The organism is Rathayibacter tritici, assembly GCF_002932875.1.
Lineage (GTDB): Bacteria > Actinomycetota > Actinomycetes > Actinomycetales > Microbacteriaceae > Rathayibacter > Rathayibacter tritici.
Genome location: NZ_PSWS01000023.1, coordinates 56,309 through 99,129, shown reverse-complemented (window position 1 = coordinate 99,129; position 42,821 = coordinate 56,309). Strand labels below are relative to the sequence as shown.

The following is a 42,821-nucleotide window of genomic DNA, read 5'->3' as shown; positions in this document are numbered from 1 at the left end:
CACTCCCCGGAAAAAATTTCACCACGGACAACATGATGACAACACACGTACAGCCAACCGATACATCTCCTCCATCCGTTCGGCGGTCGAAAGATGCATCGCGCACTGGAAGAACTGGAAAATCCTCAAGACCGGCTATCGCGGACGTCTTACAGAACTTCCCAACCTCATTCGCACCGTCACCCGCCTCGAACTTTACCGACTCGGCTGGTAAATGCTTATGAATAACGCTCTTTGTGAATCATCACAAAAATGAATACGCCGGCTCGCTGCCAACCTGGGCGGCGGTTGAAATTTTCGACTGGGGAGCAATGACGCGGCTGTTCGGCTTCTCACCTCGCCATGTGCAAGACGTCATAGCAGGCCTATATGGTCTCAGCGCCCCTCAGCTGGAGTCATGGCTGAGGTCTCTCGGTATCGTCCGCAACATCTGCGCTCACCACGGACGCCTCTTTAACCGCGTACTTCCAGCGCCCCGCCTTCCTTCCCCTGGTCTCCACCCAGCGCTCGACACGGCTGGGCCGTTCACTCGCACGTTCGGCCAGCTCAGCCTCATTCAGCAGATTCTCAAGCATCGAAAGGTCGGAAACCCGCGAGTTCTACCCTCTGTCTTGCGCGCGTACCCGTCCGTGCAGCTTGTTCCGATCTCTCATACGGGAGCCCCGAGTAACTGGAGTGACTCACTCCTTTGGACCTAGCATGTGGCGACGATGACCGTCGAGCGTGACGATCTCGGCTTCGACCGGCGATGCGCAACGACCCCATGGCCGCGGAACACGCACCGTCGGTCGTGCAAGCGAAAACGCGTCGGGGGCCGGAGAGGTGCCAGGGGTGTGTCCGGCCCGCCGTCAGGCGCGGCGCTGCAGGAGGAGCACACCGTCCAGGAGCACCGCCGCAGTGCCGTCCGGGGCGGTCGCCGCGCGATCCCGCGTCTCGACGACCTGAGCGGTCCACTCCGAGGGGTCGAGGGCGAGCTCGGCGAGTTCCTCCCCGGGGCCGGCGAGGCGCATCACTCCGTGCTGATGCTCGTCGTTGCTCGCCCACGGCGGCGGTGCGGCGTGCGAGACGACGGCGAGGCGACCACCCGGCGCGACGACGCCCGCGGCCTGCCGCAGCACGTCGATCCGCGGGAACTCGACCATCGAGTGCAGAAAGCTCGCCGTGACCAGATCGAACCGCCCCTCCACCGGCCACTCGCCGGCGAGGTCGGCCTGTACGAAGTCCACGCTGACGCCCTGCGCGGTCGCGGCCTCGCGCGCCCGATCCAGCGCCGTCTCGGAGAGATCGAGCCCGGTCACGCTCCAGCCCAGCGATGCGAGCCACAGCGCATCCGCTCCCTCGCCCGCACCGAGATCGAGGGCGCGCCCCGGCGGCAGCGAACCGACCAGCCCGACCAGCGTCGCGTTCGGCCTGCCCGACCAGATGCGATCGGAGTCGGCGTAGCGCGCCTCCCAGTGCTCTCGTGCGGTACTCATGCGGATCCTCGTCTCCGGGCGCAGGGACGCCCGCGTCGAGGATGCCGCGCCGCCGCCGTGACCGCCAGCGGTCGTGCCGAAGCGGCACGGACCTCCGGCGCCGACATCCGGCTCCGACAGGTGGAGGCCACGACCGCGCGGAGATCTACCGGGACGCACTTCCCCGACCCTGCCCGCGCCGGTTAGCGTCGGGGCATGAGCCTGCGACTCGAAGAGATCATCGTCGACTGCACCGACTTCCGCGCCGTGGGGCACTGGTGGCAGGAGGCGCTCGGCTGGGACGTCGTCGACGAGGACGAGGACGGCATCGAGCTGCTCGCTCCGTCGGGTCGCGGTCCGAGCCTGCTGTTCCTCGACGTGCCCGAGCGCAAGGCCGTGAAAAACCGGCTGCACTTGGATTTCGTGCCGGACGACCAGGAGGCGGAGGTGGCGCGACTGATGGAGCTTGGCGCGACGCGGGCCGACGTGGGGCAGGGCGAGCGATCGTGGGTCGTCCTGGCGGACCCCGAGGGCAACGAGTTCTGCGTGCTCTCGGCTCGGGAGTGAGAGCGCTCCACCTTTTCCAGACGACAGTAGGGAAAGCGCTTTCCCGCGCTCTGTCGACACGGAATCGAGAATGTCAAGGGTAGAACGATCGTTCTCAGCTCTCTAGCATCGCCTCCGACGCGATACCCGGCCGGGAGCGCGCGGAGCCGAGGAGTCACCGTGACCACCTACGACAGACCGGTCGCCGCCATCCGCAGGTCGCCGTCGCAGCAGCAGGAGGAGCTCCCCGCGGGCCGCGCACTCGAGAACCGCGTCCTCGGCCTCTACGCCTACGCCTACCGCCTGACCCTCTCGGATGCCGCGGCCAGCGCCGCACTCCGTCGTGCCGCGGCGACCGTCCGCAGCGAGCGACCACGGGGACTCGAGGACTCCAGCGCGCTCGACCTGATGCGCGCCGAGGTCGGACGCGCGAGCGTGCGGCGCACCGGGTCCGCAATCGAACGGCCGGAGCAAGCCGAGCCCGTGATCCGCGAGGACGATCTGCTGCGCACCGGCTTCCACCGGCGCCTCCACGCGCTGCCGACGCTCGAACGCCAGGCCTGGCTGCTCCGGCACACGGGCGGACACGACATCGACGCGATCGCGGCGATGCTGTGCCAGCCCGCGGAGCGCATCCGCTCGGCACTCTCCGCAGCCGCCCGCACGCTGGTCGCAGGCGAGCTGGACCAGGGCGAACCGTCTCGGAACGAACCTGCCTCAGGCGACCCTTCGGCGAGCGGACCGACACCGCGCGAGCGGGCGGAGTAGCGCGACGTGGCACCGGGAATGCGAGTGGGAGAAGCGGATCAGTCGAGGTAGTCGATGTCGTCCCACGGCTGGCGGACATCGCCAGTGTCACGCTCGTCGTTCGGGACCTCCAGCTCCTCGAAGATCACCGGCACACCCGTCGAGATCAGGACGCTGACCTGGCGGTTCCCGACGATCACGAAGTCGATCAGGCCCCCTCCGGCCTGCGTCGCTCCGGTCGCCGACCGCTTCAGATCATCGACGTCGGTCCCCTGGGACAGACCGTAGGTCTTGCCCTCGATGGTCACGGTGGTGCGGATCATGTGGCGCTGCAGCTCCTCGACTCGGGTGGGCTCAGCGTACGAATTCGCGTGAGAGCGCTGCCAGGCCTTGCGGCGGAGGCGCGTGGCTGGCACGAGCGTCGGCGGGGACAGCGCAACGCAGTGCGCAACCAAGGTCAGGAGCGGGCTGGAGCGCTCCCCGGAGCCGTTGCGGCGCCCCCAGCCTTCGTTGCGCAGCGCAGGCGGCGGAGTCAACCGGGCGCGGTGTCCGCGACGTGCGCCGTAGCGTGAACGATGTCCGCACGTTCCGCATCCAGCGACAAGGAGGATCCGATGACCGAGAAGAACACTCCCGAGGACCCGCAGACCACCGATCCCGAGCACGTCGACCCCGAGACGGCCACCGACCCCGAGGGCGACCCGGTCGAGAACCCGTCGGGCTGACGCCCGCACCGAGACGGCCCGCTGCCGCCGAGACACCGCCGACAACGCGGCGCCTCGGGAGGCATCGGACCGTTTCGGCGTCCGCGCCGCCATACTGGCGGGGTGCAGGCCGAGGACGACGAGCGCCGGGATCTCGAGCGGATCCTGTCGGCCCGACCCCGCGACGACGGCGCCGACCGGGACGAGCGTGGCGTGGCGCTGCGCCGGCTCGGCGAACTGAACGCGGAGGACGTCCCTTCGCAAGCGACGCGGCCGGCCACCCATCCCGCCGCCGCGCGCACTGAGGAACCTGTGACGGAGGACCCACCGCAGCCCGCGACTGCGCTCCCGCTGTCCGCGACTGCACTCCCGATCCCCGCGACTCCTCCGTCGCGCACCGTGCACTCCGACCAGCGGGCCCCCCGCACACAGCACCCTCGCCGCCGCCTCGTACTCGCCGGCGCGATCATCGGTGGAGCCGCGGTCGGCGCGATCATCCCCATCGCGCTTCTCCTCCCGCCGCCGCCCGATCCCGTGACCGCGCCGACCGCGTCCGTGGACCCCGCCGACCGCTTCGCCACGCTCGTCGAGGGCTGGCAGCCGACCACCGACGTCCCGCCGGGCCTCGCCCTGCTCGCCAGGGAGGCCGTCATCTATGGTTCCGGGTTTGACACCGCGGAGAACGATCGCCTGCTGATCACGGAGCCGAACGGGACCACGGTCTGCCTCGCGGTGCAGCGCCCGGACGAGTCCTTCTTCGCCGGCTGCACCGGCTCGGAGGCGTTCTTCGCCGGGGAGCCGCTGCGCGTCAGCGGCACAACCCTCCGTGGCGGCGCCCCCGTCTACACGCAGATCCTGCTCCGCCCGGACGGAACGATCGAGGGCGGCTACCAGCTGGTGCCCGAGACTCCTGAGCCGGAAACGCCGCCGGCCGAACCATGAGCCGCTACGCCCGCGTCGCCTCCGCCGCGTCCGCGATCACCGCAGCCGCCGCGCCCGTTCGCGCCCACACCGCACGCTGCCGCTCGGCCCCCGTGCCGCGCGCCAGGACTCGCTCGACGCCGCGCGCTGCGACCTCCTCGTCGCCCGCCTCCGCCAGCGCCCGTCCCGCGTGATCGAGCAGGCGCGTCAGCACCGTGGAGGCGGAAGCCGGGCAGCCCTCGACTGGATCGATCAGGTCACCGGTCGTGCCGTGGCGGCTCGCCAGCCAGGAGGAGACGGCAATCACCGGAGTCGGCAGCGGCACGGGCGGGACTCCGACGCTCTCGTCGCGGACCGCGGTCTCAGTGAGCGCCCGGATCAGGACGCCGATCAGCGCGGAGTCTTCGGCGTGCACTGCGCCAGGTCGCCCCAGATCCCGACCGGTCCGGCCGTCGGCCAGCGCCCCCACGACTGGTAGCGCCAGCTGGCGAATCCGGTGTCGACCCCGGAGTTCAGAGGGGAGTTGGTGCTCAGCGCGAGGAGAGCGCGCAGCCGGTCGAGCACCGCGATCCCCTCCTCCGGCGACGCGACGCCGACGTGCACGTGCAGGCCGCAGGTGAACTGCTCACGGGCGGCGGGAGCGGTCCCGGCAGGGCGCGGACAGCGATCGCCTGGGGCGCGGGGCCTGTCAAGACCGGGTGTCTAGTCGCGAGGCCCGGCAGGATCGTGGGACACCCAGAACCGGAGGTCCCCGTGCCCGACAGCATTCCCGAGCAGGCCGAGTACGACGTCGCCGTCATCGGCGCAGGACCGGCGGGGACGGCCGCCGCCCTCCGCGCCGCCGAGCTCGGAGCGCGCGTCGTCGTGCTCGAGGCCGCGCGCGTCGGCGGCACTTGCGTCAACACGGGCTGCGTGCCCACCCGCGTCCTCGCGAAGACGGCTCGGATGATGCGCGAGACCCGCTCCGCCGGCGACTACGGGATCGACGTCGGAACGCCGACCCTCGACTGGGCGGCGACCGTGCGCCACGTGCACGAGCGGGTCGACCTGGTGCGCTCGATCAAGCGCGAGGCGCAGCGGTTCGAGGAGGCGGGGGTCGACCTGATCCACGAGGGCCGCGCCCGCTTCGTCGACGAGAGCACCCTCGTGCTCGACAGCGGTCGGCGGATCCGCGCGCGCTCCATCCTGATCTGCGTCGGCGGGCACTCGCGGCGGCTGCCGATCCCGGGCGCCGAGCTGGCGACCGTGCCGGAGGACGTGCTCGGCCTGACCGAGCTGCCCCGCCGCGTCGCGGTGATCGGCGGCGGCAACACGGGCGCTCAGCTCGTCACGGTGTTCAACGCCTTCGGCTCGGAGGTGACGCTGCTCGACGTGGCACCGAGGATCCTGATGACCTCCGACTCCAGCATCTCCGAGCATGTCTCCGGCGCCTTCGCGCGCCAGGGCGTGCGCGTGCACACCGGAATCGAGACGGTCTCGGGGCTCGAGCGGCAGGGCGACGGGGCGCTCGCGATCCAGTGGCGCGAGAGCGAGGAGTCACGCACCGCCGAGGTCGACGTGGTGATCATGGCCACCGGCTGGCCCGCCGACGTCGAGGATCTGGGGCTCGAAAAGGCGGGTATCGAGGTCGTCCGCTCGGCGCTCCCCGCCGACCAGTACTTCCGCACCGTCGTGCCGCACATCTTCGCGGTCGGTGACGCGAACGGACGCGACATGCTCGTGCAGGCGGCGCAGTTCGAGGCGGAGGCGGCGGCCGAGAACGCGGTACTCGGTGCGAACCGGCGCACCCCCCAGTTCCTCCTGCCGGCCGGCGGATTCACGGACCCGGACTACGCGGGGGTCGGCTTCACGCAGGAGCAGGCCCGCGAGCGCGACCCGCAGTGCGTCGTCGCCTCGGTGCCGTTCTCGGACCTGGACCGCGCCGTCATCGACGACCGCGAGAGCGGATTCCTCACCCTGATCGCGGACCGGCGCCGCGAGCTGCTGCTCGGCGCGCACGCGGTCGGCGAGAACGCGATCGAGGTCGTCCAGTCGGTGACCACGGCGATGGCAGCCGGAGTCGATCTCGCGACGCTCGCGAGCGTCCGCTTCGCCTACCCCACCTACAGCGCGGTGATCGGGATGGCAGCGCGCGCGCTGCTGGCCGAGCCGGCGCGGCCGACCGAGCTGGACTGACGCGCCGGCGCTACTCGATCCCCGGCGTCGGCGCCAGCCCCGAACCGGCGCCGGGCCGTCTCCGAACCCCTGGAGACGGGCACTCCGGCTCGTCCCGCCGAGAGGAACTTCCGTGCCGATCCCTGTTGTCGACTACAACCACGTCCGTCTGACCGTTCGCGACATCGCCGTCTCGCGCCCCTTCTACGACTCCGTCTTCGGCTTCGACGTCGCCTTCGAGGCGCCGCCCGCGGAGGCCTCGCAGGAGGAGAAGGACACGCTGGCCTTCGTCTTCGGCGGAGTGATCTACCAGTTCCCGGGCGGACTGCTGGGCCTTCGCCCCGTCGCTCCGGGAGACGACCACTTCGATGAGGACCGCGTCGGACTCGACCACGTCAGCTTCACGGTGCCCGACCTCGACGCGCTGAAAGCCGCCGCGGCCGTGCTCGACGACCTCGGTATCGCGCACGAGCCGATCAAGGACACCGGCGGCGCGAGCATCCTCGAGTTCCGCGATCCCGACAACATCGCGCTCGAGATCACGTCTCCGAGCTGATCGGCATTCGTATCTAAGGCTGAGGGACCGCCCGAATGCCGAAAACGTGCATATCCGGGCTCTCAGCCTTCGTTGTGCGTCCGGCGCCGGCGGGACCGGGGCGTGGTCGAGACGCGGACGAGGCCGTAGAGCCCGCGTCCGCGGTACTCCGGCAGCGTCGTTCCGCCCCAGATACCGGCGAAAGCCCGGGATCGCGTGCCGCGCCCGGTCGACCCTGGCGAAGGCCGCCGCGAACCGGGGCCAGATCGAGCGGACGAGCGTCGCCATCGCGGCGGCGACCCCTCGCGGCGGTTGGACGCGAGCGACACGACGATTAGGACGAGCCCGACCAGAGCCAGCACGGCACCGGCGGCGGCGGTCAGCGCGATGGGAACAGCGGCCGCGGTCAGCAGCGACGACGCTCCGTCCTGGGGGGCCACGAACAGCGCGGGGCGGCCGAGGACGGCGAGGACCGCCTCCGTGCCCAGCCACACGAACAGGAGGATGAGCAGGACGGCGAGGGCGATCGCCGATCCGGTGCGGGACGAATGCGTCGTGAGCCGCACCAGCCGCGGGTCGAGCGCCCGGCCGGCAGTGAGGGGAGCCGTCACGACGGTGAGGGAGGCAGCAACCTGCCCCTCGCCGACCTCGACGGAGATGCCCTGGCCGCGGTCCTGCGCGGTGACCGCGGCACGGAGGGCGCGGGCGGCGGCGTTGCCCCGATCGTGCGCGCAGGAGTCCCCTCGAGCCGCACTGTCCGCGACCTTCTCGACCACGCCGTCGGCGATCGTCGTCGTGGCGGTGCCGTGCGTGACGGAGGAGCCGTCGGCGAGACTGGTGGGGGTAGCGGTGGTCATGATCTTCTCCAGGTGATCGGAGGTCGTGGCCGGTGGCCGCGATGCTCCGCGGTACATGACGAAGGCGGGCCCGGTCGTCCCGATGGCTCGGCAGGGAAGCTCGAACGGAGCCGGTTTCGCGGCCGGCGGAGTGCACAGGGAACGCGGAAGGCCCCGCCGGCCAGTTCCGGGCGGGGCCTTCCGCTGGTGGCGCGGATCAGGTGTGGACGTGGTAATCGTTGTTGGTGAACGCGCCATTGTTGAACTCGTTCGTGTCTTCGCCGTTGACCATCTGGAAGTCGACCCACGGGTGGATGCTCTCCCCCACGCGGTAGGCGTCGGGAGTCGTCCAGTAATCGATGTCTACCTCCGCGCTCTCACCCGGCGCGAGGGTGAGCGTGCGGTTGATGAAGGTGAACACCCAGCAGTCCATGCCGAACGGGTAGTCGTTGAGATACTCCCAACCGCCGCGCGCCACCGGGTAGTGCGGGCGTGTCCGGCTCGTCTGGTGGGTGGAGTGCGGCAACTTGAAGCAGACGGTGATGCCGGTGACCGTGTCCGGTCCATCGTTCGTCACCTTCGCGTGCACGACCAGGCCCTTGTCGGCCCCGAAGGTGTTGTTGGCCGGGATGTCCTTTTCCCCGCCCTGCGCGTTCCAGGTTGTGGAGGCGTTACGGAGATCGGCCTTCTTCGTTGTCGTCGTCGTGGGTTTCCCGGACGCGGCCGCCGCCGGAGTCGCGATCGCTGCGGCGACGGCGGGCACAGTCCAGACAGCGGCAGACACGAGCGTGCGGCGGCCGGTACCGGAAGCGTCGTCGATGCTCCAGCCGTCGCCGAGGACGATGTCCTTCGTCGGATCGGTGTGGTTGTCGGTCATTGCTCTCCTCGAGGGATCAGGGGGGCGACCGGGGGTCTGCCCCGGTCCCGCGCCCCGCCGTTCCCGGCCGAGGCGCTCCGCAACAGTGCAGGTGCTGTGGCCCGTCGCGACCGTGTTCCGCATCTTACCGTCCGGTGTTCCGCGGGAAAACGTCCTCCGAGGATCAGTGGTCATCTGCGTCTCTTAGGGTCACTGCGCGAGACGGTTCGGGAAGGGGAGCGGATGCATGGATTGCAGCCAAAGACGGCTCAAGGCAGTAGCGAGCCGCTGATCGAGCGGGGAGTCCGAGTGAGCGGTCGATCGGCTGAGCAGTGGCTGAGAGCAAACGGATTCGATGTGATCGATGATCAGGTGTCTGGCAGGGTCATCGCCGATGTTGTCCGTTCCCGTGGACTCACCGTATCCCGACTCTGGCACTCGTTTGCGCGGCTGCGCACCCGTCCCGGTCAGACAGCGGAGGATCTCGCGCTCACCCTTGTCCTCGACGGCCGCCTCGTCGTGGCGACCGATTCCCGACCGTTCACGATCAGCAAGGGAGAGGGCTACCTGCGTCGGGGCAGCGTGGTCGCCACGCTCGACACCTGCGGGTCGACGGGGACCATCGAGATCGTCCTCGGGGAGGACTTCGAGCGGCGCTTCGGACTCGCCGGCGTCTGGGGAGCACTCCCGCTACCGGCCACGGGAGCAACGCGCTTCCTGGCCGCAAGCAGCAACGCTTTTCTGTCCGCGTTCAGTGCGGCCGGTCCGGCCTGGCACCTCTGGATGCTCGCCCTGGAGGCGTCGGCTGCCGGCGCGCTTCTCGAGGCGGGCCGTTGCGCCGCGATGGCCTCGAACGCGGAGGCGGATATCGTCCGCAGGGCCCGGCGGATCATCCATGAGCGGTGCACCGACCGCGCTCTGACAGTCACAGCGCTCGCCTCCCTCGTGTCGATCTCGGAGCGTCGGCTCTTCGAGGCGTTCGCAGCCGTCGGCTCCACGCCCCGAGCCGAGATCAAGCGCGCGAGACTGCTCGTCGTCCGGCGCCTGACCGCGCACAGCACGTCGCGTCCGCTCGACTGGGACGACGTCGCCGACCGCACGGGCTTCCGCAGCTCTCGGAGTCTGCGCGCTGCCCTGCGCGAGCGCAGCTGAGGCGGAGCGGGGCACCGCCGAGGGTGACGGTGGCCCTGGAAACCCCGATCACTGGGGAGAGCCCGTCCGCCGCATGCATCACAACCACCCGCGCCACGATCCCGCGTCGCTGAGTCGCCCGGATCGGCCCGCGACACGCCGAGCAGCACGACCGATCCGGGCGACTCAGCGCCTGCTCCTACGCTCCGGCGACCGTGGAGCCGCGGATCAGCAGCTGGGTCGGCAGCAGCGTCACCCGCTGGACCTCCTCGCCGGCCAGGAGGCGCACCAGCACGTCGGCCATCGCCTCGCCGAGTCCCGTGGAAGGCTGGCGCACCGTGGTCAGGCGCGGCTCGCTCGCCTCGGCGAAGTAGTCGCCGTCGAAGCCCGCGAGCGCGATATCGACCGGCACCGTGAGGCCGCGCTCGCGCAACGCGGTCAGGGCGCCCGCCGCCATCTGGTCATTGGAGGCGAAGACCGCGTCGATCGGCCGGCCGGAGTCGAGGAGGCGGCGCATCGCGTAGGCGCCGTCCTCGGGCGAGTAGTCCCCGTACTCGACGGCCGAGGCATCCAGACCGGCGGCCGTGACGGCCGAGCGCCAGCCCGCTAGGCGATCGATGGCGGCGGGCATGTCCTGGCGGCTCGCGATCATCGCAGGAGCCGTGCGGCCCAGGCTCAGGAGGTGCTGGGTGACGGCGTGCGCCGCTCCGGTGTTGTCGACGTCGACGAAGTAGCTGCCGCCGTCCTCCGTCAGCGGCCGCCCGCCGAACACCACGGGGAGGGAGGCGCCGAGCTGCGCGTAGGAGTGGTCGCCGCTGTGGTGCGAGACAACGAGCGCGCCGTCGACGTTGCCGCCGAGCAGGTAGCGCCGCGTCTTCTCGGGCGCCGCCTCCGACGCGATCACGATGGTGAGCGTGTACTCCGTACCGACGAAGGCCATCGCGGCTCCCTGCACGACCGAGGCGAGGAACGGATCCGCGAACACCTTCGCCGCCGACTCCGGCACCACGAGCGCGACGGTCTGCGTGCGGCGGCTGGCGAGGGAGCGCGCGGCGCGGTTCGGGACGTAGCCGAGCTGGTCGATCGCGGCGAGCACGGCGGTGCGGGCGCCGTCCTTCACGCGTGGCGAGTCATTGACGACCCGGCTGACCGTGGCGCGGGAGACTCCCGCGAGCGCGGCGACGGCTTCGAGCGTCGGTGCCGCCGAGGCGGTGTCGTCTGTCATGCGGGCCTTCCTCGCGGGTGCTTCTGAGGCTAGCCGAGGGCCGCAGGAGTCGGCTCGTCCGCGGCGCCCCCGGTGCGAGGGGGTGCGAGCGGCGCCGCGCACCTTCGGCTCGCAGAAACGCGCTCGGCTCGCAGAAGGCGTCGATTTCTGCGAGCCGAACACGGTTCCGCGAGCCGAAACTACGCGAGCCGGCGTCAGCCCTTCACCGCTCCGCTCATGATCCCCGCGATCAGCTGGCGACCGGCGAGCAGGAACAGCACCAGCAGCGGGACCACAGAGAGCACGGCGCCGGCGAGCACGATCGAGTAGTCGACGTAGTAGCCCGACTGCAGCTGCGCGAGCGCCGTCTGCAGGGTCGGATTCGTGGGGCTGAGCACGATCAGCGGCCAGAGGAAGTCGGTCCACGCCATCATGAAGGTGAAGAGCCCGAGGATCGCCATCGCCGGTCGCGCCGCCGGCACCGCGACGGTGAGGAACGTGCGGAACTGGTTCGCCCCGTCCATCCGCGCCGCCTCGATCAGCTCGTCCGGGATCACGTCGACCAGGTACTGCCGCATGAAGAACACGCCGAACGCCGTAACCAGCGTCGGCACGATCACTGCGCCGAGCGAGCCCGTCCAGCCCAGCTCCCGCATCAGGATGAACAGCGGGATGATGCCCAGCTGCGTCGGGATCGCCATCGTCGCGACGACTCCGATCATGAGCCCGTCGCGCCCGCGGAACCGCAGCTTGGCGAAGGCGTAGCCGGCCAGGGTGGAGAACGACACGACCGAGAGCGTGATGATCCCCGAGACGAGCACGCTGTTCAGCAGCGCCGTCCAGAACGGGATCGCCGTCAGTACCTGCGCGGCGTTGGCGAGGAAGTTGCCGCCCGGTACCAGCGGCAACGTCTCGCTGCGGGTCGCATTGCTGCCGCTCGCGACGACGAACGACCACCACAGCGGGTAGGTGGAGCCGAGGATGAACGCGCTCAGCAGCCCGTAGGTGAGGAAGCCGGGCCGGTCGACGCGGCCGGCGCGGGCGCGGCGGACCGGGAAAGCGGCGGAGGGGGCGGTCATCGCTCGCTCTCGTTCTGGCCGAGGCCGGTGGTGGTGAGCAGGGGGTCCGACGCGGCGATCTCGTCGGCGGAGGCGGGGCGCGTGCCGGAGCGCCGCTTCGTTCGTCGCGCGATCCGGTTCTCGACGGAGGCGATCCGCCGCGAGATCGCGAAGTTCAGCAGTCCGATCAGGACGATCAGGAGGAACAGCAGCCACGCGATCGCGGCCGCCTCACCGAAGTTCTGGCGGAAGAAGGCCATCTCCCAGAGATAGAGGACGGTGGTCTGGAACTGCCGGTCCGAACCGCCGATGCCACCGGCGTTCGAGACGTCGAACAGGCGCGGCTCCGCGAAGATCTGCAGGCCGCCGATGGTGGCGGTGATGATCACGAAGATCAGGGTCGGTCGGATGCTGGGGATCGTGATCGAGCGGAAGCGGCGGAACGCGTTCGCCCCGTCGATCGCGGCCGACTCGTGCAGCTCACGCGGTACGGCCTGCATGGCGGCAAGGAGGATGAGGGCGTTGTAGCCGGTCCAGCGCCAGTTCACCATCGTCGCGATCGCGACGTGGCTGGCGAGGCGGTCGTTCGTCCACTCGATCGGGCCGACACCGACCAGGCCGAGCAGGTTGTTGATCAGACCCTCCTGGTCGCTGAACACGCTGGAGAAGATCAACGCCACCGCGACCGGCGACACGATGTACGGCAGCAGCACGCTCATCCGCCAGAAGGTGCTCGCCCGCAGCGCCTGGTCGAGTGCCGCTGCGAGCAGCAGCGCGACGGCGAGCTGCGGAATCGTGGAGAGCACAAAGATGCTCAGCGTGTTGACGATCGAGTTCCAGAAGAAGCGGTCGCCGAGCACCGCCGCAAAGTTCGCGAATCCGACAAAGTCGCCCTGGCCCTGGAGCAGCTGCCAGTCGTAGAGCGACACCACGAGCGTGTAGACCAGCGGGAACGCGCCCGTGAGCGCGAACAGCAGGAAGAACGGCGAGATGTAGAGGTAGGGCGAGGCCTTCACGTCGAAGCGGCTCGTGCGCTGACGGAAGGTCAGCGGGAGTCGGGGCGCCGGGCGCCGCTTCCCCGCGGGGGGCGTCGCCGTGGCCGGCGGGGTGAGTGTGCTCGTCATGGCGCTCTCTTCGAGGTCGAGTCGGAGTCGATGGTGGCGCGTCGGCGCCTCGGTGGAGGTCCCGCCACGGGGGCCGGGGGTCCGACAGCGGCCGGACCCCCGGGATCGGGGAGCGTCAGTCGACGAGTTCGCCCAGGAGCTGGAGCGCCTCGTTCCAGCCCTCCGTGCCGTCGATCTCGCCGCGGTCGACCTTCTGCAGCACCGGTCCGAAGACGTTCTCCTGAATGAGTGAGTCGTCCGGGCCCTTGTACTGGGCGACGACACCCTCGGCGCGCTGGGCGAGGATCGCACCGGTCGGCGAGTCGTTCATGCCGGGGTCGGGAGCGGCGGCGGAGGCAAGCTCCTTCTGCGCGTCCAGGGTGCTCGGGAACGGTCCGGCCGCCTCGAACGCCTTCAGCTGCTGCTCCGGCTCGCTCAGCCACGACGCGAGCGCCGCCGCCTCGGCGGGGTGCTTCGACTGGGTCGGAACCGAGAGGAACGAGCCACCCCAGTTGGCCGGGCCGCCGGGGAAGACGTCGGCGAAGTCCCAGCCGGTGGATTCGGCGTTACCGCCGCCGGCCTCGACGTTGCTCTTCAGCGTCCCGAACATCCAGCCCGGGCAGACGAAGGTGGCGAAGGTCTCGTCGGTGAACGACTTGCCCTTGTTCCAGTCCCACGCCTTTTGCGCGGCCGAGAGGCCCGAGGCGGTGGCGTCGGTCAGCTGCCCCCAGCGCTCCTGGAGGTCGGGGTTGCCGTCGACGTTGAGCTTTCCGTCGGCGGTGTAATACCCCTCGGGCAGCTGGTTGACCATCGCGTTCCAGACGAATCCGGAGTGGTCGAACCAGGCCTTGCCCGTGGCGTCGTGGTACGTCTTCCCGGCGGCGAAGTAGTCGTCCCAGGTCGCGTCCGCTCCGCCGAGCATCTCGGCGACGGCGGCCCGGTCGGTGGGCATGCCCGCGGCCTCGAAGGCGGCCGTGTTGTAGCAGAGGCCCTCGGGTCCGATGTCGGTGCCGTAGCCGATGACGCGCCCCTCGGGGTCGGTCGCCTGCTCGTACTTCCAGTCGACCCAGTCGGCTTTGCGGTCCTCGATGCCGTGGTCGCGCAGGTCGACGAACTGGTCCGAGACCTCCATGACGGAGCCGAGCCAGCCCTCCTCGATGGCGACGACGTCCGCGAGCCCGGAGCCGGCGGCGAGCTTGGTGAACGCATCGGTTCGTGCGTTGCCGCCCGTGTCGATGTTGTTCGGGACGATGGTGGTGCCCGGGTGGGCGTCCTCGTACTCGCCGTAGAGCTCGTCGAAGCCCATAGCGTTGAATGTGGTGACGGTCAGTTCGATGTCCCCGCCCTCTGCCGCGTCCGATCCGGACGTGCATCCGGAGACGAGGAGGGCGAGAGTGGCGGCGCCGGCGATCGCTGTGGCGACCCCGGCACGTCGTGATGCAAGCACGGTCACTCCTTCGTGATGGTGGTGGGAGCACTCCGGACAGCGCTCCCACGCATGCTGTCCGCGTGCCGTGAGAGCGCTCTCACGAGTGTGCGGCGAGCTTACGCACGGGTGCGCGGGGAGGTCAAGGGTTTATGGGAGAGCGCTCTCACCGAGGTAGGTGGGGTGCTTATCCGCGGGAGGTGGAGGAGTTACGCACGAGTACCGCGACGTCCGCATGCTCAGGCGCGGTCATGGAGGTCCCAGGCGCGCCCCGCGCCCGCAGACCGGAGAGAGGAACCGTCCTGGCCCGCAGCACCCCCGCCAGCCGCACCACGAGCGAGCAGCGTACCGAGCACGCCGAGCAGTACTCGGCCGGAGCCCGTTACGCCTCGGAAGCGTTCGGCACCTTTTCCTGGTCTCCAGCGAAGTCGGTATCGCCGTCTTCGCCTTCCCCGACTCGGGCAACGCGGTGGGAGCCGGATTCCGCGGCACCGCCTTCCTCACCGTGACAGCCGACATCTACGCCATCGGCCCCATCTCCGGCGGCCACTTCAACCCCGCCGTCAGCGTCGGCCACGCCATCGCCGGACGGAGTGGAGGCACATCCCGGCTACATCGTCAGCTAGATCCTCGGCGGTGTCGCCGGCGCCGGAGTGGTGGCCGACGGTCCGTCCCGCTACCTCGCCGCTGCGCGCGAGTCCGGGTTCGCCTCCAACGGCCAGGGCGCTGGATCGCAGAGCGGCGTTACTGTCGTGCCCTCCTCACGCGTGCTCTCGTACCGGATGGTGGTGATGCGCGAGCGCGATCGGGATGTCGCTGGTGTGCGTCCCGTCCACTTGAGGCCTTACGATCTTCATTGCTTCGACGCTTTTTTCGTCCGCCGCCTTTTCCTCCTACGACGGCCCAGAAGGCCGCTCCGCCAGAGTGGAAAAGGCCTCTGGGCGACGAGCCAGCGGCCACCGGCTGACCGATTGGAAAAACTCCGTGGCGTCGGCAGCATCTTTGAATTCGAGGAGGTTCCCCACCTTGCTTGCCAAGACGTCACGCACCTCTCCAGGCGTCGCGAAGAAAAACTCCTTTCGACTGTTCGCCTGATTGAGTGCGCGCTCCGCAAAATGTCGGTGCAACTCGGTCTCTAGTGTGACGGCGTCCTCCGAGAAATAGATGGTGTGGATGTCGAAGCGGAACGGGACGGAAGCGCCACCTAATTCAAGGACGCGGTCTGCCGGCTCAAGTCGCCGAGTGAGACCGATCTTGACAACTCCCTCTCCGAACGCTCCACGATTAGAGATGACGTAGACATGGCCGGCTCGAATATTCGCCGCCCGGAAGTCATTGTCGGCGATGGCCTGCTCAATGTCAGCTAAGCGGCTCTCAAGGCCCACGTCCGAAGCCCCCGTCGCCCGCAATTGACTGATAGTTTGAACAAGTAGAGCGAGTTCCTTGTCAAGCCGCGCCCTCTGCTCCTTGAGCTCCTCTCTAACACGCGCCTCCTCGCGCAGACGAGCACGCTCTTCGCGTCGTTCCTCCTTCTCTTCCTGCTTTTTCATCAGCCAGTCCGCGGTCAACTCGATCTCCTGGAGACGTAGGCCGTGATAGTCGTCGCTGATCCGCATCGCCATCATTCCACCAAGCTTGGCAATAGCTCCTCGAGACGCCTCAAGCCGCTTCTTCGCGGTTTGCACGTTGCCAAGCCTCAAGACACGGATGCCATTCTCAGCCTCCGCATTGTAGGCACGCAACATGAGCTTCGAAAGATCATCGCTCATTTTTCGCCCTTTGGCGAGTGAATTATCGAAGGTGAACAGATTCGACTTCTCGATCGCTCGACCTTCTCTCACCAATCTGGCCGACCGAGCCTCGATTTCCTGTAGTCTAGGCAAATAGGCTGCTGCGTTCTCCAGCGGATGGTGATAGCGGTAGATCCCGACTTGCTGGAGTACCTCCTGGTCATTCAGCTCGATAGTTGCGAGAGAGACCGTCGACCCTTGGAGCATCGACGCCTCGCCCGCGATCGAGCCTTGCTCGAGCATCGTCAGTCTACGGCGCAACTCGATGTTCTCGGCTTCCAAGAGCTGAGCACGATCCTCTTCTCGCATCTCAAGAGAACCCTGGGATGGCTGCGCATCGAGTGCCCGGTCATCCGTGACTATCGTCTGCGGCGCTCCACCGGAAGCAGGTGTTAGTGCGTCGGTGTCGAGGTCAGTGGCCGCGTGGACGTTCTCCTCGAGCCACAACTGCCAGCCGCTCGGTACAGGCGGCCAATGACGAGGAGCTGTCCACCCCGCCGGCGGCTTCCACCCCTTCGGGATGGGAGGCCAGCCGGGAGGCGGGTTGAAACGACGCTCTCCATGGGTCATGACCGACGGACACCAGAAACGTCGACTGCCGACAAGGTGTAGGGATTCTTGGTGACTGCCGCACCGAGGTGTTGCAACGTCGCAAGCGGAACCACCGCGCGAAGGTCGATGTCCATGAACACCTCGCGTGACGCAGCAAGCGCAACCAACGGAATGAAGATCTCCCGACCTGTCGCCGGATCATTCGTCTCGGGGCCCACTTGAACCGAGATCGCCTGGATCAATCCCTGCCGATCGGCCTCAAAGATCTCGTGGAGCGACCGAAGCGCGACCTGGTGGAGCGCACTCGTATAACGTTCGTTCGCAGCCGCCTTGGATAGCTGAGTCTCAGTAATATCATCGCTCGCCTTCACATACCGGAACGACTTTACCGTCCTCAGGCTGTCGGGAGCGGGCACGACAACACGAACCTTTAGCTCGGCAATCTCCGGATCGAATTCGGCATCGTGCTCGACGGGGAACGAGTCGGGATACACGGAATTTGCTAGAACAATGCTTACGTATTCTTGAACCGCGTCGACGGTTCCGTAACCGAGACCGGCGATCAAGTCATCAATTGCAGCATTATGCTCTGAGACTCTCGCCTCACGAGCCCGACAAGCTGCATCGTATCGCTCCCGTTCCGCCGCTAAGAGCTTGAGCCGCGCCGCCTCCAAATTTGCATGCTCACGTGCAAGTTCCGCGTCGCGGGCGGGGATCCAGTCACGATACGTCTCCCACTGGCCGAATGCCTCCTCGAAGTCAGTCTTTGCGCGGAGCCGCGCTTCCTCGAACTTCTTCTTCCTGCCAAACAGACCCGCTGGGGCTGTCGGCTCCACGTACACCGGCGGGGCCGGTAGAGGCGTCGGCACTGGCGCCGGATTGGGCGTTTCCAGGTCCCAGCGTGGGAACGGAGGGTGCTCGGCTCGACGCTTCAGCTCCTCAAGATCCACGAAGTCATCCACCCTGAGGGTGTCGGCCAGCAAGCCATCGATCTCCGCATACTCCTGGGCAAGGTCCTCGTTCAACTCGTCGACTTCCGCAGCCCTCCGTTCCAGGTAGGCCGCTTTCGCTTCGCGCTCGTATCGCTTCCGCTCGGCCTCAGAGGCCCGAGCGATGGCAGCCTCGGCTCGATCTTGAGCGGCCCGCGCACGTTGTGCCTGCGCGTGGGCCTGGGTCTGAGCTCGTGCTGCCGCATTCGCGCGCACCTGCGCCAGGCGTTGCTGGTGATGAATTTCGGCTAAGATTCCGCGTCGCCGTGCCATGTTCTACCTCCGCTATCGCTCGAATGAGCTCACTCCGACGAGAGTCTTAGTTCCCGCTGCCGCATGACTCGATCTTCGTCCCTCCAGAAACCGGCGCCGAGCCCCTTCAGCCGGCGCCGTGCCTCGAGTACCATCCCCCACGACATGAGCAGGCTCGTTGCCTCATCGAGCGCGAGCCGGTGCATCCCGGATCGGCGTCCACGAACGGACCGGCGTCGATACGTAGGCCTCTCCGATCAGAACGCAGCCGGATGCCGGGCGATGTCGAGGGCGCGGAGCACCTGGGTCGGCGTCGTGAGACCAGTGATCCGGCGTTGCGCGATGTCGATCGTCACGGATCCGAACTGCGAGAAGTCGCTGACGTGCCGGAGCAGCACCGTCGCGACATCCTCGTGAACGTCTTCGACGCGGACAGGGCGGGAGCTGTCGCCGCCCCGTCCCCAGATATCCAAGGCGAGGGGGAAGGCGAGTCTCGCAGCCGGCTCGGGGATGCGCGGTTGCGGGGCACGCTCGAGCACGCGAGCGTCGTCGGGGCCTGTCCGTGTGCGGGTGTCGGGCGCGTAGTCCCAGACGACTGTGCCGTCCAGTTCTTCGGACCGCCAGCGCGTGGTAAGGGATCGACGAAGATGCGCCGCTGTGTGGCGGACCCGCCGGCCTGCGCAATGCCGGTGTAGGCATGGCGCCCCAGGGATGCCGTATCGAGCACGATGGACATCACGTCCATGAGCGTCGTGTTCGTCCCATCATTCATTGCGCCACCTCGCGGAGACTTCGGCGAGCGCCGGCTCCACGCCTCAGCCGGCCCTTCACCACCCCTCCGGCCCCCCACTCCCCGCCTCGTACTCCTCCAGCGCAGCACCCCCCGCAGCCCAGTGCGAAAGCACCGGCGTCACAATGCGCCAGCACTGCTCAGCCACATCGCCGGGCACGGCCAAAAGGGTGTCCCCTTGCAGAACGCCCGCGAGCACCTGCGCGTACGGATCCAACGTCGCCGCACCGGGCCGCGCTTCCAGCGTGGTGCGCTCAAGGTCGGTCAGCTCATCGGCGCTATTCACGACGAAATCCAGCCGCACGTCCCCGCCCTTCAGGCCAATCCGAAGGACCGTGCCCGCCTCGGCCCCGCGCAGCCCCCGCGGCGGAGTGGCCGCGCGGAAATGGATCGCCACCTCGTGGCGCGGGTCGCCGATCGCCTTGCCGGAGCGCAGGACGAAGGGGACGCCCGCCCAGCGCGGTGTGTCGACCTGGAGCAGCAGCTGCGCGAGGGTCTCGGTACCGGTCTCGGGGTCGACGTCGGGCTCGTCGACATACGAGGGGAAGAAGCGCCCGTCGATCCGCCCCTCGGTGTAGCCGGCGCGGCGGGCGGAGGAGGGATCGTCGCGCCAGAGCCGCACCGCACCGAGCACCTCGGCCATCCGCGCGTGCACGTCATCCGGCGCGATCTCGTCGGGGCGCTCCATCGCGGTCAGCGCGAGCACCATCAGGAGGTGGCTCTGCAGCATGTCGCGCAGCGCGCCGGTCCTCTCGTAGAAGGCCGCACGCCCCTCGATACCGAGCGTCTCGTCGTAAACGATCTCGACCTTCTCGATCTGCTCGGCGCTCCAGCTCGCCTCGAGCAGCCGGTTGCCGAACCGAAGGCCGAGCATCCCCAGCACGGTCGCGTTGCCGAGGAAGTGGTCGATGCGCCAGAACCGGCTCTCGGGAAGGACCTTCGCGAACGCGGCGTTGAGGGCGATGGCGTCCTCCAGGTCCTCACCGAACGGCTTCTCGATCGCGACGACCAGCTCCTCGGGCAGGTCGAGCTCGGCGAGCGAGGAGGCGACCGCGTGGCCCATCGCCGGCGGCAGCGCGACGTAGAGCACCGGAGTGGACGGGCAGGCGTCGAGGAGGGCCTTCAGCTGCTCCGGGTCGGAGGCGTCGGTGGCGACGAAGCGCGCGCGCGAGGCGAGGGCGTCGACCGTGCGCGCGGCGACTCCGGCCGCCTCGAGGCTCCGACGGACGAGCCCCTGCCACTCCTCGTCGCTCTGCGGCGTGCGCGCCGCCCCGATCAGCGTCAGCTCCAGATCGCGCGCGAGTTCGGCCACCCGGCCCAGGCCCGGCAGGAGCAGCCGCTCGGTGAGGTCGCCGCCCGCGCCGAGGATAGCGATGCTCCGCTGCTCGCTCCCGAGCGCCGTGGCCTCGGGGATGCCGATCTGCTCCGTCATGGTGTCTCCCTCGTCGCCGTCATGAGTCGGCAATCACGGTACGCGACGAGTGCCGGCCAGCGGCCCGGAGCACGGAGGGGTTGAGGAAGCGGGCGCGGAGTGGCAAGACGCAGCACCGCGCCGCTCGCGGTCACCGCGGCCGTTTCCGCGCCTCCGTGCGCAACGCCCTCGACATCGCCTCCGCCGAGGCGAAGCCCGCCAGCTCGGCCACGGCGTCCTGGTCCGAAGCGGTCGGGGCGAGACGTAGATCCAGCATCCTCTGGGCGAGACGGACCCGCGTAGCACGGATGGTCTGGGCCGGTGTCCGCGGCGAGTGCGCAAAGGCGGAGTAGAGCGACGCCATCGAGACCGAGAGCGCGGACGCCAGAGTGCGGACGTCGAAGGAGGCGTCGCCGCAGCAGCGCTCGATAACCGTGTGCGCACGCCGCAGGAGTCGCACGGCCGTCGCCGGCGCGGACGGGCTGACCGCCGGGCCGATCTCGGCCAGGAGCGCACCCACTCCGCTGCCCATCATGCCGCCCACCAGAGGCCACGCCGGATCCTCCGGCCGGACGGGTCCGGTCAACGCGGTACTGACCGCCGCGAGGAGGATGCGCGCCGCAACCGCCCCAGCGGGGATCAGCGTGACACCGACATCGGTCCGGGCGAAGTACCGCTCCAGGATCCGCCTGCCCACCGCGACCTCGATCGTCCCGCAGCGTCCCTCGCTGGTCGCGGTCACCGCGGAGTCGGACCAGAGCACGAGGCCACCGCCGGTCTCCACCGGCCGTTCCACTCCCTCGGCGTCGCGCAGGGTCAGCATCCCCTCCACCAGCAGACTCACGACAGCACCGCCCGGACGTCCCCGGCGATGCACCTCGCGAGCCGTGTGCCACATCCGCCTCAGCACCAACTCCTCCGCCCCGACCGCATCGGCGAACAGTCGGAGACGGCTCCCGCCGGCCGTGACGACGACGCCGTGCCGCGCCAACCAGTCGCGCGCCACCGCCCCCTCCGCGACCACACCCCTCTCCGAGGAATCGCTCCGGCGGGCCGCCGAGACGGTCTCCGGGACAGGGACATCCGAGTGGAGGGACGAGGGCAGGGCACTGAGAGAGGTCAAGCCATCAGTGTCGAGAACGGACCCGCTCAGCGGCGCCGACTTCCAGACTTGCCCGACGGAACTTCCAGACCGGGCCGTTCGCGCTTCTCGCCGGGTGGGGCGGGCCAGAACCATAAGGGCCGTCCCACATCCCGATCAGCCCCTGGAGGCACCGTGAACAACCCCGCACCCCGCACCATCCGCATCGACGACGGCTGGAGCATCCCCGCCACCGACGGCGTCCACCGCAGAACCCTCGTCAAGGGCACCGCCTGGACCGTCCCCGTCGTCGCCATCTCCCTCGCCACTCCCGCCGCCGCCGCGTCCGGAACACCCACGCTGAAGTTCACCCAGTCGTCCTACTCCGGCAAGGCCTGCGAAACCATCACCGGCGTCCGGGTCGAACGCACCACCGACGGCACCACCGCCGACCCCGGAAAGACCATCACCGTCACCCTCACAGACGGTTACACCTTCAAGGACGGAACCACGACCTACTCGGGCGCGACGGGCTCCGACGGTCTGCTCTCGCTGCCCGACATCACCGTTCCGGCGAAGGGCGGAAAGAGCGCCTTCGCCGCGAGCTCGTCGGAGGGCCTCTCGGCCGCGGCTCCCGTGAGCGGAACCAGCCGACCCTCCGCGTTCCGGCGAGACGGAGACGGGAACCTGACCACGTACGAGAAGGTTCCCTACGGGGCGAAAGCCGTCGGAGACGGGGCCTTCCTCTCCTCCGATGGAAACGTCTACCAGGGTAACGACATCGTGGCCAAAGACGTCGACAAGGTGCACTGGACCTACAACCGCTTCGGCGAGGCCGCCGGCTACGACATCTTCTCCTGGGTCAGCGGAACAACCGGATACCGCCAGGACGCCAACGGGAACCTCTCGAAGCACACAGTCCCCGACAACTCGACGGCCATCGGCGACGCCGTCTACCTCGCCCCCAACGGAGACGTCTATAACGGAAGCACCAAGGTACTCGAGAAGACCACCTCCATCCACTGGTACTTCAACCAAGCGAATAGCAGCACCGCGAACCAGAATATCTTTACCTACGTGAAGGGCGGAGTCGCCTACCGACGGGATGGCGACGGCAACGTGACGACATACGACAAGGTCCCCTCGGATGCGAAAGCCGTCGGAGACGGGGCCTTCCTCTCCTCCGATGGAAACGTCTACCAGGGCAACGACATCGTGGCCAAAGACGTCGACAAGGTGCACTGGACCTACAACCGCTTCGGCGACGCCGCCGGCTACGACATCTTCTCCTGGGTCAGCGGAACAACCGGAAACCGCCAGGACGCCAACGGGAACCTCTCGAAGCACACAGTCCCCGACAACTCGACGGCCATCGGCGACGCCGTCTACCTCGCCCCCAACGGAGACGTCTATAACGGAAGCACCAAGCTACTCGAGAAGACCACCTCCATCCACTGGTACTTCAACCAAGCGAATAGCAGCACCGCGAACCAGAACGTCTTTACCTACACGAACGAGCCGACCTGCTCCTGATTCGAAGGGTGAATGGACGGAGCCGACCTCGCGAGCAGGATCCCGGGAACGTGTCGGCTCGAAAGAACACGCCACCGTGGTCGGCTCCGACTCTGCTAGGGGGAGAGCGGTGGGTGTGCCTGCCCGCGAGCGGCCGCGGTCGCCGGCGAGGACCGGCGGAGGTCTGCCGGGTGGACACCGCGGGCGCCTCCCGCGCAGACGCCGCGGCGAACTGCGTCCACCACAGCGGATAGTCGACGGCTCTCTGAGCGTCACCACCGACGCGCACAAGGCGGTCTGCACGTGACCGTTGCTCCGCGCCTCTGCTGAGATGTCCGGGAGGGAGGTGGCTTTGGAAAGGCGACCGAGGCCTTTCTGGAACCACCTCCACGGCATTCCTCGACAGCTCTCGGCGACGAAGCGCGTCGTCCGGCCGCCTCTTCGCAGGGCACCTCCGTTACGTCGTCAGCGCGACCGCCGGCGGTGTGCGGGCCGCGGACACCGCCGGATACAGCCCGGCCAGCAGTCCGATCGCAAGAGTCGATCCGACGCCCGCGAGCACGATCCCCATCGGGACCGTGAAAGGCGCCGCGTTCGTTGTCGCGAAGACGGCGACGGCACCCGCGCCGATCCCGACACCACCGACTCCGCCGAGGAGCGAGAGAAGGAAGGCCTCCATCAGGAACTGCACGCGGATGTGACCGCGGGTGGCGCCCAGGGCCCGACGCAGGCCGATTTCGCGCCGACGCTCGAGAACCGAGATCACCATGGTGTTGGCGACGCCGATCCCGCCGACGAGCAGTGCCACTGAGCCGACGCCGAGGAGCAGCCCGGTGAAAGAAGCGTCAACCGCGGCGCGAGCGTGCAACGCATCCGACGGACGCGTGACGCCGACGTGGCGGGGATGCTGCGGATCGATGCTGGCAGCGATCAGCGTCTGAATCCTCTCGACGGCGGAGTCGGCCGAGCGTTCGTAGACCGTCGTCGGACGGCCGTCCCAGTGCAGATCGGAGGTCGCGACCGAGGACGGTACCAGGGCGTTCAGATCGAGTTCCGGGGCGAGCGGCGATGGAGCGAGGAGGCCGATCACAGTGAAGTCGTGCCCCCCGAGCCACACAACCGTTCCGACCTTCTCGATCCCGAGGACCCGGGCGGCCTGCGACCCCAGCACCACGCTGGGGACGGCCTCGGTGGCTGTATCGAACCATCGGCCGACGGCGAGGCGGCTCTTCGTCACCTCGAGCAGCCGGTGATCGGCGACACTCACCATCAGGCCACGAGTGCGTCCCGGATCGACGAAGGAGTTGCGGTAGACGTTCGTCGTGGAGAGGTATGACGTCGCCGAGGCTGCCTCCGTTCCCTCGATCCTCAGGACTCGTTCGACGGCATTAGGAGCAAGAGGTGCCACCTCTGCTCCCGGGGTCGCCGCAGCCCCCGCGGTGAGGAGGTTCGTGCCGAGGAGATCGAGCTGCTGACCGAGCTTGGCCTGGCTGGTCGAGGAGATGCCGACGACGGCGACCATCGCGGCGATTCCCACCGCTATGCCGAGCGCGGAGAGAGCTGCTCGGAGGGGGCGGAAGCGCAGACCAGAAGCGCCCGCGCGCAAAAGGTCGACAGGAAGGAGTCGGGAGCGGTTCACGGCAGAACCTCCTCGGCAGGTGTCGCTGCACAGGTGTCAATCCGCCCGTCTCGGAGGGCGACGACCCGCGGCAGACTGTCGGCGAGCGTATGATCGTGGGTGATCACGACGACGCTCGTACCCCGCTCGTTGACCTCGCGGAGCAGAGCGACGACTCCGGCTCCGGAGACGGAGTCCAAGGCCCCCGTCGGCTCATCGGCAAGAAGAAGCGGCGCCTGCGAGACGAGTGCACGCGCGATGGCTACGCGCTGCTTCTCCCCTCCGGAGAGCTGGTGCGGTCGATGATCGAGCCGATGCCCGAGCCCGACACGTCCGAGCGCAGCGTCTGCGTCTCTCCTCCTGATGCGCCGCGGAACACCGGAGTAGAGAGCTCCGTTCGCGACGTTGTCCAGCGCGGTCAGGGTCTCATCGAGGTGGAACTGCTGGAAGACGAAGCCGAGTGTCGAGGCCCGGAGCCCGGAAAGCTGCCGATCGGACAGTGTGGCGATGTCGACTCCCTCGATACGGACGCTGCCAGAGGTCGGCCGGTCGAGCAGGCCCATGATGTTGAGCAGGCTCGACTTCCCCGACCCGCTAGGGCCGACGATCGCCATCAGCTCGCCTCGATCGATCCGGAGTGAAATGTGGTCGACCGCGCGTACCGGCGGTGCGCCGTGATCACGGACGATGTCATCGAGTTCGATCAGTGTGCTGCTCATGGCTGCGCCGACACCACCGTCGTACCCTCGGCCAGGCCTTCACCTGAAACCTCGACGAGAGCGTCCTCGTACAGTCCTGTCGTGACGGGCACAGTGCTGCGTGTCGCCCCGTCGGTCACGACCTCGACGGCGAAACCGCCGCCCGGTTGAGCCAACAGCGCATCCACGGGAACCGCGAGAACGTTCTCGTGCCGCTCGCCGACGAGATCCACGGCGACCGGCCCCTCCTGGACGGCACCGAGCTGTGCGAGATCGGTCAGGGCGATCTCGATGGGTACGAAGCGGTCAGAGACGCTCTGGCCACCGGAGTCGGACTGCTTGCCTGCCTCGGCCACCGGCTGTCCGACGGAGCTGATAGAACCCGAGGTCGTCCTACCGTCCGTGAGGGTCACGGTGACCGAAGAACCGACGGTCGCGAGCGCCTGCTTCGCGAGCGGCACCTTCACTGCGACGGAGGGCATCCGAGTGGTGAGGGCGGCGACTACCGTGCTGGCGTCGACGACGGCACCCAGAGCGGTCGACGTCGACCCGACGCGCGCCGGCTCCGGAACGAACACGATCGAGGACTGAGACACGACGCCGGTCTCGGAGACGCCAATCGCCTTCTGCCACTTCTTCACGGCCTCCGTCGTGGGCTCGAGGAACTCCTCATCCGGGACACGGGAGAAGTAGCCGAGATCAGCGAGATTGCGCTCGAGCTGGAGCACGTCCTCCCCCTTCGCTCCCTGCGAGAGATCGCGCCAAACGGGGAACGATCCCCCGAGCAGAACCACCGGGCTCGTATCGACGCGGAAGAGCACGTCCCCCGGCGCGGGCTCGGACGTAGCAGCGGGCACCGCAGTCAGCGTTCCCGCCGAACGCGCCGTCAGAGTCGCAAGGGCGGGATGTCGGAGGTCTCCGGTCAGACGCTGAGTCGTCGCGAGGGTGGTCGACCTGACCTGCGCGACATAGGCAGGCGGCACAGGAGCGGGAGCGGCGTCAGGACGAGCGCTGCTCGTAACGGTCCACACGGCGAGTGAACCGGCTGCTGTCAGCATGAGAGCGGCGGCGATGACCGCGACTCGTCTCCGTGAGGCGGTCACTGGTCGCCGCCGTCGGCGCAGACCTCGAACTGGTCCCAGTCGAAGTCGACGGGGAAATCGTTCCAGTCGCCGGAGGGGGTCAGATCCGGAATGTTCGCGCCGTTCTTGCGGAGGCATTCGAACGTGAGCTGGGTGAGCATGCGGACGGCCGCCTGCTCCTCCGGAGTGAGGGGCTCGGGGTCTCCCACTTCGCTTTGGCAATCCTTCGACACTGTGGCGGCACGAGGATCGCTGTTCTTCGCCGGCCCGGTGTCCGCGACGCCGTTTCGTGCCAGGCAGGCGGTGAACTTCTCACTCCACTCGGCGTCCTTCCGCTCGGAATCACCTCGGAGCGACAGGGCACGCTCCTTGGTCATTGTCGAGGACGATCCGCCAGTCGAATCGGATGAGGACTCCAGCTGCTGCCCCGATGAGCTGCAGCCGGTAAGCAGGGTCGTGGCGATCAGCACGCTCCCCAGGAGCGAGGCCACGCGGCCGGAGAGGGTGAAAGGCGAGGAGGTCATGATTGTTCCTTATCTATCGATCGTTGTTGCGCCAGCATCGAGGCGCGTTGGAGGCACCGACGAGTCCGTCGGCAGATCAGAGAGAGCGCTTGTGCGCTACTCGAAGCGGATGGAGCTCGGCAGCGTCGCGGTACGGGCGGCGCGGAAGGTGACGGCGAGCGAGAGCAGCAGGAGCGCCGCGACGGCGACAATCACGGCGACCAGGGCCACGCCTGGACCGTCGATGTGCCTTCCTGCACTGACGGCCTGCACGACGACCTCCGCGCACGCGGCACCCGCGATCGCGGCTGTGGTGACGGCGAGGACGAAAGGCAGGGCGGTCTCAAGCGCAAGCACCCGCCGCAGAGCACTGAGCGGCATTCCCGTCAGCCGCAGCAACGCGAGGAGACGGCGGCGATCGAGCAGCTGCGCGACGGTGTTCGTCGCGAGCGTCAGGCCTGATGTAACGGAGAGGAAGAGGAGCGCCGGGACCGCCAAGTCCTTGAATCGCTGGTCCTGGAGCAGGGAGGGCTGGTTCGCCCGTTCAGCGGGCGTGTGGAGGACGAGACGGACGGGCAGGCCGGAGGAGAGCAGGAGGGTGCGAGCCCGGTCGGTCGCCTCTGCCGAACCGTCCGTCCCGATGACGACAACGCCAGGACGGCCGCGCACAATGTCCGGAACGGGAGTCGCTGCGAAGGACTGGCCGTACAGACCGCCGAGATCGACCGAGAGCGAGCCTTCAGCCGGCACCAGACCCAGAGCGGCTACGTCCTCACCTCGCACGACGAATCGGAGGCTGTCCTCGTCGCTCCTCACTCCCAGCGCTACCCCCGTCAGTCCCGGGATGCTGCGCCAGCGGTCCACCTTGTCCGTGTCGAGAGCCCCGTTTGAGGAGTCATCCGCGTCCAGGAATGCAGAGACCATCGTGGTCGTCGTGCTGCTCGTCGGCGGATCGACCGCGACGCTCATCCCGCCCGAGACGAGGGCGGAGACGAACACCGCTGCCGCCACGCCGCCGACCCCGCGGAACGCCTTCCGCGGGTTGCGCACCAGCCGATTCAGCGCGAGCGTGGCAGCTGCGCCGCGGGCGACCGGGACTGCGATCCGTGCGCCGGCGTGCAGCAAAATCGGACCGGCCGAGAGGAGCCCTGAGGCGACAAGCAGCACGCAGATCGCGAGTGCCGCCGTCTCCTGCGAGCGGGTGTCCGCGGAGGCGTCGGTGACGGCGGGGTGGCGGAGGACGATCAGGATCAGGCCGAATAAGCCGACGGCGAGGGGCACGAGACGCAGGAGCGACGGGCGCCGCTCGATCAGAGGGCGTTGCTGACCGAGGGGGCCTATCCTCCCGGCCAGAGCTCGGGCGCCGGCAACGAGCGCGGACCCGATGACGACAGCCCCCACCACCAGCAGTGCGCGGACATCGAAGCCCGGTACCAGGCCCGCAACGACGACACGGTCGGCGGGCATAGACAGGCGCAGGACCGACGAGAGCACGCTGAAGGCAGCAGCCCCCGCCATGCCTCCGACGAGAGCGAGGAGTGCGACCTCGAGCGCAGCCAAACGGGCGACCCGCCAGGGAGTCGCTCCGAGAAGACGGAGGGTCGCCAGACGTTCGGCGCGCTGCGCCCCGCCCAGATCAGTGATCGAGGCGAGGAGCATCAGCACCGGCAGCAGCAGGGCGAATGATCCAGCCACAGCGATCCCGTCATAAGCGGCCGACGCGAACGAGTCCGAGGACCACCCCGCCACGGAGTACCCACCAGCGGCCTGCACGGCGGCATTGGTCTTTCCTCGGACGATCGCCAGGGTCTCATCGCCCTCGAGCACACCGGTCGGCAGAACGCCGACGGGAGTGCCGTAGCGATCACCGAGCTCATTCGCTGGCAGGGCAGCAATAAGCCGCTGGAGCGCGGGCGACGCGACGTACTCGCCAGGCTCGGGCAGGGGAAGTCCGCCCGGTAGGCGGAGAGCAGGAGAGCCGGTCACCGCGACGTCGAGCTCGAGGATAGGCAGGCCACGCACGTAATCGATGCTCGAGATCGCGGAGACGGAGTCCGCTACGTGAGCCCCGTCTCTCAGCGGCACTTGCAGTCCCGAAACGACTTCGGCGTCGTTGCCGACATCGAGCCATGCGCTGCGGGTCGTCCGCTCATGCAGAGCGTCGGCCGCGCTCCACAGCAGCATCACCAGGACGAGGCCGAGGGCTGCGCAGGCCACAACTGCGACGAGGCGTCGGCGATCAGCACGATCACCGGCTGAAAGAGTACGCAGAAGCTCGAAGTCGTTCGTCATCATCGGTCCTGTCGTCGGGCGTCGACGGTCGTGACCCGGCCGTTGCGCACGAATATCTCGCGGTCGGTATAGGAGGCGGTGCGGGCATCGTGCGTGATGATCACGAGCGTCGTCCGGTTGACGCGGGCGACGTCTGTGAGCGTCTCCATCACCGACTCGGCGACAAGCGAATCGAGGGCGCCCGTCGGCTCATCCGCGAACAGGACGGTGGGTGCCGTCACCAGAGCCCTAGCGATGGCGACGCACTGAGCCTGCCCACCGGAGAGCTCGGTGGGCAGCTTGTGTGCGTGGTCGGCCACGCGCAGCTGGTCGAGCTGAGCTCGCGCCTGTATCATCGCCCGTCGACGAGGCATACCGCTGAGGAGAAGGGGGATGCTGACGTTGTCCAGTGCGGAGAGCTCGGGGATGAGCTGACCGAACTGGAAGACGAAACCGAACTCGCGCAGCCGCAGCCGCGCCCGATCGGCCTCGGAGAGGTCGGAGACGACGAGGTCACCGAAGCGAACCTCGCCCTCGTCCGGAACGAGCACGCCGGCAAGCAAATGGAGAAGAGTCGATTTCCCGGAACCCGACGGGCCCATGACGGCGACGCACTCGCCACGCTCGATCTCAACGTCGATGCCGCGGACCGCCTTGGAGAGGCCGAACGAGAGCCGGAGTCCGCTGGCGGCGAGCACCGGGGATCGATGGGAGCCGAGGACGACCATCGGCTCGCTCACGCGAGGACCTCCCGGCGGAGCTCGCTGAGCCGCGCGACGGTCAGATCGATGAAGCGGAGATCTGCGTCGATGTGGAGAAGAGCGTGGTCACAGAGCAGCACAGTGATCAGGTCTGCGTCGCGCTTCCTCCGGGTGATCTCCCGCATGCGGTCGAGATGCTCGATCTTCTGGAGGTCGAGCAGACGCTCGGCGTCGTCGCCAAGGACCAGTCCGATCACGGCCTTGGCGTAGAGATTGCTCTGCAGACCGGGTGCGGGGGCATCCGGCGTGAAAAGCCAGGTACGGAGGCGGTCACGTCCCAGCGGGGTGATCTCGTAGCGCTTGCGGTCCGGCCCCTGGCCCGCCTCCTCGCCTGCCAGGACGACATACTCGTCGCGGGCAAGGCGGGAGAGCGCGGAGTAGACCTGCCCGAACGCGATCGGCCGAGCGGCGGCGAACAGCTTGTCGTAACTGCTCTTGAGGTCGTAGCCGTGGCTCGGGCCGGAGCCGAGCAGGCCGAGCATCGTGAGGGTGGTGTCCATGGACGGGAACACTACGCGCGGTGAATACACCGGGTGTCTACTGCGCCAATGAAAGGATCGCAACGCGCCAGTCGGCCGCTGGAAAGAAGCGAGAACGCCCTCGCTGACGGTGTTTCGGCGGAACTCGCAATTCCCGCCTTCGACATCGCCTGAGCCAACGGGAAGCCCGCGAGGTCGGCGATCTCGTCGCGATCCGCCGCGATCGGCGACAGACGATGGTCGTCCGTCGCGATCAGAGACAGGACGTACCGCGCCCCGGACGGCGACGTCTACAAGGGCGGAACGGTCATCATCTCGGCGACAGATGCGGCGATCCACTACTTCAACCAGTCGAGCAGTTCGACGGTCTCTCCGGACATCACGACCTACGTCAAGGACGGAGTCGCGCGTCGGAGGGACGGCGACGGGAACGAGAGCACCCACGCCACCGTCCCCTCAGGATCGACATCGATCGGCGACTCCACCTACCTCGCAAAGGACGGCACCGTCTACCACGGGAACACGGTCATCGCCACGGGCGTCTCAAGCGCGACCTGGACGTAAGACCGCTTCGGCGGGAACGCCGGCGCCTCTGCGCAGCGCCTCCCCTGACCGTCGCCCCGCGGGACGCAGCACAACGTCAGCTGAGATGCCTCGTCATCCACCATCGTGGATGAGACCGCCTCTCAGCTGACGTTGTGTCGCACGACCCCCGCCGCCGTCCCCGACACGATCAGGTCGGCCCGGCCACGGGTCGCCTCGATCAGCAGCGCATTCGCACCGTCGACCTCGGATGCCCAGGCGGACGCCGCCTCAGGGGCCCGGCCGAACGAGACGTGCCGGTCGACCAGGCGCTCGAAGCGCTCGGTCTCGGGGGTCGCGCAGAACCAGGCCTCGTCGAACTCCGCGCGCAGCAGCGCCCACGGGCCCTCGTCCACGAGGAGGTAGTTGCCCTCCAGCACCACGAGCGCGGCGGAGGGGTGCACGGCCAGGGCACCGACCACCCCCTCGTCGACGGTGCGCTCGAAGGTGGGCGCGTAGACCACGTGGTCGGTCTCGGCGCGCAGCCGCCGCACCAGAGCGAGGAAGCCCCAGCCGTCGAACGTGTCGAGCGCACCCTTGCGGTCGCGGCGGCCGAGCCCGTCGAGCGTGGCATTGGCGAGGTGGAAGCCGTCCATCGGCACGAAGGCGGCGGTCCCCTCCCCCGCGAGCTCGTTCGCGCGGGCGACCACGGCACGGGCGAGGGTGGTCTTGCCTGCTCCGGGGCTTCCGGCGATCGCGACGACCGCGCGACGACCCGGCCCGGTCAGGGCGAGGGCGCGTCGGGCCAGCTCATCCAGGCCCGGCCGCTCCGCCTCCGCGGCGACCTCCCCCTCAAGCCTCGCCACGGCTGCTCTCCAGCGCGTTCACCAGGAAACCGCGAGCGTGGCGGGCGAGCGCCGGCCCGTCATTCCAGAGGTTCCGCCACACCGCGAGGTCGGTGGAGAGGGTCGGCGAGACGACGGCCGACGAGAACGACTCGAAGGTGATCGGGCCGCGGTAGTCGATCGCGGCCAGGGCGGGGAAGAAGGTCGTGACGTCGAGGTGGCCGCTGCCGAGGTAGCCGCGGTGGTTCTCGCCGATGTGGACATACCCGAGACGATCCCCGACGAGCAGCACCGGGCGGAAGAAGTCGTCCTCCTCGAAGGTCATGTGGTAAGTATCCAGGTGGATCAGGACGTTGTCGGCACCGTTGTCGTCGGCGAGGCGCAGAGCGTCCGCGGCGGTGTTGATGACGTTGGTCTCGTAGCGGTTGCAGATCTCGAGGCCGAGGGTCATGCCCTTGCCGGACGCCTCCGCGGCGAGGTCGGTCAGCACCGACACCACGTTCGCGACCCGTGGCCGAGAGGGGCGCGCTGTACGTGCCGAGCGCGCCGGTGAAGTGGGGGCCGCCGAGCGCGTGCGTGGTCTCGAGGGAGTCGGCGAGCAGCGTCGCGCCGCGGGCGTGCACTCCGAGAGGGGTCGTGGTGGTGCTCCTTTCACCATCGGCTCGACGGACCGAGACAACGAGAACGTGAAGAAACTCGTCAGAGCGTTCCAGGATCCGGCCGTGGAGGAGTTCCTCGCGACGGAGGAGACGGCCTGCTGCCGACCGACGGCTGAGCCCCCCATCCGAGTCGCCCGAGGAGCACCGCCCGGCTTCTCGGGCGACTCGGCGTCTGCGGACGTAGCGTGGGCACATGAACACGTTCACTCTCCACAACGGTGTCGAGATCCCCGCCCTTGGACTCGGCGTCTTCCAGACTCCGCCCGACGAGACCCGCGCCGCCGTCGCCGCCGCGCTCGACGCGGGATACCGGCACATCGACACGGCGGCGGCTTACGGCAACGAGCGCGAGGTGGGCGAGGCGATCGCCGGCCGCGACGACGTCTTCGTCGAGACGAAGGTGTGGATCAGCGACTACGGCTACGACCAGACCCTGCACGCCTTCGACACGAGCGCGGCCAAGCTCGGCATCGAGCGGATCGACCTGCTGATCCTGCACCAGGCCCTGCCCGAGGCCTTCGAGCGCACCCTCGACGCGTACCGGGCGCTCGAGACACTGCTCGCCGACGGGAGGGTGCGGGCGATCGGCGTGAGCAACTTCATGGTCGAGCACCTCACCCGCCTGCTCGCCGAGACCGACGTCGTGCCCGCGGTGAACCAGCTGGAGGTGCACCCGTACTTCCAGCAGCGGCGCGTCGAGCGCTTCGGCTGCGAGAACGACATCCTCACCCAGGCCTGGTCGCCGATCGGCGGCATCACCGCCTACCGCGACTCCCCGCGCCGCAGCTTCGACGACCCGGTGCTCCTCCAGCTCGGCGCCACGTACGGCAAGACCGCGGCGCAGGTCATGCTGCGCTGGCACCTGCAGGAGGGCCGCCAGGTCATCCCGAAGTCCACCCGGCCCGAGCGCATCGCTGAGAACATCGACGTGTTCGACTTCGCGCTCTCCGGCTCGGAGCTCGCCCGCATCGACGCCCTCGAGGCGGGAGTGCGCGGCGGACCGGAGCCCGAGGCCGTGACTCTGGAGGCGTACGGCCGCGACATCCCTGACGCCTGAGGAAGGCGTCCGCGACGGGAACACCGGAGCCGTCGCGGGCGTTCCCCTCCGTATGAGCGTTCCCCTCTCCCTCCTCGACCTCGCCCCCATCGCCCCCGGTGAGACCGCTCGCGACAGCTTCGCCGCCTCCGTCGCCCTGGCCCAGGAGGCCGAGCGGAACGGCTACCGCCGCGTCTGGTACGCCGAGCACCACAATATGGCGAGCATCGCCTCCAGCGCGACCTCGGTGCTGATCGCTCACGTCGCCTCGCAGACGTCGACCATCCGCCTCGGCTCCGGCGGAGTCATGCTCCCGAACCACTCCCCGCTCACCATCGCCGAGCAGTTCGGCACTCTCGAAACGCTGCACCCGGGCCGGATCGACTTGGGGCTCGGCCGCGCGCCCGGCAGCGACCAGGCCACCTTCCGCGCGCTGCGCCGCGACCCGGACTCCTCCGAGCGCTTCCCACAGGACGTGCTGGAGCTGCAGGCCTTCCTCGCCGGCGAGTCCCGCGTCCCCGGCGTGAGCGCGACCCCCGGCGCCGGCACCCGCGTCCCGCTCTACATCCTCGGCTCGTCACTCTTCGGTGCCCAGCTCGCCGCCGCCCTCGGCCTGCCCTACGCGTTCGCCTCGCACTTCGCTCCGGACGCCCTGCACCCGGCCGTCGCCGAGTACCGCCGCGGCTTCCGCCCCTCCGAGCAGCTCGACGCTCCCCACGTCATCGCCGGGATGAACGCCATCGCCTCCGACACGGAGGAGGACGCGCAGGAGCAGTTCGCGCAGATGAAGCGCGCCCGCCTGATGATGCTGCTGCGCCAGAGCGGCCAGCTCCCGCTCGGCCAGACCTTCGAGGACGACGAGCTCGACGCCCTGCTCAGCGCCCCGATCGGCGCTCACGTCGCGAGCATGACCACCTATACCGGTGTCGGCACCGGCGACCAGGTGGCCGACTACGCCGCCGACTTCGCCCGCTCCGCCGAGGCCGACGAGGTCATCGTCGCCCACGCGTCGCTGCAGACGGAGGCGCGGCTGCGCTCGGTCGCGCTGCTCGCGCAGTCGAACGCGCGGGTCGCCGCCTGACCGCGTCTGTCACCGAGGTCAGGCGGGTCTGAACCGCGGGGCGAGCGGCGCGCCGGGCTCGGCCGGCGCAGGCCGTTGCGGTAGACCGACGCCGCGACCCGGTCAGTGCGCCGCGGACTCTCGGCGGACGCCGTGGTCCTCCTCCGACCCCTCATCCGGCTGCTTCGCGACCGCCCGGCGCAGAGCACGCACGTCTCTGAACCCGGAGAGGCGGGCGACCTCGGTGCGAGTGAGGGGGCGCCCCTCCGCCCGGCGCGCCAGGTTCTGCCGCGCGAGCCGCACGCGCTCCGCTGTGAGCGCCACCTTCGCCGTCGTCCCCGCCTGAGCGAACACATGACGGAGGTTGCGCGGTGAGGTCCTGACGGCCGCTGCCAGCGATTCGACGTCGAAGTCGGGGTCGGCCGCGCGTGCTGCGATGACGCGCATCGCGCTGCGGTGCAGGGCGCTGGTAGAGGTCAGCAGCCAGGGGCTCGAGGTCTCAAGCGCCTGGAGCAGGAGCGCCGTCGTCAGGTGCCGCACCCCTGCCGCAAAGTCCGAGAACCCGGCATCGCGCAGGCTCATGCCCGAGTTCAGCGCCGCGTTCGACGTCGCAGCGACCGCGTCCCGGTACTCCCTCGCGGGGGCGACGAGGATCTTCCCCCGTGCGAGCTCCTCGCGAGCAGCGGGCGGGAGGACGTCGAGTTCGTAGTCGAGCTCGTACCGGGCAGTCGTGGACTCCGAGGAGAGGAGGAAGCGGGTCCCGCCCGGGAGCACGGCGGCGTCTCCCGGCCCGAGCTCGGCCGGCTCGTTCCACTCGTCCGAGTCGATCGTGCACGTCCCCTCGATCTGGAGCAGCAGCAGGGCCGCCGGAGAGGTCCGGGCGATGCTGTAAGAGGCGGCAGTGTGCCAGAGGCGAGCCATTCGGAGGTCGGGGAGGACGATCTCGTCGGCGACCAGTCGAATTTCGGAGTCGCCGACGTCCTCGCCGCACATATCCCGTTCGGCGAGCCAAGCCAGCGCATCCTGTCCCCGGAGCGAGTACTTATATCGCGGTGTCTCAGCGGGCATGCAGAAGTCCTCTCCTCATCGTGTCGAGTGACAACAGGCGATCGGCAGCCGCGTGGAGCAGGTGCCGTGATGAGTGTGCTTACACCCTGGCGACTCTGCTCTGTCAAATGCAGAATCCGGCAATGCCCGCCTCTTTCGGCGGCAATCACCGGGTTCGTGTGCCTGATTCGAGGAGTAGTCGATGAATCGTCGGGGTCTTCCTTGGAGTCATCCGCGGAATGGCGCGGAGAAGGAGGGCACCCCTGCCCGTCAGAGTTTTTCTCGGGAAGGCGAGAAGAGACGGGCCGCAAAGGAGAGAAATTGGTCGCAGCGGCGCGCTCTTCGGTGCCGTGGCGCAATCCGTACTACCGCCGCGGTGCGGACGCTCTCGCATCGGCGCCGGGCGACAGAAGGCCCGGGTCGAGTCGCTGCACGGCCCCGGCGGGAGCGACAGCGCGCTCTCGAGTGGTCGTGTGCACGAGGGGTCCGGCGGAGGCGGCCTCGCGGATCAGGCCGGCCGGGTCGTCTCGACCGTCCGCGGAGAGCCCCGAGGCGTTCCGGTCGCCTCTCGTGGGTCAGCTCCGCTCGGGTTCCGGCTCCTACTCGTAGAGCTCGGCGCTGCGCACGGCGTCCGGCTCGGCCCCGAGAGCCGCGATGAAATCGTTCAGCGCGGCGACGGCCTGCCGCTTGCTGCGCTGATCGGAAGCGGACGCGGCGATCCCTGCCGCCCGGAGCAGCGCAGTGTGGGTCACGGCGACCGGATCGTCTCGACGGACGGTGGTGACGAGGTCGCGCTGGCCCCGAAAGTAGCGGTAGAGAATGCCGATCGAGACACCCGCGCGCTGCGCCACGGCAGCGGTCGTCGGCCAGGCACCCCGATTCTCCAGCAGAAGCGCCCGCGTGGCGTCCAGCATCCGGTCGACGGTCTGTTGCGCACGCTCCTGCGTCGGAGGCGTCCGAAATGTGGTGGTGGAGTCGTTCATTCCGACACATTCTCAGGTGCAAGCTGCGAATGACCATACTTGGCGGGATGTGATCGCTAACGTGCGCGCGTCTCACGGATACTCCATAGGTTCGGCGCATCGGCACCTCTCCTCTTGTCTGATCTGCCGAACCTCGATCTCGCCGCGACTCCTCGACCGGCGCGACGATGTCACCCGCAAGGGGCAGGTCGACGCATCGGAAGAGTGACGCGCGCTCGTGTCGACGCGCGGGACGCTGTCCTGGTCGCGCTCCCGCGCGGCTCGCAGCGGTCTCGCCGCGACGTCACACTGACTGGAGCCCCCATGACCTCGAATACTCGTTCCGCTGCCCCGTCCACGCACGGTCGGCGCTCAGCGCCGCGTGCCGGAGGTGTGCTCGGCCTGATCGTGGTCGGCCTGCTTCTGAGCGGCTGCACCGCAGCACGCAGTGACGGGGCGACGGAGTCCGTCAGCGCGTCGGTCGAGATCGGCGACTGCTTCTCCCACCAGGGCGACACCTGGGTGCCCGCAGGCTGCGACAGTACTTCCGACTTCGTTGTCTTCGCTCTCCCTAACACCACAGCGACAACGGCGGACGGCGTCCAGGCCGACATGCAGTCCCTCTGCGCGGCGGCCGCCGACCCCGCACGGTTGGACGCTGTGACCGCCTTCGGCCCGACCGAGGACAGCGTGGCGGCGGGCGATACCAGAATCACCTGCGGCTACGAGAACATCCCGAGCTGAGCCCGGACTCCCCGCAGCCCGCCCTCCGACTCGTCAGGACCGGAAGCCGTGAGGACCCAACGCGGCGGAGAGATCGAGACGCTGAGCGAGGACCTCGCATGCGACCTCGGTGAGGGTGAACGAGTGGCGGACCGCGTAGAGGCGCATGACGAGCATCGCCTCCGCCGGCGAGGCTCCGATCTGGCCGACGAGGAACCCCGTCGCCTGGTGCACCTGACGCTGCCGCGCACTCACCGCCGCGCTTCCCAGCACTTCGACCAGCGCACTCCGCAGATGCACCAGCGACGCGGGTTGCAGCGAATCCGGATGGGAGAACAGGGAGTTGATCATCGAGATGGCGATCAGGGGCAGCTGGTCGGGATCGCGTAGCACGACGGTTTCGCGATCCGCCACCACCCCGCCACCGACGCTCCCCTCCAGCTTCAGGCCCATCCAGCTCACCGGAGCTGCGGCGTGCAGGGTATAGGCGGCTTCTCTCCCCGCGAGTCCCAGCTGACCGCGAGTGAGATCCCCGATCTGACGGCCGTCCTCGGTGAGGACGCTCAGTCGGCCCGCGAGAGGGAGCAGTGCGGTTGAGCGCGAGTCCGGCACGGGGATGATCTGCGCCGACGTGTGCCAGATGCGGACCAGGGTCATCCCCGGCCCGTCGAAGACCTCGGTCCGGATGGCGAGAGGTCCGCGAGGAAGGATGCTCGCGCCCCACGAGTCGAACCAGCCGTGCGCGTCGCGCCCCTCGAGCGAATGGATCTCTCGCGAGATCCTGCCGCTCTCCTTCACCGACAGATGGGCATCGAGGCCGGGTGGTATCGGAACGATCCTTCCGGAGAACTCATCGTGCATGGGATCGACTCCCGATCAGAGAGGTGTGCAGAGCGCGCCGGGCGCGGGCGAGACCGCGGGAAGCCGCAGGCGTCCTCGTGACGCCTCGACTGCGGGTCGTGAGGCAGTACTCCATGCTGGAACGCTCCGTCCTGCGAACCGTCCATGCGACTCGTCACTTCTCGTACGAGACGCTACCCGACGGCGATGACGGGTGACATCTGACGAGTATGCAGAGGAAATGCTGTCGGGATAAGACGGGACGAGAAAATGCCCCCGACGTCGAGCGAACGACGCCCTGGCCGTCATGCGGGCGTGCGCCTTCGCCACCGACGTCGGCATCCGCGAAGTCACCGGTCGGATTATCGTCAGAAAGCTCGACTTCTCCATCGACTCATCGATCTGAAGCGGACGTAGGATTCGATAATGGCCGCCCTTGACCGTGAGCAGATGCTCTTGGACACCCTGACCGCCGTCACCACCACACTGGTCGACGCGTTCGACGCGGTCGACCTCCTGCAGGACCTCGTCGACCGGTGCTCCACGCTCCTCGATGCCGATGACGCAGGTATCGTCCTGGTGGACGGGAACGGCGAACTCGTCGTGATCGCCTCGACTGATGAACGACTGTGCCTCATCGAGATGCTGCAATTCTCCTCGGACGACAGCCCCTTCGCAGAGACGATCCGCACCGGCGCCGTCGTCACCGGAGTCAGTTCGGCGGACATCGGCGCACGATGGCCATTTGTCGCAGAGGCCGTCCAGGAATGCGGATTTCAATCGACACACTCGATTCCCCTCCGCTTTGCCGGCAGAACCATCGGAGCTCTCGGGATCTTCCGCGCCACTGCGGGCGGTCTCGACGCGTCCGAGGTCTTGGCAGCGCAGGCCATCGCGGATGTCGCCACCATCGCTCTCGTCCACGAGCGGACCACCCGGATCAACACCCTGGCTCTCGAGCAGCTCCAGCACGCACTCGGCTCCCGCATTGTCATCGAGCAGGCCAAGGGGATGATCGCTCACCGCAGAGGGGTCAACATCGACGCCGCCTGGGATCTGCTCCGCGCGAAGGCGCGCGCTCGTCATGCGTCGATCAGCGTCACCGCCCATCTCCTCCTGGAGAATGTGATCACCCTGTGATTCGCGCCGCTGGCGGACAGGGGCGGACGGAGGATCGGCACGGCGGGTCGGAATGGCAAGGTTCGGACCAGCCGACGAGCCGGAACGGGCCCGCGGGCGCTCAGCCGAGCGCGGCGACCCGCTCGATCACTCCCTCGCCCAGGCGGGCGACGTACGCCTCCGGGTCAGGTCCGGCCGGCGCGAGCTGCACGTGGTCGATCCCGAGCCCCGCGTACTGTTCCATCGCCCGCACGAAGCCGTCGGGGTCGCGGAGGGGATCGCCACCGCCGGTGATGGTCTTCGTGATCGCCGCGTAGTCGCGGTCGAGCTCGTCGCAGTGCCGTTTCAGCACATCGAGCTTGTGCGCCACGTCGTCCGCGCCGGTGCCGAACAGGTTGCAGGCATCGCCGTACTGGGCGACGAGGCGCAGCGTCTTCCGCTCCCCGCCGCCGCCGATCAGAATCGGCGGGCCCGGCTGCTGGATCGGCGCCGGGTGGTTCAGCGTCTCCGCCAGCCGGTAGTGGGTCCCCTCGAATGGCCCGTCGTCCTCGCTCCACATCTGACGGCAGATCCGCAGTGTCTCCTCCAGCCGCTCGAACCGCTCCTTGAGCGGCGGGTACGGAACACCGAGTCCGAGGTGCTCGCGCTCGTACCAGGCCGCGCCGATACCCAGCATCGCTCGCCCGCCGGAGAGCACGTCGAGGGTGGTGACGATCTTCGCCAGCAGGCCCGGATGCCGGTAGGTCACGCCGGTGACCAGCAGCCCCAGCCGCATCCGCTCTGTCTGCCCGGCGACGAAGCCGAGCGAGGTATAGCCCTCGAGCATCGGATCCTCGCTGGTCGCGAAGTGCTCCATCTGGAAGTAGTGGTCCATCAGCGTGAACCAGGCGCAGCCGACCTCCTCGGCCGTCCGCGCGGTCTTCCCGAGGATCGGTGCGATCCCCGCGCTCCCTCCGGGGAGGGTGAAGTTCATGAAGTGAATGCCGAGCTGCATGCGCGTCTCCTATCGTCCCGGGATGTCCAGGAGCCAGTGTGCGCCGAGCCGCTGCTCAATACGCCGACGCGCCGGCGCCCCGAGCGATGTCTCACCACTGATCCCACGAGGCACGCTGGGGCCCCCTTCGGAAAGGTGCACTCATCATGGAAGCGCTGCTGTCACTGCATCTGTTGGCCGCGGAAGCCCATCAGGATCGTCTCCGTCTCTCTTCGCCCGACCCCACTCATCTTGCGTCGCCACCCATACGACCTCGAAGTCCCGGCCGCGAACCACACAGCCTAAAGACCGCACGATCACCCGGTCACCCCCGCTGTCGTCGCCTCCACAAAATCTCCGGCGTCAATGTTCATTCCCTTACCATGCCGCCTGCCACATTGAGGCAAGAGAAAAATCTGCCAGATTATCGCTTGTGGCAGATCCCTGTGGCAGACTGGACGGGCCGGACCGGGCTTTGCCACAACGAAAGAGGTGATTGACATGGACGCAGCCGAGTTCAAACCGCCATACATGTCATTCCAGACGTTTTGGTCGTTCATCGACGAGCTGGCCAGCAAGCCGCTTCCTCCTCGCATCGACAGGTCGCTGATGAACTCCAGGTCGGGTACGGATCAGGCCAACCTCTCCATGGCCCTGGCCTCGTTCGGTCTGACGGGCGAGGACGGAACAGTGCAGTCGAATCTCATAGACCTCGTGCAAACCCCGACGGATGAGCGGAAGGCAAAGTTCGGGCGCCTGGTCGGGCAGTACTATTCGGCCGCGCTCGACCTGTCGGAGCAGAACGGGACGGAAGCAGACCTCCGCAGGGCCTTCACCGAGTCCTGGCCGTCGATCGCGTCCTCCGACACACGACGCAAAGCGATTACGTTCTTCCTCCACGCGGCACGAGCGGCCGACATCCCGCTTTCACCACACTTTCCGACCACTCGAGCTGGTTCAGGGGCTCCCGGAGTGCCGCACCCACTCCGCGTATCGAAACGAAGGACTCCCACCACACCGGTCCAGACGCCGCCCGCCGAGAATCGAGCACTCGCCTCGGTCGGAGGTCACTTTCAGCGCGTCGAGCTCCGCTCCGGTGGGGAAGTGACGCTGAGCTATGACGTCAGCCTCTTCGACCTTGATACCTACGACCAGAACTTCGTCCTTGAGTTGATCGGGGCAGTGAAGAACTACCGATCAGCCGAGTCTGCCCTCTCTCGAGACGTTGGAGACAGACCGGATCCCGTGGAGGAGGCATGAACATTACGGACACGTCTCACCAGCACGAGACCCTGGGACACAGAACGATCGTGTACATCGACGGATTCAACTTGTACTACGGAGCATTAAAACGAACCCCGTACAAGTGGCTCGACCCGGTCACCTTCGCCGAGAGCCTCCTGCCAAGGAATCAGGTCACTCGCGTGCGATATTTCACCGCGAGGATCAAGCCGCGTCCCGATGACCCTCAGGCCCCGTCACGACAGCAGGCGTACCTCCGAGCCCTGTCTGCCAACGTTCGACTAACTATCCATGAAGGTCAGTTCTTCACGTCTCACGTTCGTATGACACAGGCGGACCCTGACGCGCGTCCCCGGACAGTTAAAGTTATAAAAAGCGAGGAAAAGGGGTCCGACGTCAACCTCGCGACTTACCTGATGCGTGACGCCTACTTGAATGAGGCAGAAGCATTCGTCGTCATTTCGAACGACTCCGACCTTACCGAACCAATGCGACTCGTGAAACATGAGGCCGGCAAGATTGTCGGGCTCATCAGCCCATACCCCACCAACAGCCGAGCGCTGATGACGTGCGGCCCCGACTTCGCGAAAACCGTTCGCACTCATCATCTCGAAAATTCTCAGATGCCAGTTGCCGTGTCTCTTCCTGACGGATCAACCGTGCGAAAGCCGGAGCACTGGTGAAAAAGCAGAGGCCCCGCTGAAGGGGCCTCGCGACCGGTAGCCGAAGCATCCGGGGGTGTGAAGAAACTGTAACATGCGCTGGCCGCAGCCTCCACCCAAGCGACATCACTGAGCCTGGGCGCGCCCCGCGCGTCACTTGCCGACGCGGAAGCGGTTCCGGTCGAATCCGACGACGTCGCCCACCACGAGCTGGCGGCCGCGGCGCAGATCGACCTCGCCGTTGACCGTCACGAGCCCCTCGGCGACCGCCTCCTTCGCCTCGCCGCCCGAGAGGATCCCCGCGAACTTCAGGAACTGCCCCAGCCGGATCGACCCGCCGCCCAGCGGGACGTTCTCGGTCGAGTCCTCAGCGTTCACGAGCGGCCGATCCGGTAAGGAACGGCCGAGTTGTCGTACGCCATCGGCAACTCCATCACTCGGAAAATGTCCGGAGAGTACCAGTGCTCCTTACCCCCGCGACCATGAGTACCCAAAGATCGAAGCCATCCGCGGCCTTCGGCATTGCGGATGAGGTTCCTGGCGCCCTGGTTCGTGATGTCGAGACGGGCTTGAACATGCCGGACCGTCACGAACGGATTGCGCACGATGATCTCCACGAGTCGAGGCAGGTTCGACCTCTCCTTGATCGCTTCCTCGTAGTAGCGCT

The 42,821-nt window shown here is 68.2% G+C and carries 44 protein-coding genes and 1 pseudogene (1 of these 45 cut by a window edge); 15 read left to right on the top strand and 30 right to left on the bottom strand.

Annotated elements, in window-relative coordinates; translation table 11 throughout:
- Nucleotides 1–214, top strand: a 214-nt coding sequence (locus tag C5D07_RS03635; RefSeq protein ID WP_146079783.1) for a transposase family protein, incomplete at its 5' end; no start/stop codon positions are given.
- A gap of 22 nt (nt 215–236) precedes the next feature.
- A complete protein-coding gene (locus C5D07_RS16375; RefSeq protein ID WP_170063499.1) occupies nt 237–698 on the top strand; it encodes an Abi family protein in 462 nt (153 codons plus the stop codon).
- Nucleotides 699–848: 150 nt separating this feature from the next.
- Here the strand turns inward: C5D07_RS16375 and C5D07_RS03625 are convergent, their stop codons facing one another.
- Nucleotides 849–1,475 (bottom strand): class I SAM-dependent methyltransferase, encoded by a 627-nt coding sequence (locus C5D07_RS03625; RefSeq protein ID WP_104258700.1) that lies wholly within the window; start codon nt 1,473–1,475, stop codon nt 849–851.
- Between the two features lie 195 nt (nt 1,476–1,670).
- On the opposite strand from C5D07_RS03625, the gene C5D07_RS03620 reads away from it, so the two are divergent.
- Both C5D07_RS03620 and C5D07_RS03615 read left to right on the top strand, forming a co-directional pair.
- Entirely contained in the window at nt 1,671–2,021 is a 351-nt protein-coding gene (locus tag C5D07_RS03620; RefSeq protein ID WP_104258699.1) for a VOC family protein, read from the top strand.
- A 159-nt stretch (nt 2,022–2,180) separates the two neighbouring features.
- On the top strand, nt 2,181–2,768 hold the full coding sequence (locus C5D07_RS03615) for a hypothetical protein (protein ID WP_104258698.1): 588 nt from the start codon (nt 2,181–2,183) through the stop codon (nt 2,766–2,768).
- Between the two features lie 38 nt (nt 2,769–2,806).
- On the opposite strand, the gene C5D07_RS03610 is transcribed toward C5D07_RS03615, so the two are convergent.
- Nucleotides 2,807–3,070, bottom strand: coding sequence for a hypothetical protein (locus C5D07_RS03610; protein ID WP_068257742.1), 264 nt, complete (start codon nt 3,068–3,070; stop codon nt 2,807–2,809).
- Between the two features lie 504 nt (nt 3,071–3,574).
- On the opposite strand from C5D07_RS03610, the gene C5D07_RS03605 reads away from it, so the two are divergent.
- Nucleotides 3,575–4,393 carry a hypothetical protein gene (locus C5D07_RS03605; protein WP_104258697.1) on the top strand — a complete coding sequence of 273 codons (819 nt, stop codon included), beginning with the start codon at nt 3,575–3,577 and terminating at the stop codon, nt 4,391–4,393.
- 4 nt (nt 4,394–4,397) lie between these two features.
- On the opposite strand, the gene C5D07_RS03600 is transcribed toward C5D07_RS03605, so the two are convergent.
- Both C5D07_RS03600 and C5D07_RS03595 read right to left on the bottom strand, forming a co-directional pair.
- The gene (locus tag C5D07_RS03600; protein ID WP_104258696.1) at nt 4,398–4,787 is read right to left on the bottom strand and encodes a glutamate-cysteine ligase family protein; all 390 of its coding nucleotides are present in this window, start codon (nt 4,785–4,787) and stop codon (nt 4,398–4,400) included.
- Nucleotides 4,763–4,993 (bottom strand): annotated as a pseudogene (locus tag C5D07_RS03595) (glutamate-cysteine ligase family protein); the annotation flags it as partial. The gene C5D07_RS03600 and the pseudogene C5D07_RS03595, both read right to left, overlap by 25 nt.
- A gap of 132 nt (nt 4,994–5,125) precedes the next feature.
- Here C5D07_RS03595 and C5D07_RS03590 point away from each other — a divergent pair.
- Nucleotides 5,126–6,547, top strand: a complete 1,422-nt coding sequence (locus C5D07_RS03590; RefSeq protein ID WP_249028162.1) for a dihydrolipoyl dehydrogenase family protein — start codon at nt 5,126–5,128, stop codon at nt 6,545–6,547.
- A 112-nt stretch (nt 6,548–6,659) separates the two neighbouring features.
- Nucleotides 6,660–7,082, top strand: coding sequence for a VOC family protein (locus tag C5D07_RS03585; RefSeq protein WP_068256626.1), 423 nt, complete (start codon nt 6,660–6,662; stop codon nt 7,080–7,082).
- A gap of 62 nt (nt 7,083–7,144) precedes the next feature.
- Here C5D07_RS03585 and C5D07_RS03580 read toward each other — a convergent pair whose 3' ends face one another.
- Together C5D07_RS03580 and C5D07_RS03575 are read right to left on the bottom strand one after the other, a co-directional pair.
- Entirely contained in the window at nt 7,145–7,918 is a 774-nt protein-coding gene (locus C5D07_RS03580; RefSeq protein WP_146076789.1) for an Asp23/Gls24 family envelope stress response protein, read from the bottom strand.
- Nucleotides 7,919–8,114: 196 nt separating this feature from the next.
- The gene (locus C5D07_RS03575) at nt 8,115–8,774 is read right to left on the bottom strand and encodes a hypothetical protein (protein ID WP_068256631.1); all 660 of its coding nucleotides are present in this window, start codon (nt 8,772–8,774) and stop codon (nt 8,115–8,117) included.
- Nucleotides 8,775–9,110: 336 nt separating this feature from the next.
- On the opposite strand from C5D07_RS03575, the gene C5D07_RS03570 reads away from it, so the two are divergent.
- Entirely contained in the window at nt 9,111–9,905 is a 795-nt protein-coding gene (locus tag C5D07_RS03570) for a helix-turn-helix domain-containing protein (RefSeq protein WP_104258695.1), read from the top strand.
- Between the two features lie 178 nt (nt 9,906–10,083).
- Here the strand turns inward: C5D07_RS03570 and C5D07_RS03565 are convergent, their stop codons facing one another.
- From C5D07_RS03565 to C5D07_RS03525, 9 genes are all read right to left on the bottom strand, one after another.
- Nucleotides 10,084–11,109 carry a LacI family DNA-binding transcriptional regulator gene (locus C5D07_RS03565; protein ID WP_104258694.1) on the bottom strand — a complete coding sequence of 342 codons (1,026 nt, stop codon included), beginning with the start codon at nt 11,107–11,109 and terminating at the stop codon, nt 10,084–10,086.
- Nucleotides 11,110–11,303: 194 nt separating this feature from the next.
- On the bottom strand, nt 11,304–12,167 hold the full coding sequence (locus C5D07_RS03560; protein WP_068256638.1) for a carbohydrate ABC transporter permease: 864 nt from the start codon (nt 12,165–12,167) through the stop codon (nt 11,304–11,306).
- Nucleotides 12,164–13,270, bottom strand: coding sequence for a carbohydrate ABC transporter permease (locus tag C5D07_RS03555; protein ID WP_104258693.1), 1,107 nt, complete (start codon nt 13,268–13,270; stop codon nt 12,164–12,166). Before C5D07_RS03555 ends, C5D07_RS03560 begins: the two co-directional genes overlap by 4 nt.
- Before the next feature lie 115 nt (nt 13,271–13,385).
- Nucleotides 13,386–14,696, bottom strand: coding sequence for an ABC transporter substrate-binding protein (locus C5D07_RS03550; RefSeq protein WP_068256648.1), 1,311 nt, complete (start codon nt 14,694–14,696; stop codon nt 13,386–13,388).
- An 872-nt stretch (nt 14,697–15,568) separates the two neighbouring features.
- Nucleotides 15,569–17,035: an SNIPE associated domain-containing protein gene (locus tag C5D07_RS03545; protein WP_104258692.1), complete on the bottom strand. Its 1,467-nt coding sequence runs from the start codon at nt 17,033–17,035 to the stop codon at nt 15,569–15,571.
- Nucleotides 17,032–18,279: a hypothetical protein gene (locus C5D07_RS03540; protein ID WP_211286316.1), complete on the bottom strand. Its 1,248-nt coding sequence runs from the start codon at nt 18,277–18,279 to the stop codon at nt 17,032–17,034. The genes C5D07_RS03545 and C5D07_RS03540 overlap by 4 nt, the downstream gene beginning before the upstream one ends.
- 236 nt (nt 18,280–18,515) lie before the next feature.
- A complete protein-coding gene (locus C5D07_RS03535; RefSeq protein ID WP_104258691.1) occupies nt 18,516–18,797 on the bottom strand; it encodes a hypothetical protein in 282 nt (93 codons plus the stop codon).
- Nucleotides 18,798–19,085: 288 nt separating this feature from the next.
- On the bottom strand, nt 19,086–20,480 hold the full coding sequence (locus tag C5D07_RS03530; protein WP_104258690.1) for a glucose-6-phosphate dehydrogenase: 1,395 nt from the start codon (nt 20,478–20,480) through the stop codon (nt 19,086–19,088).
- 130 nt (nt 20,481–20,610) lie between these two features.
- Entirely contained in the window at nt 20,611–21,582 is a 972-nt protein-coding gene (locus tag C5D07_RS03525; RefSeq protein ID WP_146076807.1) for a helix-turn-helix domain-containing protein, read from the bottom strand.
- A gap of 153 nt (nt 21,583–21,735) precedes the next feature.
- On the opposite strand from C5D07_RS03525, the gene C5D07_RS03520 reads away from it, so the two are divergent.
- Nucleotides 21,736–23,073, top strand: coding sequence for an MORN repeat-containing protein (locus C5D07_RS03520; protein WP_104258688.1), 1,338 nt, complete (start codon nt 21,736–21,738; stop codon nt 23,071–23,073).
- A gap of 436 nt (nt 23,074–23,509) precedes the next feature.
- On the opposite strand, the gene C5D07_RS03515 is transcribed toward C5D07_RS03520, so the two are convergent.
- From C5D07_RS03515 to C5D07_RS15890, 9 genes are all read right to left on the bottom strand, one after another.
- A complete protein-coding gene (locus tag C5D07_RS03515) occupies nt 23,510–24,691 on the bottom strand; it encodes an ABC transporter permease (RefSeq protein ID WP_068256664.1) in 1,182 nt (393 codons plus the stop codon).
- Entirely contained in the window at nt 24,688–25,389 is a 702-nt protein-coding gene (locus C5D07_RS03510) for an ABC transporter ATP-binding protein (protein WP_068256667.1), read from the bottom strand. The genes C5D07_RS03515 and C5D07_RS03510 overlap by 4 nt, the downstream gene beginning before the upstream one ends.
- On the bottom strand, nt 25,386–26,225 hold the full coding sequence (locus C5D07_RS03505) for a peptidoglycan-binding protein (RefSeq protein WP_167542401.1): 840 nt from the start codon (nt 26,223–26,225) through the stop codon (nt 25,386–25,388). The genes C5D07_RS03510 and C5D07_RS03505 overlap by 4 nt, the downstream gene beginning before the upstream one ends.
- A gap of 242 nt (nt 26,226–26,467) precedes the next feature.
- Nucleotides 26,468–26,974, bottom strand: coding sequence for a hypothetical protein (locus C5D07_RS15650; RefSeq protein ID WP_170063498.1), 507 nt, complete (start codon nt 26,972–26,974; stop codon nt 26,468–26,470).
- Between the two features lie 96 nt (nt 26,975–27,070).
- Nucleotides 27,071–29,248 carry an FtsX-like permease family protein gene (locus tag C5D07_RS03500; RefSeq protein ID WP_146076808.1) on the bottom strand — a complete coding sequence of 726 codons (2,178 nt, stop codon included), beginning with the start codon at nt 29,246–29,248 and terminating at the stop codon, nt 27,071–27,073.
- Nucleotides 29,245–29,964: an ABC transporter ATP-binding protein gene (locus tag C5D07_RS03495; RefSeq protein ID WP_237358210.1), complete on the bottom strand. Its 720-nt coding sequence runs from the start codon at nt 29,962–29,964 to the stop codon at nt 29,245–29,247. Before C5D07_RS03495 ends, C5D07_RS03500 begins: the two co-directional genes overlap by 4 nt.
- Nucleotides 29,961–30,485 carry a PadR family transcriptional regulator gene (locus C5D07_RS03490; RefSeq protein ID WP_068256676.1) on the bottom strand — a complete coding sequence of 175 codons (525 nt, stop codon included), beginning with the start codon at nt 30,483–30,485 and terminating at the stop codon, nt 29,961–29,963. The genes C5D07_RS03495 and C5D07_RS03490 overlap by 4 nt, the downstream gene beginning before the upstream one ends.
- A 665-nt stretch (nt 30,486–31,150) precedes the next feature.
- Complete coding sequence (locus C5D07_RS03485) at nt 31,151–31,852, bottom strand: nucleoside/nucleotide kinase family protein (RefSeq protein WP_181134346.1); 702 nt, start codon at nt 31,850–31,852, stop codon at nt 31,151–31,153.
- The gene (locus C5D07_RS15890; protein ID WP_257722301.1) at nt 31,839–32,489 is read right to left on the bottom strand and encodes a sugar phosphate isomerase/epimerase family protein; all 651 of its coding nucleotides are present in this window, start codon (nt 32,487–32,489) and stop codon (nt 31,839–31,841) included. The genes C5D07_RS03485 and C5D07_RS15890 overlap by 14 nt, the downstream gene beginning before the upstream one ends.
- Before the next feature lie 194 nt (nt 32,490–32,683).
- On the opposite strand from C5D07_RS15890, the gene C5D07_RS03475 reads away from it, so the two are divergent.
- Together C5D07_RS03475 and C5D07_RS03470 are read left to right on the top strand one after the other, a co-directional pair.
- Complete coding sequence (locus C5D07_RS03475) at nt 32,684–33,547, top strand: aldo/keto reductase (RefSeq protein WP_068256682.1); 864 nt, start codon at nt 32,684–32,686, stop codon at nt 33,545–33,547.
- Between the two features lie 52 nt (nt 33,548–33,599).
- Nucleotides 33,600–34,607: an LLM class flavin-dependent oxidoreductase gene (locus C5D07_RS03470; protein WP_104258686.1), complete on the top strand. Its 1,008-nt coding sequence runs from the start codon at nt 33,600–33,602 to the stop codon at nt 34,605–34,607.
- A gap of 102 nt (nt 34,608–34,709) precedes the next feature.
- Here C5D07_RS03470 and C5D07_RS03465 read toward each other — a convergent pair whose 3' ends face one another.
- Together C5D07_RS03465 and C5D07_RS03460 are read right to left on the bottom strand one after the other, a co-directional pair.
- Nucleotides 34,710–35,654 (bottom strand): cupin domain-containing protein, encoded by a 945-nt coding sequence (locus C5D07_RS03465; RefSeq protein WP_104258685.1) that lies wholly within the window; start codon nt 35,652–35,654, stop codon nt 34,710–34,712.
- A gap of 578 nt (nt 35,655–36,232) precedes the next feature.
- Nucleotides 36,233–36,616, bottom strand: coding sequence for a TetR/AcrR family transcriptional regulator (locus C5D07_RS03460; RefSeq protein ID WP_104258684.1), 384 nt, complete (start codon nt 36,614–36,616; stop codon nt 36,233–36,235).
- Between the two features lie 303 nt (nt 36,617–36,919).
- Between C5D07_RS03460 and C5D07_RS03455 the strand changes: the two genes are divergently transcribed.
- Nucleotides 36,920–37,339 carry a hypothetical protein gene (locus C5D07_RS03455; protein ID WP_146076706.1) on the top strand — a complete coding sequence of 140 codons (420 nt, stop codon included), beginning with the start codon at nt 36,920–36,922 and terminating at the stop codon, nt 37,337–37,339.
- 33 nt (nt 37,340–37,372) lie between these two features.
- Here the strand turns inward: C5D07_RS03455 and C5D07_RS03450 are convergent, their stop codons facing one another.
- On the bottom strand, nt 37,373–38,179 hold the full coding sequence (locus tag C5D07_RS03450) for a hypothetical protein (RefSeq protein WP_104258683.1): 807 nt from the start codon (nt 38,177–38,179) through the stop codon (nt 37,373–37,375).
- Nucleotides 38,180–38,584: 405 nt separating this feature from the next.
- Between C5D07_RS03450 and C5D07_RS03445 the strand changes: the two genes are divergently transcribed.
- On the top strand, nt 38,585–39,298 hold the full coding sequence (locus C5D07_RS03445; protein ID WP_104258682.1) for a GAF and ANTAR domain-containing protein: 714 nt from the start codon (nt 38,585–38,587) through the stop codon (nt 39,296–39,298).
- A gap of 100 nt (nt 39,299–39,398) precedes the next feature.
- On the opposite strand, the gene C5D07_RS03440 is transcribed toward C5D07_RS03445, so the two are convergent.
- Nucleotides 39,399–40,271 (bottom strand): LLM class F420-dependent oxidoreductase, encoded by an 873-nt coding sequence (locus C5D07_RS03440; protein WP_104258681.1) that lies wholly within the window; start codon nt 40,269–40,271, stop codon nt 39,399–39,401.
- A 480-nt stretch (nt 40,272–40,751) separates the two neighbouring features.
- Between C5D07_RS03440 and C5D07_RS03435 the strand changes: the two genes are divergently transcribed.
- Both C5D07_RS03435 and C5D07_RS03430 read left to right on the top strand, forming a co-directional pair.
- Nucleotides 40,752–41,510: a hypothetical protein gene (locus tag C5D07_RS03435; protein ID WP_146076707.1), complete on the top strand. Its 759-nt coding sequence runs from the start codon at nt 40,752–40,754 to the stop codon at nt 41,508–41,510.
- A complete protein-coding gene (locus C5D07_RS03430; RefSeq protein WP_104258679.1) occupies nt 41,507–42,175 on the top strand; it encodes an NYN domain-containing protein in 669 nt (222 codons plus the stop codon). Before C5D07_RS03435 ends, C5D07_RS03430 begins: the two co-directional genes overlap by 4 nt.
- 132 nt (nt 42,176–42,307) lie before the next feature.
- Here the strand turns inward: C5D07_RS03430 and C5D07_RS03425 are convergent, their stop codons facing one another.
- Complete coding sequence (locus C5D07_RS03425; protein WP_104258678.1) at nt 42,308–42,532, bottom strand: RNA-binding S4 domain-containing protein; 225 nt, start codon at nt 42,530–42,532, stop codon at nt 42,308–42,310.
- Nucleotides 42,529–42,821, bottom strand: partial view of a Fic family protein gene (locus tag C5D07_RS03420; protein ID WP_068256704.1) — the end only. It continues 907 nt past the right edge of the window; the window shows 293 of its 1,200 coding nt (coding positions 908–1,200); its start codon lies beyond the right edge, outside the window; it ends in the stop codon at nt 42,529–42,531. The genes C5D07_RS03425 and C5D07_RS03420 overlap by 4 nt, the downstream gene beginning before the upstream one ends.

Bases quoted from the DNA above. Each gene is read 5' to 3' on its own strand.
- C5D07_RS03625 (WP_104258700.1), bottom strand. From the start codon at position 1,475: ATGAGTACCGCACGAGAGCACTGGGAGGCGCGCTACGCCGACTCCGAT.
- C5D07_RS03620 (WP_104258699.1), top strand. From the start codon at position 1,671: ATGAGCCTGCGACTCGAAGAGATCATCGTCGACTGCACCGACTTCCGC.
- C5D07_RS03610 (WP_068257742.1), bottom strand. From the start codon at position 3,070: ATGATCCGCACCACCGTGACCATCGAGGGCAAGACCTACGGTCTGTCC.
- C5D07_RS03580 (WP_146076789.1), bottom strand. From the start codon at position 7,918: ATGACCACCGCTACCCCCACCAGTCTCGCCGACGGCTCCTCCGTCACG.
- C5D07_RS03575 (WP_068256631.1), bottom strand. From the start codon at position 8,774: ATGACCGACAACCACACCGATCCGACGAAGGACATCGTCCTCGGCGAC.
- C5D07_RS03565 (WP_104258694.1), bottom strand. From the start codon at position 11,109: ATGACAGACGACACCGCCTCGGCGGCACCGACGCTCGAAGCCGTCGCC.
- C5D07_RS03560 (WP_068256638.1), bottom strand. From the start codon at position 12,167: ATGACCGCCCCCTCCGCCGCTTTCCCGGTCCGCCGCGCCCGCGCCGGC.
- C5D07_RS03555 (WP_104258693.1), bottom strand. From the start codon at position 13,270: ATGACGAGCACACTCACCCCGCCGGCCACGGCGACGCCCCCCGCGGGG.
- C5D07_RS03545 (WP_104258692.1), bottom strand. From the start codon at position 17,035: ATGACCCATGGAGAGCGTCGTTTCAACCCGCCTCCCGGCTGGCCTCCC.
- C5D07_RS03540 (WP_211286316.1), bottom strand. From the start codon at position 18,279: ATGGCACGGCGACGCGGAATCTTAGCCGAAATTCATCACCAGCAACGC.
- C5D07_RS03530 (WP_104258690.1), bottom strand. From the start codon at position 20,480: ATGACGGAGCAGATCGGCATCCCCGAGGCCACGGCGCTCGGGAGCGAG.
- C5D07_RS03510 (WP_068256667.1), bottom strand. From the start codon at position 25,389: ATGAGCAGCACACTGATCGAACTCGATGACATCGTCCGTGATCACGGC.
- C5D07_RS15650 (WP_170063498.1), bottom strand. From the start codon at position 26,974: ATGACCTCCTCGCCTTTCACCCTCTCCGGCCGCGTGGCCTCGCTCCTG.
- C5D07_RS03500 (WP_146076808.1), bottom strand. From the start codon at position 29,248: ATGATGACGAACGACTTCGAGCTTCTGCGTACTCTTTCAGCCGGTGAT.
- C5D07_RS03490 (WP_068256676.1), bottom strand. From the start codon at position 30,485: ATGGACACCACCCTCACGATGCTCGGCCTGCTCGGCTCCGGCCCGAGC.
- C5D07_RS15890 (WP_257722301.1), bottom strand. From the start codon at position 32,489: ATGGTGAAAGGAGCACCACCACGACCCCTCTCGGAGTGCACGCCCGCG.
- C5D07_RS03475 (WP_068256682.1), top strand. From the start codon at position 32,684: ATGAACACGTTCACTCTCCACAACGGTGTCGAGATCCCCGCCCTTGGA.
- C5D07_RS03470 (WP_104258686.1), top strand. From the start codon at position 33,600: ATGAGCGTTCCCCTCTCCCTCCTCGACCTCGCCCCCATCGCCCCCGGT.
- C5D07_RS03465 (WP_104258685.1), bottom strand. From the start codon at position 35,654: ATGCCCGCTGAGACACCGCGATATAAGTACTCGCTCCGGGGACAGGAT.
- C5D07_RS03460 (WP_104258684.1), bottom strand. From the start codon at position 36,616: ATGAACGACTCCACCACCACATTTCGGACGCCTCCGACGCAGGAGCGT.
- C5D07_RS03455 (WP_146076706.1), top strand. From the start codon at position 36,920: ATGACCTCGAATACTCGTTCCGCTGCCCCGTCCACGCACGGTCGGCGC.
- C5D07_RS03450 (WP_104258683.1), bottom strand. From the start codon at position 38,179: ATGCACGATGAGTTCTCCGGAAGGATCGTTCCGATACCACCCGGCCTC.
- C5D07_RS03445 (WP_104258682.1), top strand. From the start codon at position 38,585: ATGGCCGCCCTTGACCGTGAGCAGATGCTCTTGGACACCCTGACCGCC.
- C5D07_RS03440 (WP_104258681.1), bottom strand. From the start codon at position 40,271: ATGCAGCTCGGCATTCACTTCATGAACTTCACCCTCCCCGGAGGGAGC.
- C5D07_RS03435 (WP_146076707.1), top strand. From the start codon at position 40,752: ATGGACGCAGCCGAGTTCAAACCGCCATACATGTCATTCCAGACGTTT.
- C5D07_RS03430 (WP_104258679.1), top strand. From the start codon at position 41,507: ATGAACATTACGGACACGTCTCACCAGCACGAGACCCTGGGACACAGA.